Source organism: Bacteroides sp. OM05-12 (assembly GCF_003438995.1).
Classification (GTDB): Bacteria; Bacteroidota; Bacteroidia; order Bacteroidales; family Bacteroidaceae; genus Bacteroides.
This window is the reverse complement of the sequence record NZ_QSUN01000008.1, coordinates 81,668-139,338: the sequence shown is the minus strand read 5'-3', so window position 1 is coordinate 139,338 and position 57,671 is coordinate 81,668. Positions and strand designations below refer to the sequence as shown.

The following is a 57,671-nucleotide window of genomic DNA, read 5'->3' as shown; positions in this document are numbered from 1 at the left end:
CAGTATGCGGTGAATGTATCGGGCTTTGTCCTACTAATGCTATATATATAAATGTAGAAGGAAAGATAGATACGGATAAGATGAAATGCATAAAATGCTGTGCCTGCGTAAAAGAGTGTCCTACACAGGCGCGGATTTTTGATACTCCTTATACTGCTATGCTTCATGAGAAGTGTTCTGCCCGAAGAGAAGTGGAATTGTTTTTTTAGTCTAGGATACGACTTATGATTTTAATGTTTTTAGTATTGGAGTAAAGAACTTGCAATGCTTCTTCTCTTCTTAATTTGTCAGTCGATGTGTAAGGTTGAGGCATTGTTTCTTCAATGAGCCGGATGATGCCGGATGGGGTGTCTGCAATTTTGCATAGTTGTTCCAGACCGGTACCCGAAACCATTGGAGAATTAACAATACAGTATGCGCCTTTATATAGTGCATTTAGCAGTTTCAGTTTGACTCCTGTGTTTTGAAAAGTTATCAAAAGGTTGATTTTTGCATTTAAAATTAGTTCATTAAGAGTTTCGTCGGTAGGGTTTCCAATAATTTGTACTTGATTCAGGTCTTGTGCCTGTTTGGTAATTATTGGGCTGGGGTTGGCTCCGGCAATAATGATATTTGTATCCGGTAGATGAGGAGCGATTTCAGTCAATATATAATTAGCGGCTTTGATATTCTCCTCAACAGAAAGATTCCCTTGGTACAAGATATAGTTTTTATTACCGGGTAGATCCTTTTGAATTTGTTGCTCAAAGAAGCAGGGCAGTAATGATGTCGGTACATGAGGATATTTCTTCTCAAAATATTTTTGTTCATTAGTGCTGATGGCCAATATATGATTCGCATAAGTCAGCACCTTCTCAAATCGCTTCAATCTGAACGCCTCTATATAGAAAAATAATTTTCTCCGAAAACTTTGGGAGGATAGTTGTAATTGCTTGTAGTATTCATGTTCTACATTGTGGGTACGTACCAGTTTAATCCTATTCCTTAAAGAGCTGTCATTTAAAAAGTAACAAGTATGAAGTCCTTCAAATAGGATAGGGGCGTCGTCTTTCTGTAAATTACGAAGTAAAGTCTTATCTTTTCTGCTGTTCACGATATAAGGTGTCAAAGAGAATTGAGATAAGATATTAGTTTTTCTAATATAATAATGTACTTCATTTACGATAGATAATAGCTCATTTTCATATCTGTCATGCCGATATTGATAGGTATGTAAGATGATATAATAACCTTCTTCCTTTAAACTCTGAAGTTTATAATATACATCGATTGCTCCTCCATAATTGGGTGGATAAGGTACTTGAAAACTAATAACGTGTATCTTTTTACTCATATCAAAAACGTTAGAAAAGACCGTTTCGTTTACAAAGTTATACATTATATTTCATTTTACTTAAATATTCATCACATTTCTTAGTCTTAAAAAGACGGTGTGTTGTTTGAAATATAGTTAACTTTGCAACCAATTTAGCGTAAATATCAATGAAGACTAAATATATAGGATATATATTACTTATTATAGGGCTTTTTTTCTCGAATTCTATAATAGCTCAAATAAGAGGGATTGTAACAGATTCTCTTACGAATGAGCCTATACCTTATATTTCGGTTTATTACGAAGGAAAAGGTGTTGGTAGTATAACGGATTTGGATGGTAAGTTTAAAGTGGAAACCCGTAAAGGATGGAATAGCTTGACGTTTTCTGCCGTAGGCTATGCGACGAAAGTCGTTCCGATTGTTCCGGGAGTTACCAAGCAATTAAATGTTAAATTGGCTTCGAGCGATATACAGTTGGAAGAAGTGGTGATTAAACCAAAGAAAGAGAAGTATTCTCGTAAGAATAATCCGGCTGTGGAGTTGATGAGGAAAGTAATTGAAATGAAATCTGCACAGAAGCTGGAAGAACATGATTTCTATCAATTCAGGAAGTATCAGAAGATAACGATGTCACTAAATGATGTTACTCCTGAAATGCTGGAAAAAGGAGTATATAAGAAAATGCCGTTTTTGAAGGATCGCATAGAGGTATGTGAAGAAACGAATAAGCTGATACTCCCGGTTTCGGTACAGGAAACTGCTTCTCAAAAGGTATACCGGAAAGATCCTAAGGCCGAAAAAATAATTATAAATGGAATGACTTCCAGTGGAATAGGTGAACTGTTCTCTACCGGAGATGCACTTAATACTGTTTTAAAAGATGTTTTTACCGATATAAATATTTATGATAATGATATACGTTTGTTGCAAAGCCGTTTTGTAAGTCCTATTTCCTCTTCATCCGCTATCTCTTTTTATAAATATTATATAATGGATACTGTATATGTAGACCGTTATAAATGTATTCATCTGACGTTTGTTCCTCAAAATTCACAGGACTTTGGTTTCACAGGGCATTTATATGTTTTGGATGATTCTACTTATGCAGTAAAGAAATGTGTAATGAATCTGCCGAAGAAAACAGGTGTGAACTTTGTAGACAACTTGGATATTATTCAGGAATATGAGCAATTGTCTTCTGGAGAATGGGCTTTGAAGGATGATGATATGATTGCTGAGCTTTATCTTGTAAAGGCATTGCAGGGGGTGCAAGTCAGACGTACTACCAAATATACGGATTATGCGTTTGATCCTTTGCCGGCACAGTTGTTCAGAAAGAAAGGAGAGGAAATAAAGGAAGCGGATGCCATGATGAAAGGAGAGGAATTTTGGGCGGAAGCCAGACAGGTTCCGCTGACTCAAACGGAAAGTACAATGGATATATTTGTTAAACGTTTGGAAGAGATTCCCGGATTCAAATATGTCATATTTGTTGCGAAAGCATTCATTGAGAATTTTGTCGAAACGGGTTCTAAAGAGCATCCCAGTAAGGTGGACATCGGCCCTATCAATACAATGATTTCTAATAATTATATTGATGGACTCCGTCTCCGTGTCAGTGCGCAAACCACTGCCAATTTGAATCCTCATTTGTTTTTGAAGGGGTATTATGCGTATGGATTTAAAGATGATCGTTCCAAATATAAGGGGGAGGTGGAATATTCTTTTAATAAGAAAGAATATTTGCCAAGGGAATATCCTAAACATTCTATTGCCGCTTCATATCAATTTGATGTGATGTCTCCGATGGATAAATTTTTGAAAACGGATAAGGATAATGTGTTTGTTTCATGGAAGACTACCACTGTGGACCAGATGTCTTATGTTCGTAATATAATATTAAAATATGAATGGGAATCGAATTTTGGATTATCGACGAATGTTCAATTCCGAAACAGTAAAGATGAACCGACAGGACAGTTGGTCTATATTAAAAACGATGGTTTAGAAACCAAACTACATGATATAACTACTATGGAAGCCTCTGTCGGATTAAGATATGCTCCCGGGGAGACTTTTGTCAATACAAAGCAACGACGAATTCCGGTTTCTTTGGATGCACCGGTCTTTACGCTTTCACATACGGTAGGCTTTAAAGGCTTGGGTGGTGAATATAATTTCAATTTATCGGAGGTTGGTATTTCTAAGCGTTTCTGGTTGTCTTCATGGGGCAAAGTGGATGTGGCTTTGAAAGGAGGAATACAGTGGAACAAAGTGCCATTCCCATTATTAATAATGCCGGCTGCGAATTTATCCTATATCACTCAGAGGGAAACGTTCAACTTGATTAATAATATGGAGTTTTTGAATGACCGTTTTGCTTCTGTAGACATAGGATATGATATGAACGGGAAGTTATTCAATCGTATTCCTTTGATGAAAAAACTGAAATGGAGGGAATTCTTTGGTTTTAAAATGCTTTATGGACAACTGACAGATAAGAATAATCCGTTTAAGCATCCGGGAGACGGAGAATTATTTTTATTCCCGACCCGTCATGGTGAACCTACAAGTTTTGTCATGAACCCCAAAGTTCCTTATATGGAGGTGAGCGTGGGAATCCATAATATCTTCAAAATACTTCATATAGAGTATGTTCGCCGTCTGAACTATTTGAATAATCCGGGTATCAATAAGCAGGGTGTACGCTTAATGTTAATGATGACTTTCTAGGTCGTTTGCGTGCACGAGATTGATTAAAGATTTTTTTCTTCAATTCTCTGCTAAACCTTGTCTTTTCACATTATTTTTATGTACTTTTGCGGGAAATTATAGAAACCATTATTTATAATTAATATGGCAAATGTGATAAAAATACGCAAGGGCTTAGACATAAACCTGAAAGGTCAGGCTGCTGAGGAGTACTTTGACGTGAAGCAACCGGAGATTTACGCATTAGTTCCGGATGATTTTCACGGAGTTACTCCAAAGGTAGTGGTGAAAGAGCAGGAGTATGTTATGGCCGGGGGAGCGTTGTTTATTGACAAAAATCACCCCGAAGTTAAATTCGTTTCTCCTGTCAGCGGTGTTGTTACCAGTGTAGAACGTGGTGAACGCCGTAAAGTGCTGGCTATACATGTGGCAGCTGCGGAAGAACAGGATATTGAGCAATTTGGCGTAAAGAAGGTGTCCGAACTTTCTGCAGAGCAAGTAAGAGAAGCCTTGTTAGAGGCCGGTTTGTTTGCTTTTATCAGGCAACGTCCTTATGATATTGTTGCAGAACCGGATTCGAATCCGAAAGCGATTTTTGTATCTGCTTTTGATTCTAAGCCTTTGGCTCCTAATTTCGAGTTTGTTTTGAAAGGTCAGGAAAATGATTTTCAAACCGGATTGGATGCCCTTGCTAAAATGGCTAAGACTTATCTTGGTATCAGTCCGAAGCAAACTTCACCTGCTTTGACTCAAGCTAAAAATGTAACGGTTAATGTGTTTGACGGACCTAATCCTTCTGGAAATGTCAGTGTGCAGATTCATCATATTGATCCGATTAACAAAGGAGAAGTTGTTTGGACAATAGGACCGGAAGAAGTTATTTTTATTGGCCGTTTGTTCAATAAAGGTATAGTAGATCTGACTCGTACGATTGCATTAGTTGGTTCTGAAGTTATCAAACCTGCCTATTGCAAAATGAAAGTTGGTGCTTTACTGACTAATTTATTAGAGGGTAGAGTAAAAAAAGATAGACCATTGCGTTATATCAGTGGGAATGTGCTTACCGGTAATCAAGTGAAACCTAATGGCTATCTAGGAGCTTTTGCAACGGAAGTTACGGTTATTCCTGAAGGTTCTGATGTACATGAAATGTTAGGTTGGATTATGCCTCGTTTTGATCAGTTTAGCGTTAATCGCTCTTATTTTAGCTGGTTACTTGGTAAAAATCGTCAATATGATTTGGATGCCCGTATTAAAGGTGGTGAACGTCACATGATTATGTCCAATGAATATGATAAAGTATTTCCGATGGATATTCTTCCCGAATATTTAGTGAAAGCTATCATTGCCGGTGATATTGACCGCATGGAAGCTCTCGGCATTTACGAAGTAGCTCCGGAAGATTTTGCTTTGTGTGAATTTGTTGATTCGTCCAAGCTCGAACTTCAGCGTATTGTCCGTTCTGGGCTTGATACACTACGTGCTGAAATGTGCTAAATAAATAGATAAATAAAAATCGATAATTAATAATTAATGAAAGCGTTAAGAAATTATCTCGACAAGATAAAGCCAAACTTTGAAGAGGGCGGCAAGTTCCACGCATTCCAATCGGTGTTTGACGGATTTGAGACATTTCTCTTTGTTCCGAATAAGACATCGAATTCGGGAACTCATATTCACGATTCAATTGATAGCAAGCGAATCATGTCGATAGTTGTTATTGCGTTAATGCCGGCTTTGTTATTCGGTATGTATAACGTAGGTTATCAGCACTTTCTGGCAATTGGTGAGAATGCCGGTTTCTGGGAAATGTTTTTCTATGGTTTTCTTGCCGTATTACCTAAGATTGTTGTTTCTTATGTAGTAGGTCTTGGAATTGAGTTTATTGTAGCACAATGGAAAAAGGAAGAAATTCAAGAAGGATTCTTGGTTTCGGGTATGTTGATACCGATGATTGTTCCGGTAGATTGCCCGCTTTGGATATTGGCTGTTGCAACTGCATTTGCTGTGATATTTGCTAAAGAAGTATTTGGCGGTACCGGTATGAATGTATTTAATGTCGCTCTTGTCACCCGTGCATTCCTTTTCTTTGCATACCCTTCTAAAATGTCTGGTGATGCGGTTTGGATTGGTAAAGACAGTGTATTTGGTTTTGGCGGTGGACAGGTTGTTGATACGTTTACGGGTGCTACTCCTCTTGGACAAGCGGCTGTTTCTGCAACTTCCGACCCGACCATCGTTAATGCAATAGGTAATCCAACATCTTTCTGGGATATGGTGGTAGGGCTGATTCCGGGTTCAATTGGTGAAACAAGTGTTATTGCTATTCTTTTGGGAGCAATTCTGTTATTATGGACAGGTGTTGCAAGCTGGAAGACTATGATTTCTGTATTTGTTGGTGGAGCATTAATGGGACTAATCTTTAATAACTTTGGTCCTGACACAGCGATGGCTCATATGCCTTGGTACGAACATCTTGTATTAGGAGGCTTCTGTTTTGGTGCTGTGTTTATGGCAACAGATCCGGTAACTTCCGCACGTACGGAAAAGGGTAAATTTATTTTTGGATTCTTAATTGGTGCGATGGCTATCATTATCCGTGTTTTGAATCCAGGTTATCCGGAAGGTATGATGCTTGCTATTTTATTAATGAATATTTTCGCACCGTTGATCGATTATTGTATTGTCCAAAGCAATATCAGTCGTCGTGAAAAACGTGCTGTTAAGTCAAACAACTAAAACCGGAAGACAATGAATACAAATAGTAATTCTTATACTATCATTTATGCTTCGGTAATGGTTGTTATCGTAGCATTCTTGTTGGCTTTTGTTTCTTCTTCTTTGAAAGATACACAGAATAAGAACGTAGAGCTTGATAAGATGAAACAGATATTGAGTGCATTGAACGTTTCTACTCAGGGACAAAATGCAGAAGCATTGTATAAACAATATGTAAAGCAGGATCTTATCATTAACGCTAACGGCGAAACGGTCAAAGAAGAGGGTGGATTCAAAGTTGATGTTGTGAAGGAAATGGCTAAACCTCTTGCTGAACGTGAACTTCCTGTTTATGTATGTGAAGTGGATGGTGCTACAAAATATGTACTTCCTTTACGTGGTACGGGACTTTGGGGACCAATTTGGGGATATGTCGGTTTAGACGATGATAAAGATACGGTTTGCGGTACTTACTTTTCTCATCAGGGTGAAACTCCAGGATTGGGTGCTGAGATTGCTACTGAACATTTCCAAAAACCTTTCGTGGGTAAGCATATCATGAGAGATGGAAAGTTGGTATCTATTGCAGTAGTCAAACCAGGTAAAACGGCAGAAGGGCAGGATTATGTAGATGGTATCTCCGGTGGTACGATTACTTCTACTGCTGTAGACCATATGTTGAAGAACTGTCTGGAACAGTATGATAAATTTTTAATTAATAAATAAGGAGGGAAATAGAAATGAGTCAATTGTTTTCTAAGAAGAATAAAGAAGTATTCTCAAACCCACTTAATCTAGATAATCCGGTAACCGTACAGGTTCTTGGTATTTGTTCGGCTCTTGCCGTAACTGCAAAATTGGAGCCGGCAATTGTAATGGGATTATCTGTTACGGTCATTGTTGCTTTTGCCAATGTTATCATATCATTGCTTCGTAATACAATTCCGAATCGTATTCGTATTATCGTACAGTTGGTTGTTGTAGCAGCTTTGGTAACCATTGTAAGTGAAGTGTTGAAAGCGTTTGCATATGATGTTAGCGTTCAGCTTTCGGTATATGTAGGCTTAATCATAACCAACTGTATCCTCATGGGACGTTTGGAAGCATTTGCTATGGCAAACGGTCCTTGGGAGTCATTCTTAGATGGTATTGGTAATGGATTAGGTTATGCTATTATTTTAGTAATTGTTGCATTCTTCCGTGAACTATTAGGTTCAGGTGCACTGCTTGGCTTCCAGGTTATTCCACAGTCATTTTATGAAATGGGATATTTGAATAACGGTTTGATGTTGATGCCTCCGATGGCATTAATTATCGTAGCATGTATTATCTGGGTACAACGTGCTCGTAATAAATCGATGCAAGAACAATAATAACCCCTTAATTTAAAAAGAAATGAGTGAATATTTAAGTTTATTTGTAAAGTCGATATTTGTCGACAATATGATATTTGCATTCTTCTTGGGGATGTGTTCTTACCTAGCGGTCTCTAAGAATGTAAAAACAGCACTAGGACTTGGTATTGCAGTAACTTTTGTATTGATTGTAACTTTGCCGGTCAACTATTTGCTGGAGAATTATGTATTGAAAGCCGATGCTTTGATTGAAGGAGTCGATTTGAGCTTTCTTAGTTTTATTCTTTTTATTGCTGTAATTGCCGGTATTGTTCAGTTGGTGGAAATGGTCGTTGAACGTTTCAGTCCTTCTTTATATGCATCATTGGGTATTTTCCTTCCGCTGATTGCCGTTAACTGTGCTATCATGGGTGCTTCTTTGTTCATGCAGCAAAGACAATTCGTGAATATCGGTATGGCTACAACTTATGCGTTGGGTTCCGGTATCGGTTGGTTGTTAGCTATCGTTGGTTTGGCTGCTATCCGTGAAAAGATGGCATACTCTGATGTTCCGGCTCCATTGAAGGGATTAGGCATCACGTTTATTACGGTAGGTTTGATGGCTATGGCATTTATGTGTTTCTCTGGTTTGAAAATTTAAAAGGAAAGGAATAAAACAATGGATATGAATTTAATATTAGCAAGCATTGGAGTATTCCTTGTGGTGATTCTTTTGCTTGTCGTTATTCTGCTTGTAGCAAAGAATTATCTATCTCCTTCAGGCAAAGTAAAATTAACGATCAATGGTGATAATGTATTGGATGTCGATTCAGGCTCTACCTTATTGAATACGTTGTCTGTTAATGGTATTTTTCTTTCTTCCGCTTGTGGTGGAAAAGGTTCTTGCGGACAGTGTAAATGTCAGGTTCTTGACGGTGGTGGTGAAATACTTCCTTCTGAGGTCGGTCATTTCAGTCGTAAGCAACAAAAAGATCATTGGCGTTTGGGATGTCAGGTGAAAGTAAAGAATGATATGTCTATTAAGGTAGACGAATCTGTAATGGGAGTTAAAGAATGGGAATGCGAAGTTATCAGCAATAAGAATGTGGCTACTTTTATCAAGGAATTTATCGTGGCATTGCCTCCGGGTGAGCACATGGATTTCTTGCCGGGTTCTTATGCGCAGATTAAGATTCCTAAATATTCGATGGATTATGATAAGGATATTGATAAGGCACTTATTGGAGACGAATATCTACCGGCATGGAAAAACTTCGGTTTGTTTGGTTTGAAGTGTACGAATAATGAAGAAACGATCCGTGCTTATTCAATGGCTAACTATCCGGCTGAAGGTGATCGTATCATGTTGACAGTACGTATTGCTACACCTCCTTTTAAACCGAAAGATCAGGGACCTGGTTTCCAGAATGTGATGCCGGGTATAGCTTCTTCTTATATTTTCACTTTGAAACCGGGTGATAAAGTAATGATGAGCGGCCCTTACGGAGATTTCCATCCTATCTTCGACTCTAAGAGAGAGATGATGTGGGTAGGTGGTGGCGCCGGTATGGCTCCATTGCGTGCACAGATTATGCACATGACTAAAACACTGCACACAACAGACCGTAAGATGTCTTATTTCTATGGTGCACGTGCTTTGAATGAGGTATTTTATTTAGAGGACTTCTTACAATTAGAGAAAGACTTCCCTAACTTCTCATTCCATTTGGCACTTGACCGTCCTGATCCTGTAGCTGATGCAGCAGGAGTGAAGTATACGGCAGGGTTCGTTCATCAGGTGATTTATAATACTTATTTAAAAGATCACGAAGCTCCTGAAGATATTGAATATTACATGTGTGGACCGGGTCCGATGAGTAAAGCTGTAGAGAATATGCTTTATGATTTGGGTGTGCCACGTAATATGTTAATGTTTGATGATTTCGGTGGATAAAAGAATAAGATAAAGTAAGAAAGAAAAGACGGCAAGTGGTTGTAGCTTGCCGTCTTTTTTTGTACTTTTGCACCTTTTTTCAAGGTAATATAATGTTAACAAATATGACGATGAAGGATAACCGGAAAATTAACGAACAATTATCAGAACAAGAAGTACTATTACTTAGGCGTAAGCTGGATTTATTGTTGCGTACCGGTAAACTGTTGGTGGAAAGTGCGGCAGACACTAACCGTATAGTACGCAATATGTACCGTGTTGCTGCTTATCTGGGACTTCCCGAGGATAAATTACATATTGATGTCAGTTATACAATGCTTGTTGTGAATGTAAGTGACGGTGCACATTCTTATTCCAAATTTCAAAAGTGTGAGAAACATGGTATCAATATGACAGCTCTTAGTGAAATAAGTAAATTATCCTGGAGAGCTATTGAACGTGATTATTCCCTTGATCAATATGAAGAGGAACTGAATAAAATCAGCACGAAAAAGCGTAATTATACTCCTTATTTGGTAGCTGTAGGTGCGGGGTTTGCATGTGGTGGATTCTGTAAACTGTTTGGGTGTGATTGGATTGCATTTCTGTTTGCTTCCATCAGTGCTTTTTGTGGCTTTCGCGTACGTGCCCGGTGTATTGAATTTGGCATAAATGTATATATGAGTATTGCTATTGCAGCTTTTGTTTCAACTTGTTTAGCATATTTGTCTTCATTTACAGGTTTGTCATCTACGCCTTATCATCCGTTGCTAGCCTGTGCTTTGTTTATTGTACCGGGAGTACCGTTGATTAATTTTGTGGATGATATGATAGATAATTATTTGCTTGTAGGTATTACCCGTGCGGCGAATACGGTGATGATGGTAGGAGCGATGGCATTTGGTATTGTGCTCGCTATGCGTTTATTGGTTATGGAAGATTTTAATATAGATAAGAAATTCAGTGAATTGAGTATGGTTCCTCATGATTCTTATTTAATATATGCCATTGCTGCTGCTATTTCAGCGGTTGGCTTTTCGATGATATTCAATATTCAGCGTCGTTTGCTTTGGGTGGTAGCGTTAGGTGGAGTCATCGCTGTCTGTACACGGAATTTTGTAAATTTCGAATTAGGGTTTGGTCCGGTTATCGGTTCGTTTATGGGAGGTTTTATAGTTAGTCTGATAGCGATAAAAGCAGTCCACTGGTTTCACGTTCCTAATCACGTATTGACCATTCCTTCTGTTATTCCTATGATACCGGGCGTACTGATGTATCGTTCTCTTTTTACATTTATCAATATGACAGGCGTGATAGGAGAGGTTACTCTAGCAATGTCTAATGGGATTAACGCTTCATTGATTATTCTTTGTATTTCTTTGGGAGTAGCTGTTCCTAATATATTTGCTCGTCGCTATATAGCCAATGATCGCCAACGTTTTTTGAAAGAGGAGTTAGAGAAAAGAAAGGCTCGTGGCAAGTCTATACAATGAGTAATATTTGCAGGATAAATTAGTTATCAATATTTGTAAGATTCGTATTGAATATAAAAATTCCCTGAAAGAAATGAATCTATTCAGGGAACTTTCACAAATACTTTATGCAAAGACTGATTATTCAGCAGCAGCTTCAGCAACAGGTGCTTCTTCAGCAGGTGTAGCTTCTTCTGTAGCAGGTGCTTCTGCTTCTACCTTAGCGGCAGCTTCAGCAGCTTTCTTTTCAGCTACTTTCTTAGCAATTTCTTCGTTTACTTTCTTTTCAGCTTCAAGACGTGCTTTAGCTTCTGCTTTAGCTTCTGCTTCTTCTTTTGCTTTCAGAGCAGCAAGACCTGATTGTTTGTTGTTCTTCCATGCTTCGAATTTAGCTTCTGCTTCCGCTTCACCGAATGCGCCTTTAGCAACACCGCCAAGTAAGTGTTTCTTCATGTAAACACCTTCGCGAGAAAGAATGTTGCGAACTGTGTCAGTCGGTTGTGCACCGTTCATAACCCATTTTAATGCACTTTCGAAATTCAAATCTACTGTTGCAGGATTGGTGTTTGGATTGTAAGTACCAATCTTTTCAATAAATTTACCATCACGTGGTGCTCTTACGTCTGCAATAACAATTGAATAAAACGCATAACTTTTGCGTCCGTTTCTTTGCAATCTAATTTTGGTTGCCATCTTAAAAATAATTTTAATTAATGATTTGAATTAAATGCCAATATCTCGTATTGGCGGGTGCAAAGGTAATGCTTTTTATTTGATACACAAAGGATTTACTTTTTAAATTTGGCAAAACATTATTGTGCTTTCGTTTGTTTAAGTTAAAAGTGAATATTAATAAGGATGAAAAGTTGTTGAATTTATGCTAAATATTGAACTGTAAATGCTCAACTATTTAAATTATTCTTACTTTTGTAATCATTACAATCACTATATAAAACTACAAGAATTATGATTTCAAAGAAATTACAGGATGCTATTAATGAACAGGTTGTTGCCGAGATGTGGTCTTCTAACCTGTATTTGTCGATGTCTTTCTTTTTTGCAAAAGAAGGGTATGAGGGATTTGCTCACTGGATGCGTTTACAATCACAAGAAGAATTGGAACATGCTTTGATGCTTGCCGATTATGTTTTGAAGCGTGGAGGTGAAGCTAAAGTTGATAAGATAGATGTTGTTCCGACAGGATGGGGGACTCCATTGGAAGTATTTGAAGCTGTGTATAAACATGAGTGTCATGTATCGGCTTTGATTGACAAATTGGTGGATGTCGCTTCGGCTGAACATGACAAAGCTTCTCAGGATTTTTTGTGGGGATTTGTTCGTGAACAAGTGGAAGAAGAGGCTACAGCCCAAGGAATTGTGGATAAAATCCGAATGGCAGGTGATGCCGGTTTGTTTTATATTGACGCACAGTTAGGTCAACGTAAATAACCGTATATATTACATTAAATAAAAATCCCCGATGGACATGAGACTATCGGGGATTTTTATTTTTAATATTGCTTGATTAATGATTTAGTGTCTGTCTTTTTTCCGAATGGAACAATGCTGAATCCATAACTGATGGGTTGATCTGCATTGATTCGGTATTGCTCGTGAAGGAGTGCCCCCCAACTGTCGTCTCCACCCAGTCCCATCATGCGATAGTCAATAAAGACATCAACAAATTCACCCGGTTTCGGATCGTTTATGTGCCTATGACAAGTTGTTTCCGATACGGGCTGTTCATTGTAGATATCGTCTCCACTATCAAATGTCTCCATCGGGTAGGAGGATGCGTTTATTTCAAATGTATTGTCCGCTATAAACATGATTCCTGCACCGGATTTGTCTTTCAGTGTAAACCAGCGTACATCGGTACGATGATTGTTTTCTTGCGGACGAAGGTATGGTTCGTACATTTTGTTTACATCGAAATCGTATTCTCCGATAAAAGCACCGGTTTTGCGGTCACAATAGTTCTCCCAAGGTCCTCTTCCATAATAAGTCAGTTGCTTATAGTTTACAGGGACTTGCATACGCAGACCAACTCTCGGAATCATTGCAACTTTAGGCTTTTTGGCAATAAACTCATTATTTACCCTGATAACACCATTATCGAATACAGTATAAGTAATGTACCATGTTCCGTCTATCTCAGGATAATCATAATTGCACGATACAACAGAGTAAGTAACCTGACTTTCACGCCCGTTACGATTTCCGGGAACTCCGTTAGGGTTGCTTTCACGGTAGAATCCGCGTTTAGTTGTTACCTGGAAATCTTTAGCCTTCGGAGCGGCTTCGCTGATGTTTCTCCACACTTTAAACTTTTTCGGTAACTGTGCGCCATAATCATTATCTATCGGTGCACGCCAGAAGCTCGGATGCAGTCCTTGCTGGTTATAGATATATTCTTTACCGTTATATTTGTAAGATATAAGCATACCGCTTTCCTTATCGAATATAGCTTTGAAGTTATTTCCGGAAAGGATAGCTTGCGTATCGGTTTCATCAATCTTGGCTGGAGTCATTCTGCCTGCACTGGCTTTTTCTAACGGATTAATGCTGTACTGCTCATGAGAAATAACGTATCCAGCAGGAAGAAATGGTTCTGCATTTCTGATTTTTGCTTCAAATAATACATGATATTCTATCGGTCCGGCTTCTGTAGAAGGCAGGTTCTCTAACTGTATTGTTTGTGTAGCATTTGGACTTAAAACCAATTTGAAATCCTCTTTAGAAATATTTTTGCCGTTGGCTGTTACTGTATAGGAGAAGTCATATTTAGATAAGTTCGTAAACGAAAAGTCATTGCGTATGTCAATCGTTTGTTTCGTTGCATCGAAATTGATAAATTTGATGTTTTGATACACTTTGCGCATTTCTTCTGTTTGTGGTTTTACAGTTCTATCGGGATATACCATTCCATTGATACAGAAATTACCATCAGACGGAGTTCCTATCTTTCCATAATCACCGCCGTAAGCCCAATATTTATTCCCGTCTTTATCTTTTTCCAGAAATCCTTGGTCTACCCAGTCCCAGATGCAACCTCCTTGCAATAAGTAATATTTATCTATTGCATCCCAATAATCCTGGAAGTTACCAAGGCTATTACCCATTGCATGAGCGTACTCGCATTGGATGAGCGGACGGTCATTTTCCGGATTGACAGCGTATTTTATCATTTGGTCGATATGAGCGTACATCGGGCAAAAAATATCTGTGTTCCATTCCAATTCGGCACGTTCGTATTGTATGGGGCGTGTGTCGAGTTGTTTCAATAGATTATAAGTCGTATAGAAGTTGATACCATTCCCTGCTTCATTACCCAAAGACCAGATGATGACAGACGGATGATTTTTATCACGTTCGAACAGACTGATAGTCCTGTCTTGATGTGCTTTTAAAAATAGAGGATTATTTCCTAATGTACCGCCTTTTTTGAGATTATAACCCATACCGTGAGACTCGATATTTGCTTCATCGATTACATAAAATCCATATTCGTCACATAACTCATAGAATCGTTCCTGTTGGGGGTAATGGGATGTACGAACCGTATTCACATTGTATTTCTTGAACAATTCAAAATCTTTTCTCATCAGTTCTTCTGTAACATAATGACCGGTTATTTCATCATGTTCATGAATATTGACCCCTTTAACGGTAATGGCTTGACCGTTTACTTTCAATAGCTTATCTTTAATTTCTACGGTACGGAAACCTATTTTACTGCTGGTAGCCTCCAATATCTTTCCGTTTTCATCTTTGATAGAGATAACCAACGTATATAAATTAGGAGTTTCTGCTGTCCAGGCAGCTACATCTTTTAGGATGTTTTGGTCGAATTCTACTTTGGCGGTAGAGGTCAAAGTACATTTCCGGTTGGCCGATGCCACACTTTTACCATCAGCGTCAAGTATGTTATATGCAAGAACGCAGGTCATGGGGCTTTCATTGCTATTTATCACATCTACGCTGAGATTAAAGATACCATTTTGGTATTGGGCATCCAAAGGTGTGCGTGCAAAGAAGTTCTGAATATGTACCTTCGGTTGCGCATAGAGATATACTTCCCGTTCAAATCCGCTAAGACGCCAAAAGTCTTGACATTCCAAGTAATTGGCATCGGAAAAACGATGTATTTGCACTGAAATAACATTCTTTCCGATCTTTACATTCTTGGTAATATTAAAGCGGGCCGGTGTCTTGGATTCTTTATTCATACCGATAAACTGACCGTTCAAATAGAAGAAAGCAGCGCCTTTAGTAGCATCCGCACTTAGATAAATCTCTTTTCCATCCCAATCTTTAGGTAAGTTGAATTCACGTCGGTAAGTTCCGGTAGGATTCCAGTCTTTGGGAATATAAGGAGGGTTGGGCTTTTTCCAAAAAGGTGCTATATGTGCGGGAGAGGTAAACTCGTAGCTTGTGTTTACGTAAATAGGCGTACCGAATCCTTGGCGTTCCCAGTTACCGGGTACTTTGATATCAGCCCATTTACTGTCGTCGAAATCGACTTTCATAAAATCGTCAGGACATTTTTCAAAGTCTTCTACATAGTTGAACTTCCATGTTCCATTCAGTGACAAACGGTAAGTTCCGTCTTTCCTGTTGTTTTGAATGGCTGCATTTTCACTTGTATATGAAGTGAAAGTGCTACGGGGAGCTTCTCTGTTGATACTTGTTAAATCCGGATTGGTAATCATCACGTACCTGTCATTGTCTTGCGCCATTACAGTAGCTAACGGCAGTAATAATCCAGTTAAAATTAAGAGTTTGTTTTTCATGTCATTTTTAATTGTTTAGTATAATTCTCGTATCCATTTTTCCAATTCTTCAGTCCATTGCCGTTTATAGGGGAAACTGTCATTAAATCCCCAACCGTGTCCGCCAATAGGGTAAATATGGAGGGAGGCCGGTATGTTATTCTGCAATAAAGCGGTATAATAGTTGATGCTGTTTGCGGGAGGAACTACTTTATCATCGGAGGATAAGGCAATGAACGCGGCGGGAGTTTGGGAATTTACTTGCTTTTCATTGCAAAACATTACTTCTTTTTCACTTCCGGCAGCGGCATTTTCTATCAGGTTATTGCGGGAGCCGGAATGTGTAATTCCTTCTATCATTGTGACAACCGGATAAAGGAGTATTTGAAAGTTCGGTTTCGCTAGCTCACTACTGTAATGGGTGGCAAGAGTAGAGGCAAGGTGTCCGCCGGCAGAAGCTCCCATAATACCTATTTTATCGGAATCTATCTTCCATTCTTTTGCATGTTCCCTTACAATCCGCATGGCTTGTTCTGCGTCTGAAAGTGGAACGTCACTGTGTCCGTTGGGCATTCGGTATTTTAATACGGCATATACAATTCCTTGTGCATTGAACCATTGCGCCATATCGTGTCCTTCATGATTCATTGCCAAATGGCTGTAACCACCTCCGGGGCACATGACGATTGCTTTCCCGTTACCGTTTGAAGGAAGGTATACCGTGAGGGTAGGAGTGTTCTCTTCTCCTTTCAACTCATTGTCGGTAGGAGCACCATCGGCCCATAGAAGTATCTCTATGGGCTTTTGGGCAAATAAATTAGTAGTAAGTATCAATAATAATATAATTGCTGATTTCTTCATTCCTTTTCAAATTAATGCTTTGAGTCTACTTTCATACTTGCTTTGATGAAGTAAATGATTAATAGTATATAGGCAACTAAAGACGTTACTTGCGACCATGAGTTGGAAAGCCATTCTTCATTTACGAGATTTATGCCACCGAAGCGCATTGCCGCGCTGATAACACCCATCAGAGCTCCGCCTGCAATGAATCCGGAGGCCAACAGGGTTCCTTTTTCTCCTCGTTCCGTATTCAAAGAATTGTCTTTACTGCGTGTCGTTACATACCAATTAATAGCACCACCCACGATAAGAGGAATATTAAGTTCCAATGGAATAAACATTCCGAGTGCAAAAGCAAGTGCCGGCACATTAAAGTAGGTAAGTATCACCGCAATGATAGCTCCGATGCCGTATAATAACCATGGTGCACCTACGCCACTCATTAATGGCTCGATAACGGCAGCCATGGCATTGGCTTGCGGAGCAGCCAGTTGTCCGCTGGTGAAACCGTAAGTTTTATTAAGAATCATGATAACTCCACCTACTGTGGCAGCGGAAACAATCGTTCCCAAAAACTTCCATGTTTCCTGTTTTGCAGGTGTGCTACCCAACCAATAACCTATTTTCAGGTCGGTGATAAAACCTCCTGCCATAGATAATGCCGTACATACAACGCCGCCCATTACTAATGCTGCAACCATTCCTTCCGGACCTTTCAATCCCACGGCTACCATCACAACAGAAGCAAGAATCAATGTCATTAATGTCATGCCGGATACAGGATTAGTTCCCACAATGGCAATGGCATTTGCCGCAACAGTAGTAAACAGAAATGCAATTCCCGCTACCAATACAATGGCAACAAGGCTGTGAAGCAGGTTGCCTTGCATTACATCAAAGAAGAAGAACAGGAATATCACTATGATAGTAATGATTGATCCTATTGCGATAATTTTCATGGAGATATCCCGTTGTGTACGTTTAACGTTTACCTCTACATTGCTCTTACCTTTCATCTCTTTTGCAGCCAGTCCTACCGCACTTTTAATGATACTCCATGATTTTACGATACCGATAACTCCAGCCATGGCGATACCACCGATACCAATGCTTTTGGCGTATTCTTTGAATATCATTTCCGGACTCATTGCGCCTACGGTCATGGTAATATCCGGATTCCACATATTCAAAACCTGATCGCCGAACAGAAGGGACATTCCGGGAATAATGAGCCACCATACGGCAAGGGAACCGAAGCAAATAATCGATGCATATTTCAGTCCGACAATGTAGCCTAATCCTAATACGGCAGCACCGGTATTGACTTTGAATACCAATTTTGCTTTTTCGGCGAGCATATCTCCGAAACCACATATCCGTGTCGTGAAATTCTCATTCCACCAACCGAAAGTAGCAACGATGAAGTCGTATAATCCACCGATTAGTCCTGCGAATAGTAGTGGTTTGGCTTGGCTTCCTCCTTTTTCGCCTGAAACAAGCACTTGCGTGGTTGCCGTAGCTTCCGGGAAAGGATACATACCGTGCATGTCACTTACAAAGTATTTGCGGAAAGGAATTAGAAACAATATGCCCAATACACCGCCTAATAAAGAACTGATGAATACTTGCATGAAACTAACTGTCATTTCCGGATATTTGGCTTGAAGAATATAAAGGGCGGGAAGAGTAAAAATAGCACCGGCTACAATGACTCCCGAACAAGCACCGATAGATTGGATGATTACGTTTTCTCCTAAAGCATTCTTACGTTTGGCGGCACTGGATACTCCGACTGCAATAATCGCAATAGGGATAGCAGCTTCGAATACTTGTCCTACTTTTAATCCTAAATAGGCCGCGGCGGCAGAGAATAGGATTGCCATACTGACACCCCATAATACAGACCATAGTGTTACTTCAGGGTATTGTTTGTCAGGAGACATAAGAGGATTATAGGTCTCTCCCGGTTTAAGTTCACGGAATGCATTCTCCGGCAGTCCCGTGAATTTATCTTCTTCTTCTTTCATGTGATAGATTTATAATTAATAATGTGTCAATAATTGGACACAAATATAAGAAAACATAGCTAACTATCATTAATTTTAAGTTTAAAAACAAGACTTTAGTTTAGGAAAGTTATTGGTATCTCTTGTTTAGCATACGGTCGGTTGTTTACAAACGATAGGAGTTTGTTGTCAATCGACCGTATCTTTGTCAACAAACGACCTGATGTTTTTTTCAATCAACCTGATGTTTTTTTAAAACATCAAGGTGCTTGTGAAAAACATCAGGTCGTTTTATAAATCACATAAGAGGGTGTTGCCTGTCGCCCAAGGGAGTGATGGCTAACGCTCAAAGGGGCGTTCGCTTACATCTACCGGAGCGTAAGTCAACGCTCCCTTAGGCATTTTTAGCTTGTTATTCTGTTGATTTAGCTATTTTCAATTTACTTTGATTTGTCTTCACCTTATCACTTTTTTACCATTTGTGGTTGATTATCAATTAAATAAAGTGAAGGTACTTTTTTAGTAGAGAGTAGAGAAATCCGATGGTTTACAGATGACACGGATGGAGCCGATGAAAGCGGATTTCTTTTTATTAATCTGTTATAATCAGCCTAATCAGCGTTATCCGTGAACCAAGTTCTCTAAATCTTTTCTAACTCTCAACTCTAAACTTTCAATTCTCAACTGAAAAAACTGCCTTCACTTTAATAAACTGCCAATCAATGATTAATAAATAAAAGTGATAAGGTGAAGGAAATTTCAAGTATAAATTAAAACGTGATATAAAGCAAAAGCGGTTGACTATTTTTTATAGCCAACCGTTTTTTTTATGATTACATATCTTTTTAATTTTGAGGCGCAGCAACAAGTCCGTCTTTAGAAATCATTTCTCCTTCAATGTAAAGCCTTGTCATTTCTGTTTTGGCATTACTGCGGATTGTAATTGATTTCTTGAAATGTCCCGGATATTTTCCGGCGCCGTTGTAAGTTACTTTGATTTCACCGCTTTCTCCCGGCTTGATCGGCTCTTTGGTATAAGAAGGAACGGTACAGCCACATGAAGCTACTGCCTGATGTATTATTAATAAATCATCTCCTGTATTCGTGAATTTGAAAGTACAAGTAACTTTTGGACTGCTTTCAGAGAAAGTACCGAAATCATGTGTCGTTTTATCAAACTTGATCTCCGCTTGTTGTGCAGAGGCATAAGTTAATCCCATTGTAAGCATGAGAACTAAAAATAATACCTTTTTCATTTCATCTGTTTGTTTAAAGTAATACGCAAAGGTAATTCTTTTTCTTGTATTACTTTTATAAAATAGTAAAAAAAGATATTGTAGAAGAGCTTCTCTCAATTAAATATCATTAACTTTGGCCTTATCATTAAACAAAACCAACTATAAAAAATAAAATAATGAGACTGAAAATAGTAACTTCTTTATTAATGGTTTGCTCTGTATTTATAGCTTGCAATCAAAATGAAATGACTTTATCCGGGTTGAATCGTCCGGATTTTCAAAAAGAGATTGACGGGCAATTGACGGATTTGTTTGTTCTCAAGAATAAAAAAGGGATGGAAGTTTGCATCACTAATTATGGAGGGCGTGTCGTCTCCATTATGGTTCCTGACCGTGATGGTAAGTTGGAAGATGTGGTTTGCGGATATGCTTCTATTCAGGATTATTTAGACAAGAAACAGAATTTTGGCGCAACTATCGGACGTTATATCGGCAGGATACGTGATGCGCATTTTACATTGGATTCTGTTGAATATAAGTTGATGGCAAATAAAGATACTCATTGTGCGCATGGGGGAGAACCGAGTTTTGCTTCACGTATCTGGCAAGCGGAAATGTTGGCAGACAATACTTTAAAATTAAGTTATCTTTCTCCTGATGGTGAAAACGGTTTTCCGGGTAACTTGGGTATACATATTATATATACGGTAACGGAAAATAATGAATTGGATATTCGTTATGAAGCAGAGACGGATGCTCCTACTGTAATTAATATCGGACATCATTCTTTCTTTAATATATCCGGAAATCTGAACTCGACGATTGAAGACCAGCTGCTTTATGTTAATGCAAATCATTTCACTCCTTATGACAGTACAAAATGTGTGACGGGAGAGATATGGGACGTGGCGGATACTCCACTGGATTTTAATACCCCAACAGTAATAGGTAAGAGGATAAACGATGATTATGAACAATTAAATATTGTTGGAGGGTATGATCACAGTTGGATTTTGAACACGGAAGGTGATGATACCCGGTTGGCAGCCAAAGTTTCCGATCCGGTGAGCGGGAGAACGCTTGAAGTCTATACAACCGAACCTGCATTGCAAATTTATACGGCCAACGGATTAAAGGGACAACAGCAGGGGAAAAACGGAATTGCCTATCCTAAACGTGGAGCTATCTGTCTGGAGTCGATGCATTTGCAAGATAGTCCCAATCAACCGCAATTCCCGAGTACCGTGTTGCGGCCGGGAGATACTTTTATCAGTCATACGGTTTACAGGTTCGGAGTTGAATAATCTGTTTCTTACTATATGAGTTTCGGCAGGAATATTATGAACCCGACAATAGCTGCGGCTATGGCGCAGATCAGTACTGCTCCTGCCGCAATATCTTTTACATCTCCCGCTGTTTTGTTATAATCGGGAGATACCAGATTTACGAGTCGTTCGATTGCCGTGTTGAATGCTTCGGCTGCAAATACCATTCCTATACATATAATAACGGCAATCCATTCGTTGGTAGAGATGTGCAGCACCATCCCCAATGTGATTGCTGCGATAGTCGCTACACAGTGTATCCATGCATTATGCTCTTTGCAAATGAAACTTTTTAATCCTTTGCCTGCATATACAAAGCTCTTTGCTCTTTTTTTGAAACTAAATTTCTCCATATATAATAAGGTGTATCAGCTTCTGATAACTTGCTTGACTCCTTTCACTGCTTTGAGTTTCTTAATAAGATTCTCAAGTTTGGATGTATCTCCGATCATAATGGTCAATGTACCGGAGAATAGTCCGTCATTTGAGTCAATGCTGATGGAACGGAGGGAAGTTTCATTCTCCTTTGAAATAATGGATGTAATGTTCGTTACAATACCAATATCATCATGTCCCACCACACGCAAAGTAATCGGATATTGTGAACCGGAAGATTTCCCCGCCCAACGTGCTTTTACAATTCGATAGCCGAAACGTTCCATCATCTGGGCTGCGTTAGGACAATTGGTTCGGTGTATCTTGATACCCCCGCTGATAGTGACAAAACCGAATACATCATCTCCGTAAATAGGATTACAACACTTCGCCAACTTGAAATCTATTCCTTTCAGGTTGCGGTCGATGACGAGCACATCTTCTTTTGTCGTCTTGTCATCTTGTAGTACCTGCATATTGTAACCCTCGGCACTGCGGTAGACTATATCGTCATGGTTGTCTGTCTCTTTCTTTTGAAGTTCAGTATATTTGTCGAGTATATCGTTTACTTCGAGTGTTTCGTCTGCTATTTTTTGATAGAAATCGGTAACCGTCTTGAATCCGAGCTTCTTGATTAATCGCATCATTATGCTTTCATCATACTCCATCTTGCGGTTTTTGAATTTTCGTTCCAGTGTTTCTTTAGCAAACTCGGATTGTTTCGCCGTTATTTCTTTTAAAGCCTGACGGATTTTGGTACGGGCTTTCGATGTGGTTACAATATTGAGCCAGTCTTGCTTAGGGGTCTGAGTATTGGACGTCGTTATTTCAACCTGATCGCCACTGTTCAACACTTGCCGGAGCTGGACATTCTTGCCGTTTACTTTTGCTCCGATACATTTGCATCCTAATTTCGTATGAATATGGAAGGCAAAATCCAATACGGTAGAACCTTTTGCCAGTTTGAACAGATCTCCTTTAGGGGTAAACACGAAGACTTCGTCTTCATATAAATCCATTTTGAACTGATCCATGATTTTCATGGAGTCATTTTCCGAATGTTCTAAAGCTTCGCGCACGGAAGTAAGCCATTCATCCAAGCCGCTTTCGCCTTTGACACCTTTATATCTCCAGTGTGCGGCAAGTCCCCGTTCGGCTATTTCATCCATTCTTTGTGTACGTATCTGCACTTCCACCCATCTTCCTTCCGGTCCCATGACGGTAATATGCAGAGACTCATAACCATTACTTTTGGGAATGGAAAGCCAGTCACGCAAACGTTTGGGATTGGGTTGATACATATCCGTAATGATGGAATATACCTGCCAACATTCTTGTTTCTCTTTATCACGCGGAGAATCAAGTATGATGCGGATTGCAAATAAATCATATATATTCTCAAATGGCGTATGTTGCTTCTGCATTTTATTCCAGATGGAATGAATGGACTTCGTACGGCCTTTTATTGAGAACTTTAGCCCGGCGGCGTCTAACTTCTGTTTGACAGGCTTTATAAATGCGGCAATGTATTTGTCACGGGAAGCCTTTGTTTCATTCAGTTTATCTTTGATTTCATAATATACATCCTTATGAGTATATTTCAAGGAAAGGTCTTCCAGTTCTGATTTTAATTTATATAAACCGAGCTTATGAGCTAACGGAGCATAAAGATAGGCTGCTTCGTTGGCAACTTGTATACGGTCACTTTCATTCGGTGAATCTTTGATTTGCCGCATAATGTTTACACGGTCGGCAATCATGATGAGAATAACGCGCATGTCCTCGGCAAACGACAGGAGCAGATTCCTGAAATTCTCGGATTCTACGGTTGGGCTTTTGGCATATAGCTCATTCGTTTTGACCAATCCTTGAATGATGCCTGCTACATCTTCTCCGTATTCGCGGTGTATATGTTCTATGGAGCAAAAGCTGTTTTTTACAGTGTCATGAAGCATAATACCCAGAATGGATGCACGTTTCATACCCATTTCTTCGGAAACAATGGCAGCCGTCTGCAAGTTCCGGATAATAGGATTCATCCCAAAGTTATTGCGTTGCAGGCAGTTGCTTTGTACAGCATTGATAAGGTGAGCCTTTAACTTCCGGCAATCTTCTCTGCTTATGCTTTCGCCTGCCGATTGTAGCAGTCTTTTATATAAAGGGATAAGTTCTGTCTTTTCTTTATCTGTGAAAAATAGTTCCTCCATAACTTTTTAATTTTTCGACGTAAAAGTAAGTTTTTTTGTTGGTTTTATTGGCACTCATAAATAAGTTTTTGTATTTTTGGGCATCAATTTAGATTTAAAAACGATTTGCAATAACAATAATAATCTATAAAATAAGGTACAATGTTAACACCTCAAGACAAGGAATTGCTCGCAAAGAAAGGAATCTCTGAAGAGCAGATAAAAGAGCAGCTGGTATGTTTTGAACAAGGTTTTCCTTTTCTTAAATTAGATGCGGCTGCATCTATCGGTAAAGGGATTATTTCACCGGATTCAGATGAACAAAAACAATATCTGGCTGCATGGGATGAATATAAGAACAGTAACAAAACTATTGTTAAATTTGTTCCCGCTTCCGGAGCAGCCAGCCGTATGTTTAAGAATTTATTCGAGTTTTTAGGCGCAGATTATGATAAGCCGACTACTGCTTTTGAGAAGGAGTTTTTCGCAAAAATAACAGACTTCGCTTTTTATAATGATTTGAATGAAGCATGCAAACAGAATGAAAAGGCGGATATCCCTGCTTTGATTGCTGCAAAGAATTATAAGGCTGTTGTTGCAAACTTGTTAAATGAGGCTGGATTGAATTATGGTGCTTTGCCGAAAGGTTTGCTGAAATTCCATAAGTATGAGAATGGTGCACGTACACCTCTTGAAGAACATTTGGTGGAAGGAGCTTTATATGCTGCCGGAAAAACAGGACGGGTAAATGTACATTTCACCGTATCTGCCGAGCACAAAGATTTGTTTCGTGTTTTGGTGGAAGAGAAAGTAAAGGATTATTCATTGAAGTACGATGTAGACTATAACATTACATTCTCAGAGCAGAAGCCGAGTACGGATACTGTGGCTGCTGATATGGATAATAAGCCTTTCCGTGATAATGATAAACTGTTGTTCCGTCCGGGTGGTCATGGTGCATTGATTGAGAATTTAAATGATCTGGATGCCGACGTGATTTTTATTAAGAACATAGATAATGTGGTGCCGGATAAGTTGAAAGACGATACAGTTCTTTACAAAAAGCTGATAGCCGGTGTACTGGTAGCTTTACAGAAACAGGCTTTCAAATATCTGGAGTTGCTGGATAGTGGGAAATATACTCAGGAACAGATTGAAGAAGTAATTCGTTTTGTACAGCAAAAACTATTCTGCCGTAATCCGAAGATTAAGGATTTGGAAGATGCGGACTTAGTTCTTTATCTGAGAAAGAAATTAAACCGTCCTATGCGTGTGTGTGGTATGGTGAAGAATGTGGGTGAACCCGGTGGCGGTCCTTTCCTTGCTTATAATCAGGATGGTACTATCTCTTTGCAGATTTTGGAGAGTTCGCAAATTGACATGAAAGATCCTGAAAAGAAAGAAATGTTTGAAAAGGGTACGCATTTCAATCCGGTGGATTTGGTTTGTGCCGTGCGTGACTATAAAGGACACAAATTTGATTTGGTGAAGTATGTGGATAAAGCGACCGGTTTTATCTCTTATAAATCAAAGAACGGTAAAGACCTGAAAGCCCTTGAACTTCCGGGATTGTGGAATGGCGCAATGAGTGATTGGAATACAGTTTTCGTTGAAGTGCCGTTAAGCACTTTTAATCCGGTGAAGACGGTGAACGACCTGTTACGTCCGCAGCACCAGTAAGATATTGAGAAGTATTATTTCTTATCCATCCGTTGTCTCCTATATATATAAGGTGTAACGGATGGATTTTTATTTATATGCCGCTACTATCTTAAATATCTATCCCCATAATGTAGTCGTTCATGTAATATCCGTTACCGATATGGAAATCTCCTTCACGTACTTTCTTCATTCCCAAATGCTCATAAAACTGTAATGCCTTGTTGTTACGGTTTACATTCAATTCCATCCGGCACGGTTCAGGATGTATTTCTTTTATATAATCGATTGCTGTTCGGAAAAGTTTTTCTCCTAAATGATGTCCTTGAAAGTGGGGGAGTACATATATCTTTTGTAAATGAAATAAGTCCTTGCTTTCCGGTTGAATGGACACATATCCGCATGCTTCATCTTCTTTGTAAGCAATGAAGTAGACATGCCCTTCTTCGGTCATTTGTTTTATCAGACTGTCTATCGAGTACATCCATTCCATCATATAATCCAGTTGTTCGCGAGATAATATTTCTTGGTAGGTAGCGGGAAATACCACTTCGGCAAGTTTTCTTATTAATTCACAGTCGTCTATAGTTGCTTTTCTTATGCTAAACATTATACTCGTTTTTATAGTAGTTTTTACAACGGCGAATATAAATGATTGCTTCCATAAATGGAAATAAAAAGGTTGATAATTTGTTAAGTGCTAATAATGATTAAAATAAGGTACTTTGTATAACAAGGTACTAATGTAATGCATATATTTGTCGCATAAATAAAAAGAAATGAATGCAGATAACGTAAAATCACAAATGAGGAAGGGAATGCTCGAGTATTGCATCTTGCTGCTTCTGCATAAAGAACCCGCCTATGCTTCGGATATTATTCAGAAATTGAAGGAGGCAAAATTGATTGTGGTGGAAGGTACGCTTTATCCGTTACTTACTCGTCTTAAAAATGATGATTTATTGAGCTATGAATGGGTAGAGTCTACACTGGGACCACCACGCAAGTATTATCGGTTGACACCTAAAGGAGAGCTGTTTTTAGGGGAACTGGAAAATGCATGGAGAGAATTGAGTGATACGATTAATCACATTACGAATCATTAAATGTAGATAAAATGAAAAAGACATTGACTGTGAATTTGGGCGGAACGGTTTTTAATATAGATGAGGATGCGTACCGTTTGTTGGATAAATATCTGTCTAACCTGAAATATCATTTTAAGAAAGAGAAAGGTGCGGACGAGATTGTGAAAGACTTTGAACTGCGTATATCCGAGCTTTTTATGGAAAAGATAAATGCTGGTTATCAGGTAATTACGATTGAGGATGTGGAACAAGTCATTGAACGGGTGGGAAAACCGGAAGATTTGTCGGAGGAAAAAGAAGAACAGCCGGAAAGTAACGGCACTTCTGAAAGAGTGTACAGAGAAAGTATTCACCGAAAGCTCTATCGCGATCCGGATAACAAGATATTAGGAGGTGTGGCAGGAGGTTTGGCAGCCTATATGGGATGGGATGCTACGATTATCCGGATTGTAATGTTGTTATTATTGGTTTTACCGTTTATTCATTTCCCGATTGTACTGATTTATCTGATAGGCTGGCTGGTTATCCCGATGGCGCATACCGCTTCTGAGAAATTGGCGATGCGTGGGGAAAAGATTACCGTAGAGAATATAGGAAAGACGGTAACAGATGGTTTTGAACGGATGTCAAGTGAAGTGAATGATTTTATTAAATCAGATAAACCTCGTACGGCTTTGCAGAAAATAGGGGATGCATTGGTGATGGTTGCCGGATTGGTTATCAAACTGTTCCTTATTATTCTTGCCATTGTCTTTAGTCCGGTATTGTTTGTGCTTGCCATTTGTCTTTTTGCATTTGTCATTGCTGCAATCGGACTGGCTATTGGTGGCGGAGCATACCTTTATAGTTTGCTTCCGGCTGATTATGTGATGGTAGGATCGTCTCCTATGATTACTTCGGTCTTTGGGATATTCATGACGCTTCTGATAGGTATTCCGTTGATTGCACTTGTTTATTCTGTGTTATGTCAGTTATTTACTTCCTGGAAACAGATGTCTTCCGGCTTAAAATGGACTTTATTCGCATTATGGATTGTGTCATTCATTGTGTGTCTGGTTTTAGTGGCACAAAACCATTTTATGATACCTACATTCCAACTGTGGTTTCATTAAATCTCATTGAGACGCTGTTGTAGGTTCACTTTATAGGAGCTGAAGTTTCATATATTGTGGAACTTTAGTTCCATATATTGTGAAACCTTTGTTTCAACCTTTGGAAACTTTAGTTCCATATATTATGGAACTGATTTTTTTCAAGGAAGTAGAAAAACTTATTCGGTAAGATTCTAAAGAAACACTCTGATGTCTGAAAAATAAGTTTTAAATTTGCGCTTCAATATAATAAGGTCTTTAAATATAAACTCAATGACAAAGAAAATACTGTTGCTCGGTTCCGGAGAATTGGGTAAGGAATTTGTAATATCAGCGCAGCGTAAAGGACAGTACGTTGTAGCGTGTGATTCGTATGCAGGTGCACCGGCCATGCAAGTTGCCGATGAATATGAAGTGTTCGATATGCTGTGTGGAGAACAACTGGATAAGGTGGTAGCAAAACATAAGCCGGATATTATTGTGCCCGAGATTGAAGCAATTCGTACAGAGCGTTTGTATGATTATGAAAAGGAAGGTATACAAGTCGTGCCGAGTGCGCGTGCCGTAAACTTTACGATGAACCGTAAAGCCATCCGTGACCTTGCAGCGAAGGAATTAGGACTGAAAACAGCGAAATATTATTATGCGAAATCTTTGGAAGAACTAAAAGAGGCTGCTGAAAAGATAGGTTTTCCATGTGTGGTGAAGCCGTTGATGTCGTCTTCGGGTAAAGGGCAGTCATTGGTACGTAGCCGTGAGGAATTGGAGCATGCTTGGGAATACGGTTGCAACGGTAGCCGTGGAGATATTAAAGAATTGATTATTGAGGAATTCATAAAGTTTGATAGTGAAATCACATTGCTGACCGTTACACAAAAGAACGGACCTACTTTATTTTGTGCACCGATAGGACATGTGCAAAAGGGAGGCGATTACCGTGAAAGTTTTCAGCCCGCACATATTGCGCCGGAACATTTAAAAGAAGCGCAGGAAATGGCAGAGAAAGTGACCCGTGCTCTGACAGGTGCAGGTCTTTGGGGAGTAGAGTTCTTCTTGAGTCATGAAAATGGGGTTTACTTCTCAGAACTATCTCCACGTCCGCACGATACAGGTATGGTGACGCTTGCCGGAACACAGAACCTAAATGAGTTTGAACTTCATTTACGTGCGGTACTCGGTTTACCGATTCCTTCCATCACACAAGAAAGAATGGGAGCGAGTGCCGTAATTCTTTCACCTATTGCCAGCAAAGAACCACCTCGTTATGAAGGAATGGAAGAGGCATTGAAAGAAGAAAATACATATTTACGTATTTTCGGTAAACCATATACAAAGATGAACCGGAGAATGGGAGTTGTGTTGTGTTATGCTCCCAACGGAAGTGGTTTAGATGCTTTGCGAACTAAAGCTAAAGCAGTTGCAGACAAGGTAAAAGTGTACTAGTTTTGAAGATATGGATAAACACCGTTCTCGCAAACGGTAAGAAGTCAATTAGTATTCTTTTTTATTTTTAAAGTATAATATTGATGATAATAAAAGGGCTTTTCAACTGTTGAAAAGCCCTTTTATTTTGTTGACAGTGAATGCAATACAACTGTATTACAGTTTTTAATCTTTTTACTGCTGTACGGTGCAAATAGTGTGTCGAAATATTAAAAAACGAAAAACGAGAACAGAGTTTCCATTTTGTTCTTACTTTTGCAAAGTTGTTTATTTAACTATTTGGTCGTGAACAAATCATTTTCCTGATTTGTTATTTTACAAACGGGTAAATAGACTCGACAAAGAAACTAAGAAAAATAACTAAGAATAAGAAATGCTTATGTCACAGATTGTAGGGCACATTTCGCAAGTAATCGGTCCGGTTGTAGACGTTTATTTTGAAGGTAAAGATATCGATACGGAATTACTCTTACCTAGTATTCACGATGCATTGGAGATAAAACGCCAGAATGGAAAGACTCTTATTGTGGAAGTTCAACAACACATTGGTGAAAACACCGTCCGAACCGTTGCTATGGATAGCACGGATGGTTTGCAACGTGGCATGAAGGTTATCCCACTGGGAGGACCTATCACAATGCCGGTCGGACAGCAAATTAAAGGTCGATTGATGAATGTCGTCGGTGATTCCATCGATGGAATGAAGCCACTGGATAGAACCGGTGCTTATCCTATCCACCGTGATCCCCCCAAGTTTGAAGATTTATCTACCGTACAGGAGGTTTTATTTACCGGAATTAAGGTGATTGATTTGTTAGAGCCTTATTCTAAAGGAGGTAAAATTGGTTTGTTTGGTGGTGCCGGTGTAGGTAAAACCGTGCTTATCATGGAGTTAATCAATAACATCGCAAAAGGACATAATGGCTTTTCCGTGTTTGCAGGTGTTGGTGAACGTACCCGTGAAGGTAACGACTTGCTTCGGGAAATGATTGGTTCCGGTGTAATCCGATATGGTGAGGAATTTAAGAAAAGCATGGAGGAAGGAAATTGGGATTTATCTAAAGTCGATCCGAAAGAACTGGAGAAATCTCAGGCAACGTTGGTGTTCGGGCAGATGAATGAACCTCCCGGAGCGCGTTCTTCAGTGGCACTTTCCGGTTTGACGGTTGCAGAATCTTTCCGTGATATGGGTTCCGGCACAGGTTCTAAAGATATTCTGTTTTTTATTGATAATATATTCCGTTTCACACAGGCAGGTTCGGAAGTGTCTGCTTTGTTGGGCCGTATGCCGTCGGCAGTAGGTTATCAACCGACGCTGGCTACTGAAATGGGTGCCATGCAGGAGCGAATTACTTCTACCAAGACAGGTTCTATCACTTCAGTACAAGCGGTTTATGTTCCTGCTGATGACTTGACCGACCCTGCTCCGGCTACGACGTTCTCCCATTTGGATGCAACTACCGTATTAAGCCGTAAGATTACCGAATTGGGAATCTATCCTGCCGTAGATCCATTGGAGTCGACTTCCCGTATTCTTGACCCGCTCGTTGTAGGTCAGGAACATTATGATGTGGCACAGCGTGTTAAACAAATATTGCAGCGTAACAAAGAGTTGCAGGATATTATTTCCATATTAGGTATGGAGGAGCTTTCCGATGAAGATCGCCAGACGGTTAATCGTGCACGTCGTGTACAGCGTTTTCTTTCACAACCTTTTACTGTGGCGGAACAATTTACGGGAGTTCCGGGTGTGATGGTTCCTATTGAGGAGACTGTGCGCGGATTCAAGATGATTTTGGATGGTGAAGTGGATTATCTGCCGGAATCGGCGTTCCTGAATGTGGGTACGATAGATGATGCAATAGCTAAAGGAAAGAAACTGTTGGAGCAAGCTTCCGGTAAATAAAATAATGCTTTATGAAATTACAGATTTTACAATTAACCATTGTCTCTCCTGAACATATCCTTTTTGAAGGAGATGTACAGTTGGTGACGCTTCCCGGAACGTTGGGCTCATTTACCGTATTACCGGATCATGCCCCGATAATCTCTTCTTTAGAGAATGGGGAGATAACATTTTCGGCAGATGGTGAGATGAAATCTATCGAAATAAAAGGTGGTTTTGTAGAAGTAAAAGATAACCTGATATCTATATGTGTAGAACAATGAAAAACAAAATGCTATGGGAATAACTTTAACTAAAAAAAGGTACTTATTGTGGACCACCATATTTGCGTTAGTCTCAGGGGTTGGAGTCTATTATGCAATAGAACTTCTTTTCCCCGGCTACTATTTTAAATGGTATCCGGCCATACCGGTCTATTTTTATATATTTGGATGGTATTATATTTATAGTTTTGACATGTGCCGAAGATATACGCCAAATAAGATCTTATCTGTTTATTTGGGTATGAAGGTAGTGAAGATGTTACTTTCCATGCTGTTTTTGTTGTTTTATATCTTGTTTGTGAAGGTTCAGAAAGAAGATTTCGTCCTTACTTTCTTTCTGTTTTATTTATTTACATTGTTGCACGAAAGTATTTTTTTCTATCTGTTTGAGCAGAACTTAAAGAAAAAGAAAGAGAAGAAGAATGAATAATATAAAGTACATAATAGGTGTTTTGATGCTGTTCTGTTTTTTAGGAACGGTTTCTGCCGATGATGTCAATGTGACTCAGCAACAGGAGAATATAGATGTCAAAGGCATCGTATTCGGTCATATTGGTGATTCGTATGAATGGCATATAACGACGTGGGGAAATACGAAAGTCGTTGTTCCTCTTCCTATTATAGTAAGAAGTCAGGAAACCGGTTGGCATGTATTCTGGTCGTCTGTTTTGGAAGAGAGCGGAGAATATAAAGGCTTTTATATAGCCCAAGGTGGTAAATACGATGGTAAAATAGTAGAGAAGAATGCGAATGGAGAAGAGGTACGTCCGCTTGACATTTCCATAACTAAGATTGTTTTTGCTTTGCTGTTGAACTGTTTGATTTTAGTTGGAATCATACTTGGAGTAGCTCATTGGTATAAGAAACGTACACCGGAATCTGATTCGCCGAGAGGGTTTGTCGGTTTCATGGAAATGTTTATTATGATGATTTACGATGATGTGATAAAGAGCTGTGTTGGTAAGGACTATAAACGTTTTGCCCCTTATCTGCTTACGGTCTTTTTCTTTATCTTCTTGAATAATCTGATGGGGCTGATTCCTGTTTTCCCTGCGGGAGCCAATGTAACCGGTAATATAGCTGTGACGTTGGTCTTAGCGTTATTTACCTTTTTTGCCGTCAACTTATTCGGAAACAAAGAGTATTGGAAAGAAATATTCTGGCCGGATGTGCCGAGTTGGTTGAAAGTTCCGGTTCCGTTAATGCCGGTCGTAGAGTTGTTTGGTGTCTTTACAAAGCCGTTTGCCTTAATGATTCGTTTGTTTGCGAATATGATGGCGGGACACTCTGTTATTCTGGCTTTAACAAGTTTGATATTCATTACAGTCAGTATGGGGCCTGCTATAAATGGTTCGATGACTGTTGTATCCGTCTTGTTCGGTGTGTTTATGAATTTGTTGGAGTTATTAGTGGCATTCATTCAAGCGTATGTGTTCACCATGCTGTCTGCCGTATTTATAGGTTTGGCAAGAGCGGAACATGAACCGAAGAAGTCACATGAAGAATTTTAGATACATGAAGAATTTTAGATATAAGAAAGAATACAAAATATAAACTTTAAAAGTAGAAAATTATGTTACTATCAGTATTATTACAGGCAGCAGCCGGAGTAGGTTTAAGCAAATTAGGAGCAGCTTTAGGCGCAGGATTGGCAGTTATTGGTGCAGGTGTCGGTATCGGTAAGATTGGTGGCTCGGCAATGGAAGCTATTGCCCGTCAACCGGAATCATCAGGTGATATTCGTATGAATATGATTATCATTGCCGCTCTTCTGGAAGGTGTTGCTTTATTTGCTATTGTAGTTTGTTTCTTGGCATTATAAAAAGAGAAAGCGTATGTCATTATTAGTTCCTGATAGCGGTTTGTTGTTTTGGATGCTTCTCTCGTTTGGGATTGTGTTCATCATACTTGCAAAGTATGGTTTCCCTGTCATTGTAAAGATGGTGGAGGAACGTAAAGAATACATTGACCATTCTTTGGAAGTAGCTAAAGAAGCAAACCGTCAGCTTGCCACTATTAAGTCGGAAGGCGAGGCAATTATGGCAAAGGCTCACGAAGAACAAGTTAAAATCCTGAATGAGGCGGTTGCTACCCGTGACCGCATCATTAAAGAAGCGAAGGAACAAGCTCAGATTGAAGGGCAAAAGCAATTAGCTGAAGTGAAAAAGCAGATTGAAGCAGAAAAGAATGAGGCTATTCGTGACATTCGTCGTCAGGTAGCTGCCTTGTCTGTGGATATTGCAGAGAAAGTCCTTCGTAAGAATCTGGATGAAAAGCAAGAGCAGATGGAAATGATAGACCGTCTGCTTGATGAAGTTACGGTTTCTAAATCATAGATAAGATGGATGTAGGAGTTATCTCAATGCGTTATGCAAAGGCTCTTTTGGAGTATGCGGCAGCCAATAAGGTGGAGGATGAAATTTATAAGGAAATGTTGATGCTTTCCCATAGTTTCATGGCTGTGCCTGAATTGCGTATTGCTTTAGACAATCCTGTGCTTGCTGCAAAAGAGAAATCGTCACTTATCTGTAATGCAGCCGGGATAAAAGTCTGTAAGGAATTTGTTCGTTTCGTAGAGCTGGTTTTGCGAGAGAGGAGAGAAGGCTATGTGCAATCCATGAGTCTGATGTATATTGATTTATACAGGAAGCTGAAGAATATAACCATAGGCCGTCTTATCACTGCCTATCCGGTTGATAAGGAGACAGAGGAGCGTATGAAAGAGATCGTACATAACCGGACGCATGGAGAAGTAGACTTTGAAACAAAGGTGGACCCTTCCATCGAAGGAGGTTTTATCTTTGAGGTAGACACTTACCGTTTGGATGCCAGTGTGGCAACGCAATTAAGACGGGTTAAGCGGCAGTTTATAGAAAAGAACAGGAGAATAGTTTAATTTAGAGAATTAAGAATTATGTCTGAAAATATTAGACCCAGCGAAGTTTCCGAGGTATTGCTTGAGCAGCTTAAAGGCATCGATACCAGTCTGAAATTTGATGAAGTCGGTACAGTGCTTCAGGTTAGTGACGGTGTAGTCCGTATTTACGGGCTGAAAAATGCCGAAGCTAATGAATTGCTTGAGTTCGAGAATGGGGTGATGGCTATTGTGATGAACTTGGAAGAGGACAATGTGGGTGCTGTTTTGTTGGGACCTACGGATAAGATAAAGGAAGGACTTATCGTAAAGCGTACCGGGCATATTGCTTCTATTAAAGTAGGAGAAGGAATGTTGGGGCGTGTCATTGATCCGCTTGGAGAGCCGCTGGACGGTCAAGGATTGATTGGAGGTGAACTTTGTGAAATGCCTCTGGAACGAAAAGCTCCGGGAGTTATCTTCAGGCAGCCGGTTAACGAACCTTTGCAAACAGGTTTGAAAGCCGTCGATGCCATGATTCCTATCGGACGCGGACAGCGCGAATTGATTATCGGTGACCGTCAGACGGGAAAGACTTCCATCGCCATTGATACCATCTTGAATCAAAAGGCTAACTATGATGCAGGCAAGCCTGTGTATTGTATTTATGTAGCTATCGGGCAGAAAGGTTCCACAGTTGCCAATATTGTGAATGTGCTTAGAGAACGTGGTGCGATGGATTATACTATCGTAGTAGCTGCAATGGCTGCCGACCCTGCTGCTTTACAGTACTTTGCACCGTTTGCCGGAGCTGCTATAGGAGAGTACTTCCGTGATACCGGCCGGCATGCGTTGGTCGTCTATGACGATTTGTCTAAACAGGCGGTGGCTTATCGTGAAGTTTCGTTGATTCTTCGTCGTCCGTCCGGACGTGAAGCCTATCCGGGAGATATCTTCTATCTGCATTCCCGTTTGTTGGAACGTGCGGCAAAGATTATCAATCAGGAAGAGGTGGCCCGTCAGATGAATGATTTGCCGGATAGCCTGAAAGACCGTGTAAAAGGTGGAGGTTCGTTGACGGCACTCCCTATCATCGAAACTCAGGCGGGGGATGTGTCGGCCTATATCCCGACAAATGTAATTTCCATTACCGATGGACAAATATTCCTTGATACGGATTTATTCAATCAAGGTAACCGTCCGGCTATCAATGTGGGTATTTCCGTATCCCGTGTAGGTGGAAATGCACAAATAAAGTCCATGAAGAAAGTGGCCGGAACTTTGAAAATAGATCAGGCACAGTATCGTGAACTGGAGGCTTTCTCTAAGTTCAGCAGCGATATGGACCCGGTTACGGCAATGGCTATCGACCGGGGGCGCAAGAATACGAAGTTGTTGATTCAACCCCAGTATTCGCCGATGCCGGTGGGAGAGCAGATTGCTATTTTGTATTGCGGTACACACGGATTGCTGAAAGACGTTCCGTTAGATAAAGTCCTGGCGTTTGAGCATGATTTCCTTGAAAATATTCGTTTGAGTCATAAAGAAGATGTGTTGGATGTATTGAGCAGTGGAGTTATCAATGATGAAGTTACGGCTATCATAGAGCAAGTGGCTGCCGGTGTGTCCGAACAATATAAAGTGAAATAGATATGGCATCGCTTAAAGAAGTAAAAGGAAGAATAGCTTCGGTCAATGGTACTCGGAAGATTACCTCGGCCATGAAGATGGTAGCTTCTGCAAAGCTGCATAAAGCTCAGGCTGCCATAGAAAATATGCTTCCTTACGAAAAGAGACTGAATGCTATCCTTACGGATTTTCTGAGAGGAATAAAAGATTCGGTGGATTCGCCTTATGTAGAGAAGCGTGAAGTAAAGCGTGTTGCCATCGTTGTGTTTTCTTCCAACACGAGTCTTTGCGGAGGTTTTAACTCAAATATAGTAAAGCATCTGGTTGTAGTATTGGATGAATATAAGTATTTGGGGATGGAGAATGTATTGCTGTATCCGGTAGGCAGAAAAGTTGCCGATGCGGTAAAGAAGATGGGATTCAAAGCGGAAGGAGACTTTCAGACGATGGCGGACAAACCATCTTATGCAGAGGCGGCGGAATTAGCTTCCCGTTTAATGGAACTGTATAAGCGTAAGGAGCTCGATAAAGTTGAGGTTATCTACAACCACTTCCGTTCTACGGCTTTGCAGATACTTACACGTGAGGTCTTTCTTCCCATAGAATTAAAGACGGATGACAAACCGGATACATCCGGTCGTGTAGTGTCCGATTATATTGTAGAACCTTCTTCGCAAGAGCTGCTGGCTATTTTGTTACCTAAAGTTCTGCGGATGAAGATGTACACGGTTTTGTTGGATTCCAATGCATCCGAGCATGCCGCCCGTACGATGGCGATGCAAGTGGCAACAGATAATGCAAATGACCTGTTGCAGGATCTTACGATTATGTACAACAAGTCTCGTCAGCAAGCTATTACAAACGAGTTACTGGATATCATCGGCGGTTCAATGAAATAAGTAAATATAGAATAAGTATCGTGCGGATTATACAGATTCAATAATTGTCTGTATAATCCGCTTTTTTTGTTGTCTTTTACGCTACCATTATTTATCTTTGACGGCATGAAAACGCAATTTGAAAATTGGAACCTGATACCTTATGCAGATGCATGGCATCGGCAGACGGAATACTTTGATCATCTTGTTCATGCCAAACAAGCGGGAGAATCTTACATTAATCGTATCATCATGTGCCAACATCCGCACGTATATACACTCGGTCGTAGCGGCAAAGCTGCGAATATGTTGCTTTCCGATGAACAGTTGCAACGTATAGGGGCAACCCTGTTTCATATAGACCGTGGAGGAGATATAACGTATCATGGCCCCGGACAGTTGGTTTGTTACCCCATTCTTAATCTGGAAGAGTTTCATTTGGGATTGAAAGAATATGTGCATCTGCTCGAAGAAGCCGTTATCCGTGTGTGCGCATCCTATGGAATCACAGCCGGACGCCTTGCCGGGGCTACTGGTGTATGGCTTGACGGGGAAACTTCCCGTGCCCGTAAGATTTGCGCGATAGGAGTACGCAGCAGTCATTTTGTAACGATGCATGGGCTGGCCTTTAACGTGAATACGGATTTACGTTATTTCAGTTATATAAATCCGTGCGGGTTTGTGGATAAAGGCGTTACCTCATTGGAGAAAGAGCTAGGACGCGAGGCAGACTTTGAAGAAGTGCAAACGAGATTACTGAGAGAGATAGAGACGCTCTTATAGTTTCATGGCACTCTCCCTTACGCTTGAATAGTTTCATAATATATGGAACTTTTGTTTCATATATTGTGAAACTTTAGTTCCATATATTATGAAACAAAAGTTTCTCAAGGGGGAAACTCTGTTGACTCAAAGGTGATAAGGCTGTTTTCCCATGTCCGTAAGGTAATTTCACCATATAGTAACTTTAAAGACATCACTTTGTAATACATAATCGAGACATTTGCATAACTCAAAAAACAAAAGTTATGCATCTACGCACTTATTATCCTACGATTGTCATTTCGGATATTCATTTGGGTACTTCCCACTCAAAGACGATAGAGGTTACCAACTTCCTTAAATCCGTCAACTGCGACCGACTGATTCTTAATGGAGATATTATTGACGGCTGGCAGTTACGTAAAGGTACTCATAAGAAATGGCAGGCCAAACATACGGATTTCTTTAAAGTCATCATGAAAATGATGGAGAATCAGGGAACGGAAGTTATTTACGTACGCGGTAATCATGATGATTTTCTTGACCATCTGGCGCCGATGAGTTTTTATAACATCCGTATCGTAAAAGATTGGGTGTTGGAAAGTAACGGCAAACGTTATTATGTGACGCATGGTGATATTTTTGATACGGTGACTACACACATGAAATGGCTTGCCAAACTGGGCGATGTGGGTTATACCTTCCTGTTGTGGATGAATAAAGTGTATAATAACTATCGGCTGAAACAAGGCAAACCTTATTATTCGCTTTCGCAGGCTATCAAGCAAAAAGTAAAATCAGCGGTGTCTTATATTTCCGACTTTGAGAAGGAGTTGGTTGCATTTGCCCGTGCCCGTAAATGCGACGGAGTTATTTGCGGACACATTCATCATCCGGATATGGCTGTCTATGAAGGGATTGAATATCTTAACTCCGGTGATTGGGTAGAATCGCTCTCGGCATTGGTGCAAGATGAAGAGGGCAACTGGAACATTTTCCGTTACGAAGATGTTTTAGTGACAGAGAGCAAAAAAACAGAATTAGATTCAACTATACGTCCGGCATCATGAAATTCTTATTTATCGTACAAGGAGAAGGGAGAGGGCATCTTACTCAAGCCATTACCGTAGAGGAAATGTTAAGACGCAACGGTCACGAGGTCGTTGAAGTATTGGTGGGGAAAAGCAATTCGCGGAAGCTGCCCGGATTCTTTAACCGCAGCATCCATGCGCCTGTAAAACGCTTTATAAGTCCGAACTTTCTGCCTACGGCGGCAAACAAGAGGGTTAACCTGTCACTCAGTGTGGCCTATAACCTGCTGCACGTTCCTGTATATTTTAAAAGTGTTTGTTACATTCGGGAGCGGATAAAAGAGAGCGGAGCGGATATGGTTATTAATTTTTATGAATTGCTTACCGGGCTGACTTATCTGGCATTTGCCCCGAACGTACCTTATATATGCATCGGTCATCAATATCTGTTTCTCCATAATGATTTTATCTTTCCTAAAAAGAACAGGGCGGGTATCGAGATGCTGAAGTTCTTTACCCGGATGACGAGTGTAGGTGCAAAAGAACGCCTGGCTTTGTCTTTCAGCACGATGGCGGATGATAACCGGAACCGAGTCAGGGTTGTGCCGCCTTTACTCCGTCAGGAGGTGATAGTGACCGAGTCGAAAGTCGGCGATTATATTCATGGCTATATGGTCAATTCCGGCTTTGGAGAGAATGTATTGGAGTGGCACAAAAACAATCCTTCCGTACGTATGCACTTCTTTTGGGATAAACCGGATGAACCGGAGATAAAGAAAGTGGATGATACGCTTACATTCCAGCAGATTGACGACGTGGAGTTTCTGCGCCGTATGGCTGCCTGCAAGGCTTATGCCACAACAGCAGGATTTGAATCGGTATGCGAAGCAATGTATTTGGGTAAACCTTTAATGATGGTACCTGCACATATCGAGCAGGATTGCAATGCTTATGACGCAGCCCGTAATGGAGCCGGAATCGTATCGGAGGATTTTGCCATGGGAGACTTGTTGGAGTTCTCGAAGATATATAAACCGAACAGGGATTTTATTCGTTGGGTGAGAAGCAGCGAACGGTTGTTGATGTATGCCATTGAGCATAATGCAGCTTCGTCTGCGAATATGATAAGAACCATCCCTACTATATAAATTGCTAAACAAAAATTATAAATGAAGTATTATTTGCATCGTGATGTTAGCTGGATGTATTTCAACTATCGGATCTTGCAGGAAGCGCGGAAAGAACATGTCCCTTTGCTTGAAAGGTTGACATTCTTGGGTATTTACTCGAATAACTTGGATGAATTTTACAGGGTGCGTATGGCTACCTTGAGCCGTATTGCCGACTATGAAGATAAAAGTGCCCGTTCGCAACAGGAAGAGTCGCGATTGCTTATCAAGCAGATTAATAAGCTGAATAATAAATATTCCAAAGAGTTTGAACAGACCATTGCGGAAATAAAGGAGAAACTCTGTGAAGAGAATATCTGCCTGATCGGTGTTGATGAGTTGAGTGAAGAGCAACAACAGTTTGTGCATTCGTTCTTTCAGCAGAAGCTGAGCGGATATATCAATCCGATATGGCTTTCGGCTGTTAAGCAAATCGCTGATGAAACGGACGAGAACATTTATCTTGCCATAAAAATGAGTGATGGTAACGGCAAATCCCGTCATAACTATGCGTTGATAGCTTTACCGGTTACTGTTTGCGGGCGCTTTGTCCGTTTGCCGGATGGCGACGGCAAAAGTTTCCTTATGTATCTGGATGATGTCATTCGTTTTTGTCTTCCCAAGATATTTGCCGGCACGGGATACACCGAATTCAAGGCCCATACGTTTAAATTCACCAAAGATGCGGAGATGGAAATAGACAACGACCTGCGTAATGGCTTGTTACAGAAGATATCCAAAGGAGTGAAAAGTCGTAAAAAGGGAGAACCTCTCCGCGTCATCTACGATGAGAAGATGCCGAAGGATGTATTAAAACGTGTGATGGAGAAACTGAATCTGGACAGACTTGATACCATGTTGGCAGGAGGACGCTACCATAATCATAAAGATTTGATGGCTTTTCCGGATTGCGGACGTAAGGACCTGAAGTATCCCGAATGGCCGCCTATCCTGAAGCCGGAGTTGAGTGGAGATATAAGTATATTGGAACAGGTACGTAAGAAAGACCGTTTTATTCATGTTCCTTATCATAGTTTTGACAGCTATATCCGTTTATTGCAAGAGGCTGCCATCAATAAGAATGTAAAGAGCATCAAAACCACGCTTTATCGTTTGGCTAAGGACTCTAAAGTCGTGAACGCGTTGATAAACGCAGCTCGCAACGGTAAGAAAGTAACCGTTGTTATTGAGTTGCTAGCCCGGTTTGATGAAACGTCCAATATCAACTGGTCCAAGCGGATGCAGGATGCGGGCATCCATGTCATATTCGGAGTGGAAGGTTTGAAAGTACATTCTAAAGTAACGCATATATCTATGCGTACGGGAGGGGATATTGCCTGTGTCAGTAGCGGGAATTTTCATGAGGGTAATGCACGTATGTATACGGATTATCTGTTGATGACGGCCCAAAAGAATATAGTTCGTGAAGTAAATGCAGTCTTTGATTTTATAGAAAAGCCGTATTCACCGATAAGGTTTAAAGAACTATTGGTCTCTCCGAACGAAATGAAACAGAAATTTGTCAGACTGATAAATGATGAAATCCGCAATAAGCAAGCGGGGAAGCCTGCCTATATAAAAGTGAAAATAAACCATGTTACCGACCCTGTTATTGTGAAAAAGCTCTATGAAGCGTCGGCAAACGGGGTGGAAATAGATATGGTGGTACGTGGTAATTGTTCGCTGATAACAGGTGTTCGTGGTGTAAGTGACACGATACGTATTAATGGTATCATTGACCGGTACTTGGAGCATTCCCGCATATTTATATTCGCAGCGGGTGGGGAAGAAGAGGTTTTTATCGGTTCGGCAGACTGGATGCCACGCAATCTGGACAACCGGATAGAAGTGATAACTCCGATTTATGATGCGGATTTGAAAGCGGATTTGAGACAAGTGGTCGAATTCGGATTGAAAGATACGTTGCAAGGACGTTGGGTGGATGGCAGTGGGAAGAATTTACCTTGGGACGGCAATGACGGACTTCCGTTCCGTTCACAAGAAGCGTTATACAATTATTATAAAGATTCAATAGGAGAAAACAATGAAAAAGGTTAATTACGCGGCGATTGATGTCGGCTCAAATGCTGTACGGCTTTTGATAAAAGGAGTTGATAAGGAGGCGATGACTCCGGATGAGAAGTTTTCAAAGGAATTGTTACTTAGAGTCCCTTTGCGTCTAGGTTTTGATGTGTTCACATTAGGTGCTTTATCGGATGCCAAAGCTGTAAAGTTGAAACGCTTGATGAAAGCATTTAAGCAACTGATGAAAATATACGATGTGGTTGATTATCGTGCTTGTGCCACTTCTGCCATGCGTGATGCAAAAAACGGGTCGGTTGTATTAAAGAATATAGAAAAAGATACCGGGATTCATATCGATGTGATTGACGGAAAAGAGGAAGCAGCTATCATTTACAATAATCACATGGAGTGTATCACGGATAGAACGGGAAACTATATGTATGTAGATGTGGGCGGAGGAAGCACTGAGATTAACTTCCTGACAAATGGTGAGTTAATCTATTCCAATTCCTATAACATCGGTACGGTGCGTATGTTGAGTAATGCAGTGGATGAAGAGGCTTGGATAACATTGCGGGAAGACTTGACTAAATTATATGAGTTCTATCCGAATATCAATTTAATCGGTTCGGGCGGGAATATTAACAAACTATTCCGTTTGGCAGAGAAGAAGGATAAGAAGTTGCAGCGGATGACGATATCTTCATTGGAAGATCTCTATGAAGCATTGAAGATCCTTCCTTTGGAAGAACGTGTAAAGCAGTTTAAACTGAAAATGGATCGTGCGGATGTGATTATTCCTGCTGCCGAGATTTATTTGTTTATAGCCAACATCGTTAAACCTGAATATATTTATGTTCCCATCATTGGACTATCCGATGGTATTATTGATAATCTGTTGCTAGAGGAAAAGCAAGAGGAAAACTAATAAGGATGGTTAAGGGACTGCTTGAATTATCCTTTAACTTTGAAAGAAATAAAACTATTTTTAGTAGCTTTGTGGCAATTAATAAATAATGAGCCATGAAGCTACTGTTCTTTGATCTTGAGACAACAGGCATTAAATATTGGAAAAACGGTATTCATCAGATAAGTGGTGAGATTGTCATAGACGGGGAAACAAAAGAGACTTTTAATTATAATGTCTGTCCCAACCCTCAATGTGAGGTAGATGAGACCGCTTTGCAGGTTTGTGGAGTAACTCGCGAACAGATATTTGCTTATCCGGATATGCACGAAGTATATTTGGAGTTTGTGAATATGCTGTCCAAATACGTCGATAAATATAACAAGGATGATAAGTTCTTTCTGGTTGGTTATAATAATGCTTCATTCGATAATTCTTTCCTGAAAGCTTTCTTTGTACAAAACGGCGACAGTTTCTTTTATTCCTGGTTTTGGGTGAACTCGATTGATGTAATGGTGTTGGCAACACAGCATTTAATGATGAAGCGTCATTTAATGAAAGACTTTAAGCAGGAGACGGTGGCCCGTACGTTGGGTATAGAATTGGATTCTTCCAGACTGCACGATGCTGCCTATGATATTTGGCTGACACGTCAGATATACGAGGCAGTGAAAAGCTTCTGACGATCGTCGGCAGGGAATCAGGAATATCTCTTCGGATAGCGGAATAAGATAGCCAGTAATGCGAATATTCCCATTGTCACCGGGTAATACAAATACCGGATGATACTTAATGGAGAAATAGAAGCAAGCTCTGCCGCTATAAGCATTTGTGCTCCGTAAGGTATAATACCTTGTATGAGGCATGAGAATGTATCAAGAATACTTGCGCTTTTTCTTTTATCCAAATGGAATTTATCTGCAATGTCTTTTGCTATCGGACCGATTGTGATGACAGCTATTGTATTGTTTGCCGTACATAGATTTGCGATACTTACGAGTGCTGCTATGCTGAGTTCGGCAGCTCTCTTGCTGTTTACATGTTTTGTCAGCTTCTCTATAATATAGGCGATGCCTCCGTTGTAACGGATCATTTCGAGCATTCCGCCTGCCATAAGGGTGATGATGATGAGCTCTCCCATGCCTGTAATGCCGTTGCCCATTGCTCCAAACCATCCGAAGAAATCGAATCCGGAAGTAAACAGCCCGATAATTCCGGTAACGGCAATACCCAAAAGTAAAACGAGAGTAACATTCAGTCCGGCAATGGCGGTTCCCAATACGACAAGATAGGGGATAACCTTTATCCATTCTATTTGTTGGATTTGTGCAGGAGCTTGTACGGATATACCTTCAAAGATATAAATGATTAGAACGAAGAGTGCGGCGGGAATAACAATCATGCTGTTTACTTTGAATTTATCCCGCATAACACATCCTTGTGTACGTGTCGCTGCTATTGTCGTATCTGATATGAAGGATAAGTTATCTCCGAAGAAAGCACCGCCTACTACGATAGCTACCATGAAAGGTAATGCTACTCCGGTCTTTTCCGCTATTCCTACTGCAACGGGGGTGAGGGCTACAATCGTTCCGACCGATGTGCCGATGGACAGTGATATGAAACAGGCTGCAATAAAGATTCCTGCCAACAAAAGATTATCCGGCAATATGGTGAGAGTGAGGTTCACGGTTGCATCAATCGCTCCCATAGCTTTCGCCGATTGTGCAAAAGCTCCTGCCAAGATGAATATCCATATCATTAACATGATATTTTTGTTGGAAGCCCCCATGGAAAAGTGATAGATACGGTCGTTCAGGTTTAGTCCTTTGGTAATAAGAATGGCGTAGACGGATGATACCAGAAATGCTACCGTGATGGGCACTTTGTAGAAATCATTGACAACGAGGGAAGTAACAAGATAAAGGCAGAGAAAAACAAATAAGGGACTTAATGCCCATAGACTTGGTTTATTGACAGTTGTATTGTTTGTATGCATAAGTAATCAATTCGGAAATATCTATTCCTTGTTAATTGTTAGTCTCGGTGTAATTTTAATCTTTTTACATCCGGTAAGTCCGTTTTCTATTCGTTTATTTAGTTCGTTTACTTCATCTTTATATTGGGTACGTATTCCACAGTTCCAGGCCTCTGTCAGTGGATATTTGTCAATGATATGTTGCATCAGTTCGTTCATGGAGGGAGCTGATTGCAACTTACTGTATTCTTCATACGTATAACTTAGGAAAACGACATTAGCGCCGATACCTCTGTTATCTAATAAGTATCCTTGTGCCAATCGGGTAGGATAAGCTAATTTACCCTGATAATAGGTATCTTGCGGATCGGGATAGGAGAGGATACGCGTCCGTCCTTCATCCATTATAACCGGGATATTTGCGTAATAATCTTTGCCGGTTTTATAAATAATGGTTTGAGGGCCGGTGGCTGCAAAGATTGGAGTTTCCATAGGGGATGTAACAGGGTTTACTACTGTCCGGCCGGAATGGCAGGACAGTAGGGTAAATAGTAGGAATGGAAGTAGGTATTGAACTTTCATTGTAATGTCATTCTTTTATGAATTTATGAGTTTCTATCTTATCATTGGATTTTACTTGGAGCATATAGCTTCCTGTCGGTAATGAAGACAGATTTATTTCAATATTACCGGATTGTAACGGTTTATTTGATAAAACTGTTTGCCCTGATAAGTTAAATATTTGTATATCGGTAACTTTTTCTTCAGAGTTGATATAGAGCGTATTATTGGCAGGATTCGGATAAATGTTGGTGGTAGCAATACTTTGTTTCGAAATACCGGAGGTGTTTTCGTTGATTGTAATTTTGATTTTATTGTCGTCAGACCAGAATATTCCTCCTAAACTCATACTATATGCGGCTACGTATGCAGTGTGTTCTCCCGCACTCTGGGTAACTAGTCCTGTCATTCGTACAGTCTTGCTTTCTCCGTCTTGAAGATATACCCCTTCTGCCCAGAAAATAGTTTGTCCGATAACAATACATAAAGCCTGATTAAATTCGGGACCTTTGTTTTTTACTGTAAATTCAAATGTTCCGCTTTCTCCTTCTGTCAATTCATCTATAACTTTTAAATCGGATATTTCTATCTCTGAATCCTGATTATCTTCTACATAGAAATTTGTTGTCTTGTCGGCAGTTATTGCATTTACATATTGAGCCATATAACATGGACCTTGCATGATATTCCATGTGTCGGAACCCTTAACTTTATATGCCGGATAGATCTTATAACTACCTTCCGGGAATGACGAACCTTTTACGGATAATGTGACCGGAATATATCTATTTGATGCTATGGTAACATTACTTTTCTCACTGATATATTGATAGTTACCATCTTGTTCTAAAGCTAATGCTATGCTTCCGGTAAATGCTTCTAAACCATGATTTGCTACAATATATATAAACTGAGTACTTGAATTTTCTGATATACTCTCATCATTGAAGTCCATTAGCATAAACTTCAAATCCGGTTCTTTGGGAGCTTGTACTTCGCCTTTTAGCGGTTGTATACCTATGATAGCAGATTGTCTGAAACTATATCCACCATAACCGCCACCGATACCTTCGATACCCGGACTAAGAATATTCAGTTCAAAATAACCGTTGCTTTGTCCGCCCCATCCCCAATTTATATGGAAAAGCCCGTCTTCATCATATCCGTCGCACACAAAAGAGTGTCCTCCTGCAGCTGATTGACCATTGTAGATGACCGGACGGTCATTACTTAATTCTTTTTTGATAAGGGATTTCCATTCATCAGTGGTATAATAATCACGATTGCAATATTTGACACTTGCTGCATCATAATTGAAATAATCCACTAAAGCACCGGCAATGGATGTATCGTAGGCATTGCTGACTATATAATGATAATCCATATCTACTGCTACTCCGCAATGATACATCAGTGTAGCTACAGCTGTAGCTTGTTCTTCGGAATATTCTCCGGGAGTGTATGTATCTAATATATTGTTCCAATCGTATGTCGTGTTCTCAAAATCCGCAGATAAATTCAATTTTACAGTAGTAGTCCTGTAAGAATGTTGGCCTACTCCATGAGTTGGATATTGGTGGAATTTCATAACCTGTGCCATTGCAGTGGCTACACATCCGGTGACAGATCTTTCACCGTCCGGAACATCAGGACAAAGATTGTTATAGGGAGCGTCTTGATTAAATGCGATTTTACCTAATAAAGGTTCTACTTTGCTCTTATATTCATTAGACTTAGAAGATTCTCCTTGTTGTGTCAGATTAAAATCTCCCGGTAGTTGTGATAGTCGTTTTAATTCATTCTTGTAGCAGTCGAGCCAATATTGAAAGTTTGCAGGAATATTGTCTATATCGAAATAACCGGAATCTGTGTATCCTAGTATGGCTTTATAGCGATCGTCACCGGAAACAAGAATGAATCCGTTGTTATCTTCACGATTAAAGACATAAAAGTAATTGTGGGATGAAGTGCTCTGTTCTAAATTCTTGTCTGTGCAAGTGTAGGCTAGTTGTAGTGTAGCTTGTGTGCTTGACTTGACTTTTGTTTGGTTCAGAGTTGTGTTACTTTTGATGAAAGACCCTGCAATGTTTTTCGCTGTAGTCACATCAATGGGATTTGCATAACTAGGTGCTAAGAAAATGCACGCTAATACGAATGATAGTAAAGTTCGTTTATCCATAAGATAGTAATTTTGTTCGGGGCAAAATTACTATAAATTCCGAAAGGAATGATAATAAAGATAGAAAAGATTTGTGTTGACTAAGCTCTCTATCAATATATCTGCAATCATGATGAACGATTCCATCCGCCGGAACCCGGACGAGGTCCTGATGTTGCTGGAACTGATACCCGACCAGTATAACATTACCGGGAACTATACGGAGATATGCACCTCGCTGGGATGGGGTAGGGGCGTATCTATCAGTTGCCATATTTTGCTGATTTAGCAGTTATTCAACTTTTACTTTGATTTGCCTTCACCTTATCACTCTTTGCTTCTTCATGATTGATTGGTAGTATGTTACAGTGAAGGCAACTTTTTTCTGACACGGATGGAGCTGAAGATAGATTTCTTTTATTATTAATCCGTTATAATCAGCCTAATCAGCGTTATCCGTAAACCAAGTTCTCTAAAACTATTATGAAAAAGTGTATGAATAACCAATCAACTTTTCGGGTGCAGTTCACTAAAAAAGTGCTTTCACTCTAATAGACTGTATGTCAATGATAAAAGAATAAAAAGTGATAAGGTGAAGACAGAAAAAAGTAATTTTGATTTATGCAAATACAGCATGAAGTTTTTAAAAATGACCTTGATGTTTTTAAAAAACATCGGGTTGATTGAAAAAAACATCAGGACGTTTGAAGACAAACATACGATCCTTTGTTTGCAAACGATAGGAGTTTGTGGACAAAGGACCGTACCTTTTTTATTTAAAGCAAGAATCTTTATAAGGTAACGCCTGTTTTGAAGATTGCAATCTCCCGATAACCTTTCTTTTCGTTGTTAACGGGTTCTCCGCTTGCTACCTTTATAATATAGTCAATGAAACGCTCACAGGTTTTCTCCATCGGTTCGTTTTCTACGATAACTCCTGCATTGAAATCAATCCATCCCGGTTTGTTTTTCGCCAGATTGGAGTTTGTAGAGATTTTCATTGTCGGAACAAAAGTTCCGAAAGGAGTTCCTCGCCCGGTAGTGAACAGAACCATGTGGCATCCGCAAGAAGCGAGGGCAGTGGCTGCCACTAAGTCGTTGCCCGGTGCGGAAAGCAGATTCAGACCTTTTACTTTTAGTCTTTCGCCATAGGCTAATACACCTTCAACATAGCTTTTGCCACATTTCTGTGTACATCCTAAAGCCTTATCTTCAAGAGTGGAAATACCTCCGGCCTTGTTGCCCGGTGATGGATTTTCTCCTACCGGTTCTCCGTGTGAAAGGAAGTACTCTTTGAAGTCATTGATAAGCTTAACGGTTTCATTAAATAGTTCTTTATTTCGGCAGCGGTTCATCAGGATGGTTTCGGCACCAAACATTTCGGGCACTTCTGTCAATACAGACGTTCCTCCCTGTGCAATTAAGAAATCGGAAAACATTCCTAAAAGCGGATTGGCGGTGATTCCTGAAAATCCATCGGAGCCTCCGCATTTTAAACCGACTCTTAATTCCGATAACGGAACATCGACACGAGTGTCTTTACTTGCTTTTGTGTATAACTCGCGCAATAATTTCATTCCTTCTTCAAATTCATCACCTACTTTCTGAGTAACCATGAAAGATACCCGGTCTTTATCATAATCCCCAAGAAATTCTTTGAAAACGTCCGGTTGATTATTCTCACATCCTAATCCTACCACCAAAACAGCTCCTGCATTTGGGTGAAGTACCATATCACGGAGAATCTTTTTGGTGTTTTCATGATCATCTCCCAATTGAGAACAGCCGTAATTGTGCGTAAATGCGACGATTGCATCAACATCTTTGCTATCCGTTTCTTTGCGAAGCGCTTCTGCCAATTGGTTCACGATACCGTTCACGCATCCTACAGTCGGAATAATCCAAATCTCGTTGCGCACGCCTACGTCACCGTTTCTACGACGGTAACCTTTGAAGGTTAAATCCTTTTTGGGTATATCCAATGATACAGGTATCGGATTATAGGTATATTCTAATAAACCGGCCAAATTGGTCTTGATGTTTTTCTCATTTATCCAGTCACCTTGTTTGAGAGCGGTAAGGGTGTGTCCGATAGGATAACCGTATTTTATGATGTTCTCTCCTTCGGTAAAGTCTTTGAGTGCCACTTTGTGTCCGGCCGGAACGTCCTCATTCAAGTGGATGGTTATGTTATCCACGGTAATAATTTCACCGGCTTTGAGATCGGTGATCGCTACAATCACATTGTCATCCGGATTGATTTTTAAATACTTAGTTTCCATTTTATTCTATAAATAAGTTTAATGTTTTATTGTTGAAATTTTAAATAGTAGTCGATCGTCTCTTTGGTAATAAGGTCAATCGGCATATAATTAATGGTCTGTATGTCTTTCTTGAAAATAAGGTGTTCGCAAAATGCTTTTATACTGTTGTACCCTTGTATCTCCGGTTGCTGGGCAATGAGGAACGTTACAAAACCCTGTTTTAAGCTAACTACGTTGCGGTCTAATAAATCATATCCCACCAAGCCGAAATTATCCTTTTTCCTATTTTGCAGATATTCGCCGATGATATATACTTTGGAGTTAAAGGTAATACCGCAAGTGACATTCGGATGTTCTTCAAAGAATTTGTCCAGCATACTATTATCTTCACTCGGACGTTTTGCATGAAGGTCAAGCTCCAGTATCTTACAGTCGGGATGATGTTCCTGCATATATTGTTTAAATCCTATTTCTCTGTTTTCCTGTTGGTTTGATCCTACGATTCCTTCATTAATTTTACGGAATATAACAATCTCCTCTTTATTATCGGCAATCATCATTAGCATGCGGGCGGCAAAATATCCGCTTTGACGGGAGTTTTGTCCGAAGAATGCCAACGGGGGAATTTCTTTAATATTAGAGTCTATATATATATAAGGTATAAGAAGAGAATCCAATTCATCGGTAAATATCTTGGTAAACTGAGGTGCCGTGGGAGCAAATATAACTCCATCCGGTGTTTCGGATAGCACCTTTTGGGCTGCCGCTAAAAAAGAAGTATAATCATAAGGATCATAATAGGCTGTTTTTACTGAGATATGAAAATCGGAATAGGTGGTAATGGCTTCATTTATTCCCTTTTCTACTGCTGTCCAATATTCTCCTTCCAGATGTTGGGGCAGAAGACAAGAGAATAGATACTTTTTGTTGGAGGCAAGGGCACTTGCATACATATTGGGTTGGTAGTCCAGTTGCTTCAATATTTCCTCAACTCGTTTACGGCTCGATTCTGATACTCCGGAACGGCCGTGTATGACGCGGTCTACTGTTCCAACGGATACATCTGCCAGCCTGGCAATGTCTTTTATTCTGATTCTCTCAGGTAGTTTATTCATATTATACCTTATTTATATAGGACTTCGTGCACGGGCACAATAATAATTTCAATTTTTTCGTCACAAATATATAACAATTTTTGTAATTACGAAAATTGTTGTATCTTTGTGCACGCACACGGAAGATATATTTTAAGTATGATATTGTTCTGTATCACCTTTATATCAGCAGTTTGTGCCGTATTTAAGTGTTTGATTATAAATTGAAACATAATATATTAATTAATAACTTATTTATTAAAAAACAAAACTATGGGAAAGAAAGTTGTTACATTAGGCGAAATCATGTTGAGATTGTCAACTCCGGGTAATACTCGTTTTGTTCAGTCTGATTCATTTGATGTTGTGTATGGTGGTGGTGAAGCTAACGTTGCCGTTAGTTGCGCTAATTATGGACACGATGCATATTTCGTAACTAAACTCCCAAAACACGAGATTGGTCAGTCGGCTGTAAATGCTTTAAGAAAATATGGTGTAAAGACTGATTTCATTGCGCGTGGTGGTGACCGCGTTGGTATTTACTATCTTGAAACAGGTGCATCCATGCGTCCGAGTAAGGTTATTTATGACCGTGCTCACTCAGCCATTGCAGAAGCGGATGCTGCTGATTTTGATTTTGATGCTATTATGGAAGGTGCCGACTGGTTCCATTGGTCAGGTATTACTCCCGCTATTTCTGATAAAGCTGCCGAATTAACTAAGTTGGCTTGTGAGGCTGCAAAGCGTCACGGTGTAACTGTTTCTGTTGATTTAAACTTCCGTAAGAAATTGTGGACAAAGGAAAAAGCGCAGTCTATTATGAAACCTTTGATGCAATATGTTGATGTTTGTATCGGTAACGAAGAAGATGCCGAACTTTGCTTGGGCTTCAAACCGGATGCTAATGTAGAGGCGGGTGAAACAAATGCTGAGGGCTATAAGGGTATCTTCAAGGCAATGGCAAAAGAATTTGGATTTAAATATGTTATTTCTACTCTTCGTGAATCATTCTCTGCCACTCACAACGGATGGAAAGCTATGATTTACAACGGTAGCGAATTCTATGAATCAAAACGCTACGATATTAATCCTATTATTGACCGTGTAGGTGGTGGTGATTCATTCTCCGGTGGTATTATCCATGGTTTGATGACGAAGCCTAACCAAGGTGCTGCTCTTGAGTTCGCTGTAGCCGCTTCTGCTTTGAAGCATACGATTAATGGTGACTTTAACTTAGTTTCTGTGGAAGAAGTTGAAGCTTTGGCTGGTGGTGATGCTAGTGGTCGTGTACAGAGATAGGATTTGAATTAATAATTAACAATTAAGAATGGAAAACGGGGAATACTCGTCATTCTTAATTTATATAACTAAAAAATAAAATGGCAAAGTTTGATAAGATAGCCGTATTGAACAAGATTGGTTCTACCGGCATGGTTCCTGTGTTTTACCATAAAGATGCAGAAGTAGCAAAGAAAGTAGTGAAAGCCTGTTACGAAGGTGGAGTTCGTGCATTTGAATTCACTAATCGTGGTGACTTCGCTCACGAAGTGTTTGCCGAAGTAGTGAAGTTCGCAGCCAAAGAATGTCCTGAAATGGCGATGGGAGTAGGTTCTATCGTTGATCCGGCAACTGCTGCCCTTTATTTACAGCTTGGTGCTAATTTCGTTGTAGGTCCGTTGTTTAATCCGGAAATCGCTAAGATTTGTAATCGCCGTTTAGTTGCCTATACTCCGGGATGCGGAAGTGTTTCTGAAGTAGGTTTCGCACAAGAAGCCGGTTGCGATCTTTGCAAGATATTCCCGGGTGACGTTCTCGGTACAAAATTAGTGAAAGGTTTGTTAGCTCCTATGCCATGGTCTAAGTTGATGGTTACCGGTGGTGTTGAACCGACACAGGAAAATCTGACAGGTTGGGTTAAAGCCGGAGTATTCTGTGTAGGTATGGGCTCTAAACTTTTCCCGAATGATAAAGTTGCTGCTGAAGATTGGGCTTACGTAACAGCTAAATGTAAAGAAGCATTAAGCTATATTCAGGAAGCTCGTAAATAATGCAATAAAAAACGGCTTAATGATTAAGCTGTACTTTGAAATCCTTCGATTGGGTTAGTTAGTAAGAAGGCATTTCTATCATTTTGTTTAAAGGTGTTTTAAAGGTGATGAACCATCGAAAACGACTGTGTTAGTGAGGTCTGTTTTCGGTGGTTCGTTATTTTTATTAGCTCGGTTTTCTTTAGTTACTTAAAAGTATTACTTTTGCCTCATTGAATATAATAACAGTAATTGGGTATGGAAACAGGATTAACATTTACAAGTAAAGCAGTTGTAAAAAAGGAAAATACAGCTATAACGATGGGCTCGGGAGATATGGAAGTTTTTGCTACTCCTGCAATGGTGGCATTGATGGAGAATGCAGCGATGAAAGCTGTCGCTGCGGAGTTGTCCGAAGGAGCCACTACGGTAGGTGCAATGATGAATACCTCACATATCAAACCGTCTCCGCTTGGTGCGGAGGTATCTGCCACTGCGGTACTCACTGAGGTTGACGGTCGTAAACTTACTTTTTCCGTAAAAGCGAGTGATGAAGCCGGAGTGGTAGGTGAAGGTACACATATTCGCTATATCGTTGACCGGGAACGTTTTCTTTCCAAATTGAATAAATAGTATATAGTATTGGTAATGACTGAAACAATCACCTTGATGTTTTTTAAAAACATAAGGTTGATTGTGAACAAACATCAGGGTGTTTTTCAAAAACATCGGGTTGATTGAAAAGGTGACATTATTGACATCGGATAAATTAGAATCGGTTTGAGTTATTTAGATCGTATAGTCAATTAGGTGAATTGAGTATCTGGCTATGTACAAATATAAAGAAACCAAGTAAGAATCGTTTCTTAAATTTGATATTAAAAAAGACAAACTTGAAAGAAGTTTGCCTTTTTTAATATTTAAGGAATGAAAGGACATTGATATTTCGCAATGGTCCTTTCTTCCGTTTTCTTCACTATATATACTTTCGAATACCTGTTATAACTTTTGTTATACACTACATAACCATAGCCTTCCTGAGTAGAAAGTTTTTCATTCCATCCATATGAGGAATAGACGTTATATCTTCAAGCCCATTTACAGGTCCTATTTCTGATACAACATCATCAGAAAAAATTCCGGCACGCGAAAACATAGGATGGAAGAAAAAAGAACTGTCAATTGTTGCTCCGTAATATGAATCTACCGTTATTACACCATCTTTATCATTTTCATCATCGTCATCACCACAAGACGTTAATATTCCCATAGGAATCACACACACGAATACCCACAATAACCAAGAATACATGTTCCTTTTTCCTAATGTAATTGTTTTCATAACTTTGTTTTTTAGTGTTTATAGTATTATTATTTCACACAGGTATCTTTACGTTTTTTTATCGTAAAAAAAACTCTTTTACTGGTCTTAATCACCAGCAAACAATTTTATAGCAATCCCTAGAGTGATATCCCAAACAAACTTTCCGCCAAATTTGTCTCCTTCTTTTGTTTTGAAAGCCTCTTTCAAGTTACCAATACCTAATCCCAAACCACCAAAAACTCCGAAACGGGTAGAATCACCGAAATAATAATTATACGATAAATCTAAGCTCAAAGCATATCCGGGACACACCGGTGTTTCAGAAAAAGTAACGCCCATATTAAATTCCTGTTCATCGTCATCTCCCCAAATACCGTAATAACCGAGTCCACTATGCCAGGAAAGTTTATCTTTATTGTCACTATTGAATATCCAGTCTTTACCTACTCCACCATAAAGAATAAAACCTCCTGCATTACCAAGGCACGCTTTTAACCGGGCGAATTCACCATACATATGCGAAGCACCTAAATTAAATGTAAGATTAGGATAGCCTACAGCCGAGTATCTCATGCCCGAATAAGCCATTCGCCCCATACTGCTACCCAAGTTGGAAACTGCATTTTCTACTACATTAACCGTATTTTCCTGGACTTCTCTACGGTAAGTATTAGTATTGCCTGATGTACCGGAACTACTGTCATGGTATAAAGTTTTGAGAACATAAGTGCGTACGGTGGGTTGTCCACTACGTATAGATGTAGAACCTCCCGGATTCACAATCTGTCTTTTCTGACAGTCATAAGCCTCAAACCAAGAAAGATTACCATTGATAGTAATACTACCTCTTACTGTATAAGTACCTTTGGATGTTTTCAATGTAACCGGTTCGCAAATATCACTACCAACCCTGAAAATATTGACAATATCTTGCGCTGTAAGAAAAGTAGGTATAATTAATAAAAATAGGCATAATGTTCTTCTTTGTTTTATAACAAAACTCATTGATGCTTTTTTCATATTCTTTCGATTATAAATTAATGACACGTTCTAATTATTTCTTTGGGTTCAAGAAATTGACATCAACCGATAAAAAATAGCATTTATCGTAGAGATTGCCTGTTAAAATCATCTTTTTGCCATTACGTTTGATTTCGTATGTGTCGTTTTTGTTTGCCTGGTGGATAAATGCAGGAAAACTTATTTCACAATAATCAAAAAAAGCATTGTTTTCAATACGATTACATATTGGACTTTCTTGGAAGGCATATGGAAATACATCTGTAAGTCCGGTAAGCAATTTTCCCAAACATTGTTTTTTGAATTTAATAGAGATGGGATGAGATTCTCTTTGTAACCTTCCGTTAAGATACATTTTATATTTTACCTCGATACGTGACTTACCATTGATTTTAAGTATTTCATCACCAGGCTGAAGTCCCAATTTATCTGCCGGGCTATCTTTATATATGTCGGTTACTATAGGAAAGTTTTCATCCCAACAAACACCTGACCATGCCTTGCAAGGTTGCAAAAATACATTTCTACCCGGGAAAGCGCGACAATACTTAAGTACCTTATGACTGGCTGAACTGAGGCTTTCACTATAGTTCAATCTTTTTGAGTAGCGAAGTTGCCATAGGACTGGCGGAATGCTTTGATTTGGATCTAGCATTTTTTTTGCGTCTAACAAAGAAACTTCTAAAAAATGAGTGCTTGATATATTTTCATGAGTATAACCGCCGTCAGTTATTTTTTGAGGAGAGCGTTTAAATGAGTTTATATAAGTACCGTATTTCCCTTGTGTTACATAAGTATTACTTCCCCGGTCAACATAGGTCGTTGTTTGCGGAACATAAGTGGATGTAACTGATTCTTCCTCGTTGAATGATACTTTGAGAATCATATCGGGATTTTCGTCATCGACGATGAGTGGAAATCCGCTATTCATTAAAGAATTGAGAGCTTCTTTGGCAAGCTCCTTTTCTAATAGCGGATCTGATGAAGATAATACAATAGATACTTTACGGAATTTGCTCCAGTCGGGAATGTCGTCATCTGTTTTAATTTCTATCCCACTATTTTTATAGTTGTCTATTATTGAACTACTAAAGACAAACACCCCATCTAAATTTTCAAATGTTTCGTCGAAACCGCGCATATTCAAGTTGACGGGGGTATATTCAAGGTCATAGTCTACATCGTGGAGTATCGAGTGCAAAACCAAACTCACTCGTCCGTCGCGTCCATTTAGCATAGGATAGATGTCTTCGGGTACTATAGTGTTTACATCTTTTCCGTTTATAGAGATGATATAATCTAAATTAGCAGGTACGAAATCTTTTGTCCCTGTTATATCATCCATATAGATGAAATTGTAGAAACTTACTACGGTCAATTTGTCCGGATTATACTTTTTTAGCCGATTGACCCACATTGCATTAGTAGAACTGTTAACTGCCGCACAGAGGGGGAGTGTCATTACACTTATTACTACAAAAAGGAGAAATAATTTTTTCATAATGCTTGCATCTAAAATTAATATCATTAATTTTCATTGTGCAAAGAACGCGAAAAAGCATCAAAGAGATCTATATGACATATGATACAAATGATACATTTTTGTATCGTATTTGATACACAGATTTACTTTTGTAATTCATTTGAATACAGTTGAAAGAAATCATAATCCAAAGCACGGGAAATACGTAATAACAATCGCGTATCGATACTGTCCTTTTCGAAAAGTCGGTAGAGATTAGCACGTTCACAAGAAAGTAAGCGAGCGAGGTGAGAAACAGTCATTCCTCTTTCCATCAATCGTGCCTTGATAAGTTGTCCGATAGGTTTCATGGTTTTATTTGCCTGTCATAACCTGCAAGCCCTTATGCAGTCGTTATTCTTTATATTATGTATAGGACTTGAACTTTTCCCGACTGATATACTTACTTCAATTGGCGATTTTTCAGATATAGGAGCAAGAAAAGTAATACATAATACTACATGATGCATAGAAACATAAAAAAAGCGTGAACTTACTTTTTTTATTCATATCTGAAGGTATCGCCAAACACCTGATCTGTCAAATAAAAGAAAGTAAAGCCCACGCCGTAAGCGTGAGCACCAGACTTTACTTCTTTGACAGATCTTCAAATTGGCGATTTTTCAGATATCAAAAAGTTAAAGCTAATGCTTTATTCATATTTTCTAAACTAATGCAAATTTAGATAAAAATATTCGATTTATAAGCGTGCTTCATAAAAGAATAGCTTGTTTTATTATAGTTTCACTATATAACATCAGGTTGATTGAAACAGTGACAAGTGACA

52 protein-coding genes (1 of these 52 cut by a window edge) are annotated in these 57,671 nt (G+C 39.6%); 34 read left to right on the top strand and 18 right to left on the bottom strand.

What is annotated here, in order from left to right:
* Positions 1 to 209, top strand: partial view of a 4Fe-4S binding protein gene (locus DXB63_RS09205; RefSeq protein ID WP_122126110.1) — the 3' portion only. 580 nt of this gene lie to the left of the window's left edge; only the last 209 of its 789 coding nucleotides appear in the window; the start codon falls outside the window, past its left edge; the stop codon is at positions 207 to 209.
* Here the strand turns inward: DXB63_RS09205 and DXB63_RS09200 are convergent.
* On the bottom strand, positions 206 to 1,333 hold the full coding sequence (locus tag DXB63_RS09200) for a glycosyltransferase (protein ID WP_122126109.1): 1,128 nt from the start codon (positions 1,331 to 1,333) through the stop codon (positions 206 to 208). The genes DXB63_RS09205 and DXB63_RS09200 overlap by 4 nt on opposite strands.
* A gap of 149 nt (positions 1,334 to 1,482) precedes the next feature.
* Here DXB63_RS09200 and DXB63_RS09195 point away from each other — a divergent pair, with 149 nt between their 5' ends.
* From DXB63_RS09195 to DXB63_RS09160, 8 genes are all read left to right on the top strand, one after another.
* Positions 1,483 to 4,050: a DUF5686 and carboxypeptidase-like regulatory domain-containing protein gene (locus DXB63_RS09195; RefSeq protein WP_122126108.1), complete on the top strand. Its 2,568-nt coding sequence runs from the start codon at positions 1,483 to 1,485 to the stop codon at positions 4,048 to 4,050.
* Positions 4,051 to 4,173: 123 nt separating this feature from the next.
* The gene (locus DXB63_RS09190) at positions 4,174 to 5,526 is read left to right on the top strand and encodes a Na(+)-translocating NADH-quinone reductase subunit A (protein ID WP_122126107.1); all 1,353 of its coding nucleotides are present in this window, start codon (positions 4,174 to 4,176) and stop codon (positions 5,524 to 5,526) included.
* 36 nt (positions 5,527 to 5,562) lie between these two features.
* Positions 5,563 to 6,768, top strand: a complete 1,206-nt coding sequence (locus DXB63_RS09185; RefSeq protein ID WP_122126106.1) for an NADH:ubiquinone reductase (Na(+)-transporting) subunit B — start codon at positions 5,563 to 5,565, stop codon at positions 6,766 to 6,768.
* A 12-nt stretch (positions 6,769 to 6,780) separates the two neighbouring features.
* Positions 6,781 to 7,473: an NADH:ubiquinone reductase (Na(+)-transporting) subunit C gene (nqrC, locus tag DXB63_RS09180; RefSeq protein ID WP_122126105.1), complete on the top strand. Its 693-nt coding sequence runs from the start codon at positions 6,781 to 6,783 to the stop codon at positions 7,471 to 7,473.
* 14 nt (positions 7,474 to 7,487) lie between these two features.
* Positions 7,488 to 8,120, top strand: coding sequence for an NADH:ubiquinone reductase (Na(+)-transporting) subunit D (locus tag DXB63_RS09175; RefSeq protein WP_122126104.1), 633 nt, complete (start codon positions 7,488 to 7,490; stop codon positions 8,118 to 8,120).
* 22 nt (positions 8,121 to 8,142) lie between these two features.
* On the top strand, positions 8,143 to 8,742 hold the full coding sequence (nqrE, locus tag DXB63_RS09170; RefSeq protein ID WP_122126103.1) for an NADH:ubiquinone reductase (Na(+)-transporting) subunit E: 600 nt from the start codon (positions 8,143 to 8,145) through the stop codon (positions 8,740 to 8,742).
* Between the two features lie 18 nt (positions 8,743 to 8,760).
* Entirely contained in the window at positions 8,761 to 10,035 is a 1,275-nt protein-coding gene (gene nqrF, locus DXB63_RS09165; RefSeq protein ID WP_122126102.1) for an NADH:ubiquinone reductase (Na(+)-transporting) subunit F, read from the top strand.
* A gap of 110 nt (positions 10,036 to 10,145) precedes the next feature.
* Positions 10,146 to 11,507: a threonine/serine exporter ThrE family protein gene (locus DXB63_RS09160; RefSeq protein WP_122126128.1), complete on the top strand. Its 1,362-nt coding sequence runs from the start codon at positions 10,146 to 10,148 to the stop codon at positions 11,505 to 11,507.
* Positions 11,508 to 11,627: 120 nt separating this feature from the next.
* Here DXB63_RS09160 and DXB63_RS09155 read toward each other — a convergent pair whose 3' ends face one another.
* Positions 11,628 to 12,179, bottom strand: a complete 552-nt coding sequence (locus DXB63_RS09155) for a 30S ribosomal protein S16 (RefSeq protein ID WP_122126101.1) — start codon at positions 12,177 to 12,179, stop codon at positions 11,628 to 11,630.
* A 273-nt stretch (positions 12,180 to 12,452) separates the two neighbouring features.
* Here DXB63_RS09155 and DXB63_RS09150 point away from each other — a divergent pair, with 273 nt between their 5' ends.
* A complete protein-coding gene (locus DXB63_RS09150; RefSeq protein ID WP_122126100.1) occupies positions 12,453 to 12,935 on the top strand; it encodes a ferritin in 483 nt (160 codons plus the stop codon).
* Positions 12,936 to 12,997: 62 nt separating this feature from the next.
* Here DXB63_RS09150 and DXB63_RS09145 read toward each other — a convergent pair whose 3' ends face one another.
* The 4 genes from DXB63_RS09145 to DXB63_RS09130 all read right to left on the bottom strand — a co-directional run bounded on the left by DXB63_RS09145 (position 12,998) and on the right by DXB63_RS09130 (position 20,363).
* The gene (locus DXB63_RS09145; protein WP_122126099.1) at positions 12,998 to 16,279 is read right to left on the bottom strand and encodes a glycoside hydrolase family 2 TIM barrel-domain containing protein; all 3,282 of its coding nucleotides are present in this window, start codon (positions 16,277 to 16,279) and stop codon (positions 12,998 to 13,000) included.
* A gap of 15 nt (positions 16,280 to 16,294) precedes the next feature.
* A complete protein-coding gene (locus tag DXB63_RS09140) occupies positions 16,295 to 17,119 on the bottom strand; it encodes an alpha/beta hydrolase (protein WP_122126098.1) in 825 nt (274 codons plus the stop codon).
* An 11-nt stretch (positions 17,120 to 17,130) separates the two neighbouring features.
* A complete protein-coding gene (locus tag DXB63_RS09135) occupies positions 17,131 to 19,128 on the bottom strand; it encodes an OPT family oligopeptide transporter (RefSeq protein WP_122126097.1) in 1,998 nt (665 codons plus the stop codon).
* Between the two features lie 824 nt (positions 19,129 to 19,952).
* The gene (locus tag DXB63_RS09130; protein WP_122126096.1) at positions 19,953 to 20,363 is read right to left on the bottom strand and encodes a DUF1573 domain-containing protein; all 411 of its coding nucleotides are present in this window, start codon (positions 20,361 to 20,363) and stop codon (positions 19,953 to 19,955) included.
* Between the two features lie 158 nt (positions 20,364 to 20,521).
* On the opposite strand from DXB63_RS09130, the gene DXB63_RS09125 reads away from it, so the two are divergent.
* Positions 20,522 to 21,649, top strand: coding sequence for an aldose epimerase family protein (locus tag DXB63_RS09125; protein ID WP_233522834.1), 1,128 nt, complete (start codon positions 20,522 to 20,524; stop codon positions 21,647 to 21,649).
* An 11-nt stretch (positions 21,650 to 21,660) separates the two neighbouring features.
* Here the strand turns inward: DXB63_RS09125 and DXB63_RS09120 are convergent, their stop codons facing one another.
* Positions 21,661 to 22,023: a diacylglycerol kinase family protein gene (locus DXB63_RS09120; protein WP_122126095.1), complete on the bottom strand. Its 363-nt coding sequence runs from the start codon at positions 22,021 to 22,023 to the stop codon at positions 21,661 to 21,663.
* A 15-nt stretch (positions 22,024 to 22,038) separates the two neighbouring features.
* Positions 22,039 to 24,252: a bifunctional (p)ppGpp synthetase/guanosine-3',5'-bis(diphosphate) 3'-pyrophosphohydrolase gene (locus DXB63_RS09115; RefSeq protein WP_122126094.1), complete on the bottom strand. Its 2,214-nt coding sequence runs from the start codon at positions 24,250 to 24,252 to the stop codon at positions 22,039 to 22,041.
* 141 nt (positions 24,253 to 24,393) lie between these two features.
* Here DXB63_RS09115 and DXB63_RS09110 point away from each other — a divergent pair, with 141 nt between their 5' ends.
* A complete protein-coding gene (locus DXB63_RS09110; RefSeq protein ID WP_122126093.1) occupies positions 24,394 to 25,911 on the top strand; it encodes a DUF4301 family protein in 1,518 nt (505 codons plus the stop codon).
* Positions 25,912 to 26,002: 91 nt separating this feature from the next.
* Here DXB63_RS09110 and DXB63_RS09105 read toward each other — a convergent pair whose 3' ends face one another.
* Complete coding sequence (locus DXB63_RS09105) at positions 26,003 to 26,500, bottom strand: GNAT family N-acetyltransferase (RefSeq protein WP_122126092.1); 498 nt, start codon at positions 26,498 to 26,500, stop codon at positions 26,003 to 26,005.
* Between the two features lie 169 nt (positions 26,501 to 26,669).
* Here DXB63_RS09105 and DXB63_RS09100 point away from each other — a divergent pair, with 169 nt between their 5' ends.
* The 18 genes from DXB63_RS09100 to DXB63_RS09015 all read left to right on the top strand — a co-directional run bounded on the left by DXB63_RS09100 (position 26,670) and on the right by DXB63_RS09015 (position 43,619).
* Complete coding sequence (locus DXB63_RS09100; protein WP_122126091.1) at positions 26,670 to 26,996, top strand: PadR family transcriptional regulator; 327 nt, start codon at positions 26,670 to 26,672, stop codon at positions 26,994 to 26,996.
* An 11-nt stretch (positions 26,997 to 27,007) separates the two neighbouring features.
* On the top strand, positions 27,008 to 28,090 hold the full coding sequence (locus DXB63_RS09095) for a PspC domain-containing protein (protein WP_122126090.1): 1,083 nt from the start codon (positions 27,008 to 27,010) through the stop codon (positions 28,088 to 28,090).
* Between the two features lie 252 nt (positions 28,091 to 28,342).
* On the top strand, positions 28,343 to 29,512 hold the full coding sequence (purT, locus tag DXB63_RS09090) for a formate-dependent phosphoribosylglycinamide formyltransferase (protein ID WP_122126089.1): 1,170 nt from the start codon (positions 28,343 to 28,345) through the stop codon (positions 29,510 to 29,512).
* 379 nt (positions 29,513 to 29,891) lie between these two features.
* The gene (atpD, locus tag DXB63_RS09085; protein WP_122126088.1) at positions 29,892 to 31,418 is read left to right on the top strand and encodes a F0F1 ATP synthase subunit beta; all 1,527 of its coding nucleotides are present in this window, start codon (positions 29,892 to 29,894) and stop codon (positions 31,416 to 31,418) included.
* 11 nt (positions 31,419 to 31,429) lie between these two features.
* Positions 31,430 to 31,681 carry an ATP synthase F1 subunit epsilon gene (atpC, locus tag DXB63_RS09080; protein ID WP_178300862.1) on the top strand — a complete coding sequence of 84 codons (252 nt, stop codon included), beginning with the start codon at positions 31,430 to 31,432 and terminating at the stop codon, positions 31,679 to 31,681.
* 13 nt (positions 31,682 to 31,694) lie between these two features.
* A complete protein-coding gene (locus DXB63_RS09075) occupies positions 31,695 to 32,111 on the top strand; it encodes a hypothetical protein (RefSeq protein WP_122126087.1) in 417 nt (138 codons plus the stop codon).
* On the top strand, positions 32,104 to 33,192 hold the full coding sequence (gene atpB / locus DXB63_RS09070; RefSeq protein WP_122126086.1) for a F0F1 ATP synthase subunit A: 1,089 nt from the start codon (positions 32,104 to 32,106) through the stop codon (positions 33,190 to 33,192). The genes DXB63_RS09075 and atpB overlap by 8 nt, the downstream gene beginning before the upstream one ends.
* A 62-nt stretch (positions 33,193 to 33,254) precedes the next feature.
* Positions 33,255 to 33,503 carry an ATP synthase F0 subunit C gene (gene atpE / locus DXB63_RS09065; RefSeq protein WP_122126085.1) on the top strand — a complete coding sequence of 83 codons (249 nt, stop codon included), beginning with the start codon at positions 33,255 to 33,257 and terminating at the stop codon, positions 33,501 to 33,503.
* A 13-nt stretch (positions 33,504 to 33,516) separates the two neighbouring features.
* Positions 33,517 to 34,017: a F0F1 ATP synthase subunit B gene (gene atpF / locus DXB63_RS09060; RefSeq protein ID WP_122126084.1), complete on the top strand. Its 501-nt coding sequence runs from the start codon at positions 33,517 to 33,519 to the stop codon at positions 34,015 to 34,017.
* A 5-nt stretch (positions 34,018 to 34,022) separates the two neighbouring features.
* Positions 34,023 to 34,577, top strand: a complete 555-nt coding sequence (locus DXB63_RS09055; protein WP_122126083.1) for a F0F1 ATP synthase subunit delta — start codon at positions 34,023 to 34,025, stop codon at positions 34,575 to 34,577.
* Between the two features lie 18 nt (positions 34,578 to 34,595).
* Entirely contained in the window at positions 34,596 to 36,185 is a 1,590-nt protein-coding gene (gene atpA, locus DXB63_RS09050) for a F0F1 ATP synthase subunit alpha (RefSeq protein ID WP_122126082.1), read from the top strand.
* Between the two features lie 2 nt (positions 36,186 to 36,187).
* Positions 36,188 to 37,063 (top strand): F0F1 ATP synthase subunit gamma, encoded by an 876-nt coding sequence (locus tag DXB63_RS09045; protein ID WP_122126081.1) that lies wholly within the window; start codon positions 36,188 to 36,190, stop codon positions 37,061 to 37,063.
* A 69-nt stretch (positions 37,064 to 37,132) separates the two neighbouring features.
* Positions 37,133 to 37,825, top strand: coding sequence for a lipoyl(octanoyl) transferase LipB (lipB, locus tag DXB63_RS09040; RefSeq protein WP_369869592.1), 693 nt, complete (start codon positions 37,133 to 37,135; stop codon positions 37,823 to 37,825).
* Between the two features lie 245 nt (positions 37,826 to 38,070).
* Positions 38,071 to 38,874 (top strand): UDP-2,3-diacylglucosamine diphosphatase, encoded by an 804-nt coding sequence (locus tag DXB63_RS09035; RefSeq protein WP_122126079.1) that lies wholly within the window; start codon positions 38,071 to 38,073, stop codon positions 38,872 to 38,874.
* On the top strand, positions 38,871 to 39,983 hold the full coding sequence (locus tag DXB63_RS09030) for a glycosyltransferase family protein (protein ID WP_122126078.1): 1,113 nt from the start codon (positions 38,871 to 38,873) through the stop codon (positions 39,981 to 39,983). The genes DXB63_RS09035 and DXB63_RS09030 overlap by 4 nt, the downstream gene beginning before the upstream one ends.
* A gap of 21 nt (positions 39,984 to 40,004) precedes the next feature.
* On the top strand, positions 40,005 to 42,062 hold the full coding sequence (locus tag DXB63_RS09025) for an RNA degradosome polyphosphate kinase (RefSeq protein WP_122126077.1): 2,058 nt from the start codon (positions 40,005 to 40,007) through the stop codon (positions 42,060 to 42,062).
* Positions 42,049 to 42,957, top strand: coding sequence for a Ppx/GppA family phosphatase (locus DXB63_RS09020; protein WP_122126076.1), 909 nt, complete (start codon positions 42,049 to 42,051; stop codon positions 42,955 to 42,957). Before DXB63_RS09025 ends, DXB63_RS09020 begins: the two co-directional genes overlap by 14 nt.
* A gap of 95 nt (positions 42,958 to 43,052) precedes the next feature.
* Positions 43,053 to 43,619, top strand: coding sequence for a 3'-5' exonuclease (locus DXB63_RS09015; RefSeq protein ID WP_122126075.1), 567 nt, complete (start codon positions 43,053 to 43,055; stop codon positions 43,617 to 43,619).
* 17 nt (positions 43,620 to 43,636) lie between these two features.
* Here DXB63_RS09015 and DXB63_RS09010 read toward each other — a convergent pair whose 3' ends face one another.
* The 3 genes from DXB63_RS09010 to DXB63_RS09000 all read right to left on the bottom strand — a co-directional run bounded on the left by DXB63_RS09010 (position 43,637) and on the right by DXB63_RS09000 (position 47,654).
* The gene (locus tag DXB63_RS09010; RefSeq protein WP_122126074.1) at positions 43,637 to 44,935 is read right to left on the bottom strand and encodes a Na+/H+ antiporter NhaC family protein; all 1,299 of its coding nucleotides are present in this window, start codon (positions 44,933 to 44,935) and stop codon (positions 43,637 to 43,639) included.
* A gap of 21 nt (positions 44,936 to 44,956) precedes the next feature.
* Complete coding sequence (locus tag DXB63_RS09005; RefSeq protein ID WP_233522833.1) at positions 44,957 to 45,406, bottom strand: hypothetical protein; 450 nt, start codon at positions 45,404 to 45,406, stop codon at positions 44,957 to 44,959.
* Positions 45,407 to 45,503: 97 nt separating this feature from the next.
* Positions 45,504 to 47,654, bottom strand: coding sequence for a thiol protease/hemagglutinin PrtT (locus tag DXB63_RS09000; protein ID WP_122126072.1), 2,151 nt, complete (start codon positions 47,652 to 47,654; stop codon positions 45,504 to 45,506).
* A 109-nt stretch (positions 47,655 to 47,763) separates the two neighbouring features.
* Here DXB63_RS09000 and DXB63_RS17940 point away from each other — a divergent pair, with 109 nt between their 5' ends.
* Entirely contained in the window at positions 47,764 to 47,922 is a 159-nt protein-coding gene (locus DXB63_RS17940) for a hypothetical protein (protein WP_158563661.1), read from the top strand.
* Positions 47,923 to 48,424: 502 nt separating this feature from the next.
* Here the strand turns inward: DXB63_RS17940 and DXB63_RS08995 are convergent.
* The gene (locus tag DXB63_RS08995; protein ID WP_122126071.1) at positions 48,425 to 49,915 is read right to left on the bottom strand and encodes a UxaA family hydrolase; all 1,491 of its coding nucleotides are present in this window, start codon (positions 49,913 to 49,915) and stop codon (positions 48,425 to 48,427) included.
* Positions 49,916 to 49,941: 26 nt separating this feature from the next.
* Complete coding sequence (locus DXB63_RS08990) at positions 49,942 to 51,012, bottom strand: LacI family DNA-binding transcriptional regulator (RefSeq protein WP_122126070.1); 1,071 nt, start codon at positions 51,010 to 51,012, stop codon at positions 49,942 to 49,944.
* A gap of 252 nt (positions 51,013 to 51,264) precedes the next feature.
* Between DXB63_RS08990 and DXB63_RS08985 the strand changes: the two genes are divergently transcribed.
* The 3 genes from DXB63_RS08985 to DXB63_RS08975 all read left to right on the top strand — a co-directional run bounded on the left by DXB63_RS08985 (position 51,265) and on the right by DXB63_RS08975 (position 53,651).
* On the top strand, positions 51,265 to 52,290 hold the full coding sequence (locus DXB63_RS08985; RefSeq protein WP_122126069.1) for a sugar kinase: 1,026 nt from the start codon (positions 51,265 to 51,267) through the stop codon (positions 52,288 to 52,290).
* An 80-nt stretch (positions 52,291 to 52,370) separates the two neighbouring features.
* On the top strand, positions 52,371 to 53,039 hold the full coding sequence (locus DXB63_RS08980; RefSeq protein ID WP_122126068.1) for a bifunctional 4-hydroxy-2-oxoglutarate aldolase/2-dehydro-3-deoxy-phosphogluconate aldolase: 669 nt from the start codon (positions 52,371 to 52,373) through the stop codon (positions 53,037 to 53,039).
* A gap of 237 nt (positions 53,040 to 53,276) precedes the next feature.
* On the top strand, positions 53,277 to 53,651 hold the full coding sequence (locus DXB63_RS08975; RefSeq protein WP_122126067.1) for a thioesterase family protein: 375 nt from the start codon (positions 53,277 to 53,279) through the stop codon (positions 53,649 to 53,651).
* A 385-nt stretch (positions 53,652 to 54,036) separates the two neighbouring features.
* On the opposite strand, the gene DXB63_RS08970 is transcribed toward DXB63_RS08975, so the two are convergent.
* The 4 genes from DXB63_RS08970 to DXB63_RS08955 form a co-directional block, all read right to left on the bottom strand.
* Positions 54,037 to 54,360, bottom strand: coding sequence for a hypothetical protein (locus tag DXB63_RS08970; protein ID WP_122348204.1), 324 nt, complete (start codon positions 54,358 to 54,360; stop codon positions 54,037 to 54,039).
* Between the two features lie 87 nt (positions 54,361 to 54,447).
* A complete protein-coding gene (locus DXB63_RS08965) occupies positions 54,448 to 55,362 on the bottom strand; it encodes a hypothetical protein (protein ID WP_122126065.1) in 915 nt (304 codons plus the stop codon).
* Positions 55,363 to 55,396: 34 nt separating this feature from the next.
* The gene (locus tag DXB63_RS08960; RefSeq protein WP_147332281.1) at positions 55,397 to 56,863 is read right to left on the bottom strand and encodes a PDZ domain-containing protein; all 1,467 of its coding nucleotides are present in this window, start codon (positions 56,861 to 56,863) and stop codon (positions 55,397 to 55,399) included.
* Between the two features lie 125 nt (positions 56,864 to 56,988).
* Entirely contained in the window at positions 56,989 to 57,195 is a 207-nt protein-coding gene (locus tag DXB63_RS08955) for a helix-turn-helix domain-containing protein (RefSeq protein ID WP_122126063.1), read from the bottom strand.
* Positions 57,196 to 57,671 lie beyond the last annotated feature (476 nt).

Bases quoted from the DNA above. Each gene is read 5' to 3' on its own strand.
- DXB63_RS09200 (WP_122126109.1), bottom strand. From the start codon at position 1,333: ATGAGTAAAAAGATACACGTTATTAGTTTTCAAGTACCTTATCCACCC.
- DXB63_RS09195 (WP_122126108.1), top strand. From the start codon at position 1,483: ATGAAGACTAAATATATAGGATATATATTACTTATTATAGGGCTTTTT.
- DXB63_RS09190 (WP_122126107.1), top strand. From the start codon at position 4,174: ATGGCAAATGTGATAAAAATACGCAAGGGCTTAGACATAAACCTGAAA.
- DXB63_RS09185 (WP_122126106.1), top strand. From the start codon at position 5,563: ATGAAAGCGTTAAGAAATTATCTCGACAAGATAAAGCCAAACTTTGAA.
- nqrC (WP_122126105.1), top strand. From the start codon at position 6,781: ATGAATACAAATAGTAATTCTTATACTATCATTTATGCTTCGGTAATG.
- DXB63_RS09175 (WP_122126104.1), top strand. From the start codon at position 7,488: ATGAGTCAATTGTTTTCTAAGAAGAATAAAGAAGTATTCTCAAACCCA.
- nqrE (WP_122126103.1), top strand. From the start codon at position 8,143: ATGAGTGAATATTTAAGTTTATTTGTAAAGTCGATATTTGTCGACAAT.
- nqrF (WP_122126102.1), top strand. From the start codon at position 8,761: ATGGATATGAATTTAATATTAGCAAGCATTGGAGTATTCCTTGTGGTG.
- DXB63_RS09160 (WP_122126128.1), top strand. From the start codon at position 10,146: ATGAAGGATAACCGGAAAATTAACGAACAATTATCAGAACAAGAAGTA.
- DXB63_RS09155 (WP_122126101.1), bottom strand. From the start codon at position 12,179: ATGGCAACCAAAATTAGATTGCAAAGAAACGGACGCAAAAGTTATGCG.
- DXB63_RS09150 (WP_122126100.1), top strand. From the start codon at position 12,453: ATGATTTCAAAGAAATTACAGGATGCTATTAATGAACAGGTTGTTGCC.
- DXB63_RS09145 (WP_122126099.1), bottom strand. From the start codon at position 16,279: ATGAAAAACAAACTCTTAATTTTAACTGGATTATTACTGCCGTTAGCT.
- DXB63_RS09140 (WP_122126098.1), bottom strand. From the start codon at position 17,119: ATGAAGAAATCAGCAATTATATTATTATTGATACTTACTACTAATTTA.
- DXB63_RS09135 (WP_122126097.1), bottom strand. From the start codon at position 19,128: ATGAAAGAAGAAGAAGATAAATTCACGGGACTGCCGGAGAATGCATTC.
- DXB63_RS09130 (WP_122126096.1), bottom strand. From the start codon at position 20,363: ATGAAAAAGGTATTATTTTTAGTTCTCATGCTTACAATGGGATTAACT.
- DXB63_RS09125 (WP_233522834.1), top strand. From the start codon at position 20,522: ATGAGACTGAAAATAGTAACTTCTTTATTAATGGTTTGCTCTGTATTT.
- DXB63_RS09120 (WP_122126095.1), bottom strand. From the start codon at position 22,023: ATGGAGAAATTTAGTTTCAAAAAAAGAGCAAAGAGCTTTGTATATGCA.
- DXB63_RS09115 (WP_122126094.1), bottom strand. From the start codon at position 24,252: ATGGAGGAACTATTTTTCACAGATAAAGAAAAGACAGAACTTATCCCT.
- DXB63_RS09110 (WP_122126093.1), top strand. From the start codon at position 24,394: ATGTTAACACCTCAAGACAAGGAATTGCTCGCAAAGAAAGGAATCTCT.
- DXB63_RS09105 (WP_122126092.1), bottom strand. From the start codon at position 26,500: ATGTTTAGCATAAGAAAAGCAACTATAGACGACTGTGAATTAATAAGA.
- DXB63_RS09100 (WP_122126091.1), top strand. From the start codon at position 26,670: ATGAATGCAGATAACGTAAAATCACAAATGAGGAAGGGAATGCTCGAG.
- DXB63_RS09095 (WP_122126090.1), top strand. From the start codon at position 27,008: ATGAAAAAGACATTGACTGTGAATTTGGGCGGAACGGTTTTTAATATA.
- purT (WP_122126089.1), top strand. From the start codon at position 28,343: ATGACAAAGAAAATACTGTTGCTCGGTTCCGGAGAATTGGGTAAGGAA.
- atpD (WP_122126088.1), top strand. From the start codon at position 29,892: ATGTCACAGATTGTAGGGCACATTTCGCAAGTAATCGGTCCGGTTGTA.
- atpC (WP_178300862.1), top strand. From the start codon at position 31,430: ATGAAATTACAGATTTTACAATTAACCATTGTCTCTCCTGAACATATC.
- DXB63_RS09075 (WP_122126087.1), top strand. From the start codon at position 31,695: ATGGGAATAACTTTAACTAAAAAAAGGTACTTATTGTGGACCACCATA.
- atpB (WP_122126086.1), top strand. From the start codon at position 32,104: ATGAATAATATAAAGTACATAATAGGTGTTTTGATGCTGTTCTGTTTT.
- atpE (WP_122126085.1), top strand. From the start codon at position 33,255: ATGTTACTATCAGTATTATTACAGGCAGCAGCCGGAGTAGGTTTAAGC.
- atpF (WP_122126084.1), top strand. From the start codon at position 33,517: ATGTCATTATTAGTTCCTGATAGCGGTTTGTTGTTTTGGATGCTTCTC.
- DXB63_RS09055 (WP_122126083.1), top strand. From the start codon at position 34,023: ATGGATGTAGGAGTTATCTCAATGCGTTATGCAAAGGCTCTTTTGGAG.
- atpA (WP_122126082.1), top strand. From the start codon at position 34,596: ATGTCTGAAAATATTAGACCCAGCGAAGTTTCCGAGGTATTGCTTGAG.
- DXB63_RS09045 (WP_122126081.1), top strand. From the start codon at position 36,188: ATGGCATCGCTTAAAGAAGTAAAAGGAAGAATAGCTTCGGTCAATGGT.
- DXB63_RS09035 (WP_122126079.1), top strand. From the start codon at position 38,071: ATGCATCTACGCACTTATTATCCTACGATTGTCATTTCGGATATTCAT.
- DXB63_RS09030 (WP_122126078.1), top strand. From the start codon at position 38,871: ATGAAATTCTTATTTATCGTACAAGGAGAAGGGAGAGGGCATCTTACT.
- DXB63_RS09025 (WP_122126077.1), top strand. From the start codon at position 40,005: ATGAAGTATTATTTGCATCGTGATGTTAGCTGGATGTATTTCAACTAT.
- DXB63_RS09020 (WP_122126076.1), top strand. From the start codon at position 42,049: ATGAAAAAGGTTAATTACGCGGCGATTGATGTCGGCTCAAATGCTGTA.
- DXB63_RS09015 (WP_122126075.1), top strand. From the start codon at position 43,053: ATGAAGCTACTGTTCTTTGATCTTGAGACAACAGGCATTAAATATTGG.
- DXB63_RS09010 (WP_122126074.1), bottom strand. From the start codon at position 44,935: ATGCATACAAACAATACAACTGTCAATAAACCAAGTCTATGGGCATTA.
- DXB63_RS09005 (WP_233522833.1), bottom strand. From the start codon at position 45,406: ATGGAAACTCCAATCTTTGCAGCCACCGGCCCTCAAACCATTATTTAT.
- DXB63_RS09000 (WP_122126072.1), bottom strand. From the start codon at position 47,654: ATGGATAAACGAACTTTACTATCATTCGTATTAGCGTGCATTTTCTTA.
- DXB63_RS17940 (WP_158563661.1), top strand. From the start codon at position 47,764: ATGATGAACGATTCCATCCGCCGGAACCCGGACGAGGTCCTGATGTTG.
- DXB63_RS08995 (WP_122126071.1), bottom strand. From the start codon at position 49,915: ATGGAAACTAAGTATTTAAAAATCAATCCGGATGACAATGTGATTGTA.
- DXB63_RS08990 (WP_122126070.1), bottom strand. From the start codon at position 51,012: ATGAATAAACTACCTGAGAGAATCAGAATAAAAGACATTGCCAGGCTG.
- DXB63_RS08985 (WP_122126069.1), top strand. From the start codon at position 51,265: ATGGGAAAGAAAGTTGTTACATTAGGCGAAATCATGTTGAGATTGTCA.
- DXB63_RS08980 (WP_122126068.1), top strand. From the start codon at position 52,371: ATGGCAAAGTTTGATAAGATAGCCGTATTGAACAAGATTGGTTCTACC.
- DXB63_RS08975 (WP_122126067.1), top strand. From the start codon at position 53,277: ATGGAAACAGGATTAACATTTACAAGTAAAGCAGTTGTAAAAAAGGAA.
- DXB63_RS08970 (WP_122348204.1), bottom strand. From the start codon at position 54,360: ATGAAAACAATTACATTAGGAAAAAGGAACATGTATTCTTGGTTATTG.
- DXB63_RS08965 (WP_122126065.1), bottom strand. From the start codon at position 55,362: ATGAAAAAAGCATCAATGAGTTTTGTTATAAAACAAAGAAGAACATTA.
- DXB63_RS08960 (WP_147332281.1), bottom strand. From the start codon at position 56,863: ATGAAAAAATTATTTCTCCTTTTTGTAGTAATAAGTGTAATGACACTC.
- DXB63_RS08955 (WP_122126063.1), bottom strand. From the start codon at position 57,195: ATGAAACCTATCGGACAACTTATCAAGGCACGATTGATGGAAAGAGGA.